This is a genomic window from Exiguobacterium sp. s89 (genome assembly GCF_018617735.1).
GTDB classification, from domain to species: Bacteria; Bacillota; Bacilli; order Exiguobacteriales; family Exiguobacteriaceae; genus Exiguobacterium; species Exiguobacterium marinum.
Window position 1 is genome coordinate 1,034,293 of the sequence record NZ_JACSKS010000001.1, and the last position, 57,671, is coordinate 1,091,963.

Sequence of the window (57,671 nt, forward strand, 5' to 3'; positions counted from 1 at the left end):
TTCTCGGTCGTCTTCAAGTCGGTCGGTGTCGTCATCGGTTTCACGGTGCTCGCGAATTTCGCGTCTAGTATCATCGGTGGTCTTCTCGTCGCTTGGAAACCTGAGCTTGCGAAATGGGTCGTCTTCTTGCATACGGACCTCTCCATTTATGACGTGAATCCTGAATTCATGAAAGCAATGGATGCTACGATCGGCTTCTCAATCTTCTACGTCGCCCTTCATATCGTCGCATTTTACCTCATCACGGCGTTTATGTTCCGTAGCAAAACGTTCGCGGAATAAACAAATAATCTCTATTGATTCGACACGTTCGAATCGATAGAGATTTTTGTTGTCTGAATCTGCATGTGTGACGATTCTCTTTCCCTTTTGTCACATAAACTCAATATTCTGGAAGACGTCTCTAGCAAGCATACGATATGATGAAGGTAATAGGTTGAAAAAAGGATGTGACAATATGGCTCTCACGATCGGTTTAGCATTGCTCGTCTGTTTGATTGCGCTCATTTTCACCATCATGGTCGGGCTCGGGAAAGACCGTTCCACGTACAGCCAAAAGAAAAGCTTATCGATGGTTTCTTGGCTCTACATCATCTTGCTCCCCGTCTCGTTCATCGGACTCGGTCTGCTTTACTATTTCATTACGAAATAATCGAAAAAATCACGATGCCTACACGCTAGGCATCGTGATTTTTTTATGCGATCAAGTCGCTCCAAATTTTGATGGTGCTCGCTAAAATAAGTAGCGCCAAAATCCATTGAAGTGCTTTCGTATTCATGTTTTTGCCGACGTTTGCTCCGATTGGTGCAGCAATCAAACTCGCGATGATCATGATGATAGCCGGTTCCCAGACGATTTGGTCGGTAATGATTTTTCCGAATGTCGAACCGATTGACGAGATGAACGTGATGGCAAGTGAACTGGCAATCGCCATCTTTGTCGGGATGCGTAAGACGACGAGCATAATCGGCATGAGAATGAATGCACCCGCCGCCCCGACGATACCAGCCGCGATTCCTACGACGAACGCTGAACTTGCCGCAATCACTTTGTTGAACTGCACTTGGTCGAGTGGCATATCATCCACTTGCGGTTTCGGCAAGAACATCATAATCGTTGCAATCGTGGCGAGTACAGCGTAAACAACATTGATCATCGTCTCCGAAAGAATCGTCGATCCATACCCTCCAATAAAGCTACCAATCAATACTGCTACACCCATGTAGAGAATCAATTGCTTGTTTAAGTATCCACCTTTACGATAAGCGTAAATCCCACCGATAGTTGCAAAGAATACTTGAATCGCACTGATTCCTGAAACTTCGTGTGCGCTGAATGCAGCAAATCCTAAAAGTGGTGGAATGTACAACAACATCGGATATTTGATGATGGATCCTCCAATTCCGACCATTCCAGAAATAAATGATCCGATAAATCCTATTAAAAAAATTGTAATGATAAAACCGAACTCCATATAGACTCCTCCATTTAGTTTATTATTCTCTGATTATTCATTCGCTTCCCAAGAAATCATACCGCCTGAAACGTCATAAATTTCTGTATAGCCGGCGTCTTGTAACTGTGTGGCAGCTTGGGCACTTCGGTTACCACTCCGACAAATAACGTAAATCGGTTCGTCTTTCGGGTACGATAATTGGGCAGCATCTAATGAAGAAAGTGGTGCATTCACCGCTTCTGCAATATGCCCCCCCTCGTATTCAGACACTTCACGTACGTCAAGGAGTGTTATTTCCTCGTTTTCCAATTTGTTTTGTAGAGTTTTTGTATCAATCTTCACAATACCATCCTTTTCAGATGTGATTACAAAGATAAAAATACCCATTAAAGCCACAATTCCGACAAATAAGGAAATTTTCTTCATCTTTTCTCCTCCAATTCTTTTCACTTGCGCTCATTATACCTTAGGGGGTATATTAAAGCCAACGAAACATTCTCGTTGCCAAATCACTAGGAAATGAAAAGGAGATCAATGACTTATGAAGACGATTACGACTACTGAATTAGAAGCGTTACTTCAAGCAGACGATTCACTCAACTTAATCGATGTGCGCGAGACAGATGAATATGCTGGAGGTCACATCAAACAAGCGAAAAACGTACCACTTTCTGAATTCGGGGCAAAAGTCGATGAGCTCGATCGCTCTAAACCGATTCACGTTATTTGCGCAGCTGGCGGACGCAGCATGAATGCATCTGCTTATCTCGACTCACTCGGGTTCGATGTCACGAACGTCGATGGCGGGATGATGAGCTGGCAAGGCGAAGTCGAATAAACCATTACTTTAGGTCATAGGGGGAAATTCACATGTTATTACGTTATTTTTATGATGAAAAATTAGCACAAGCTTCATATATGGTCGGTTGTCAAATGACGGGAGAAGCGATTGTCATCGACCCGGCCCGCAACATCGAACCATACCTTCAGGAAGCTAAAAAAGAAGGCATGAACATTGTTGCAACGGCAGAGACTCACATCCATGCAGACTTTGTGTCCGGTTCACTCGAACTCGCGAAACGCACAGGATCAAAAGCATATCTATCTGATGAAGGAGATGCTTCATGGAAGTATGCGTTCGCGAAAGACATCGATTCACAACTCGTCAAAGACGGTGAGACGTTCAAAATCGGAAACGTGACACTCGAAGTCATGCACACACCTGGCCATACACCAGAGCATATCTCGTTCTTATTGTATGACCGCAATCAAACACAACCGATGGGAATCTTCACAGGGGACTTCGTCTTTGTCGGCGATATCGGTCGCCCTGACCTTCTCGAAGAAGCAGCAGGTGTAAAAGGAACGACGGCAATCGGCGCAGAACAAATGTTTGATTCGCTCAAAAAATTCGTAGCTCTACCAGACTTCGTTCAAGTATGGCCTGGACACGGCGCAGGTAGCGCTTGCGGGAAAGCGCTCGGTGCGGTTCCTACGTCAACGGTCGGTTACGAGAAAGCGACGAACTGGGCGCTACAGATGACGGACAAAGATGCCTTCATCAAAGAGTTGACAACCGATCAACCCGAACCACCGAACTACTTCGCGATGATGAAAAAAGTGAACAAGGAAGGCATCCAAATCACGACTGAAATTACTCGGCCTGAAGTCGTCGAATCGAATCGTCTCGATACACTCGTCGAAGAGACGCAAGTCGTCGACACGCGTAAAGGTGAGGACTTCGCGAACGGACACGTACCAGGGACGATTAACATCCCGTACAACAACAAGTTCGTCTCGTGGGCGGGGTGGCTCGTCAACTTCGACAAAGATATCACACTCATCGCAAGTGCTGAGGACATCGATCAAGTGCAAACGGACCTTCAATCGATTGGCCTTGACCGTCTTCGTTTCATCGTTCCAGTCGAAGAACTCGAAGCATCGCTCTTGACGGAAACGTATACGGACGTGACGGCAGAACAAGCGATTGAAGCTGCTGAAAAAGGAGACGTCTTCGTTCTCGACGTTCGAAACGCGACAGAATGGAACGCAAGCCATTACGAAAAGGCAGAGCGCATCTTGCTCGGAAAACTCGCACGTGACCATGAAGGTCTTCCGACAGACCAAACGATTGCGGTTCATTGTGCTTCAGGCGTCCGCTCACGCATGGCGGCAAGTGTCCTTCAATCGCTCGGCTACAAAAACATCCACAACATCCTTGGTGGCTACGGTGCGATGAAGACTGTCTTGAACGCTCAACAAATCAAGTAATGCTATACTGACTATGAATATGGCGCCCGCTTCGAGAGGGGTGCCTTTTGTTTAGGAGGGAAAGACGTGGTCGCTATCGGTCCACTCAACATTCGTTTAGATTTACTCATCTTCTTACTGAGTCTTGTTGTCCTTTATGGCATCTTCCGCTTCCTTGGGTTGACAAGTAAACAACGTGAAGCCGTCATCGGTACATGGTTCTATGGTTTTCTCGCTTGGAAAGGAAGTGCGATTGTCATCGGTCTCTTGACGACACGTGATATCTCAATCGCTCTCTATGCGACTGGAGGTATTTGGGCTCAACTGATTGCAAGCGGAATCGTACTTTGGCTCGTCTATCGACTCGATCGAGACCTTTTAGGATATTGGGTGCTAAGTGGGGTCCTCATCTGGCTCGGGATGACGCTCGCGGTTCCGATATACGGGACGATTTTGAACCTTTCCGACCAGCCGATTCATCTATGGAGCGCCGTCCTCATCCTTCTGCTACTCGTAACGACGTGGCGATGGATGCATGAGCCGACACGCGGGAACATCCTTTGGACCGTCCTTGGTGCATCTAGTATCTGGCTGTTTGAATCATACGCAGTCGGACAGATTCAATGGTGGATGATCGTCATCACCCTCGTCCTGTTTGGACTGACCGTCTTTCTCGCTCGCCCTTCAAGGAAAGCCGTACAATTCAGTATCGGTGTTCTTGTCGTGCTAGCGGTGGTAAATGCTACTCTACCGGAACGCGCGTCGCAAACCGTCACCACCGAGACGGCATCGACCGGTTTGAATATCGGGCAAATCCCACCTTCGTTCGAATTAAAACGAACCGACGGGAGCGCATTCGACTTAGAATCGTTACGCGGTAAGCTCGTCGTCGTCAACTTTTGGGCGTCTTGGTGCCCTCCGTGTCGCGCAGAGATGCCAGATATGGCCGCGTTCGCCAAAGAGCGTGAAGATGTGATCATCGTTGCTGTTAACACGACGACGAGCGAACGCGATCCAAGCAATGCCGTCTCGTTTGTCGAACCGTACGAAGACGCTTTTACCGTCGTCTATGACCGTGACGGCCAAGTCGGTGATGCGTACCGAATTCAAGCGATGCCGACGACGTATGTGCTTGATGAATCTGGAGTAATCATTGCGAAGCAATTCGGCGCCATCGATCATGACTGGCTCGATGCTCAATTATAGTGAACATGACAAAACCGCCGACAGAGACTTGTCGGCGGTTTATCTTATTGCTTCAAATAGCCTTGTGCTTTCAAGAAGTCTTTGACGTCAAGACGTGTCGATTTCGACAACATGCGCCCCATCTGTCCGGTCCACGTATCTTTACGCGGGTTAGAGCCCCGGACCATATAATAATCGTGGATCAACGCATCGTAATCAGAAAGTGACTGTTTGATCCGTTCTGGATTCGCCTCGTATTTGTTCTCATGGTAGACATGGTGGAACGGTAGACGTGGTTTTTGATCCTCGACTGTAGCCGGTACACCGACTGCCATCCCGAAGAGCGGAATGACCCGTTCTGGCAATTCGAGCACTTCTTTCACAGCAAACAGGTCGTTCCGAATTCCGCCGATATAACAGATCCCGAGTCCCATCGACTCCGCTGCCACCGCCGCATTTTGTGAGGCAAGCGCCGCGTCGATCACAGCGACAAGCAACTTCTCATCAGTCTCAAGCGTCGCAGAAACCTCAGCCTCTTGTAGCTCACCAATCATTTCATGACGATGCAAATCTGCACAAAAGACGAAGAAATGACCATTCTCGACCACATAGGACTGATCACCCGCTATCTCGGCAAGTCGTTTCTTTTTCGCTTCATCGGTCACCCCGATGATGGAGTAGGCCTGGATAAAGCTAGACGTTGATGCGCGTTGTGCGCTCTCGACGACTGTCTGAATTTGTTCATCTGTCAATTTCTCGTCCGTAAAATCGCGGACGGAACGGTGGTTCAATAATGTCTCAATCACTTCGTTCATACGTTCTTCCCCCTTTTTTTTCAATCTTGGCACAAGGTTTGTGAATCCACAAATAAGAGGAATCCGTTGGGCACATTTTGAATGGATGATGTCCGAATTTTGCTTTCTTATGCTATCATTAAAAGCTATATAGTAAATACAATCATGTAACTTCGAATAAGGAGCGATATATATGAAAAGAATGCCATTTTACATTCCATACCTTCTTGGTGCTCTATTCCTCTCTGGATGTACGGATGCCGATGTGAGCGTCTCGACGTCGACCGAAGAGAGTACGACACAAGAGGAACAGACAACCGAGACGCTTTCACCTGAACAGGAAGAAGATTTGTTCGAAGGCTATACGTTGATCGAGGTTGATGGCGGCGATCAATCCGGTAGTCGTGAAGCGAATGTCGTCGTCGATATCGGTTTTGGCGACCGTGAGTATTGGGCGTTCACGAACGAACATGGTCAATTGGTTCGCGTGATTGCCGATGAGATCACTCTTCAGGACGATGAGACCGAAGACGTCAATTCTTCAGGACGTTACTATTCAGACGAGGCAAAAGTTCCGGGTGTTGAAGACCCGAACCTCGATGAAGGCCATATCATCGCCGATTCGCTCGGCGGTGTTTCAAACGCCTATAACATCACACCACAAAACAGCGCACTCAACCGCTACGGTGATCAGGCGTTCATGGAAGATGTCATCCGAAAAGCTGGTGGGGCGAAAGACTTCGAGGCCATCATCACCTATCCGAACACGACAACACAGATTCCTTCCCGCTACCAATACACGTATACCGTACGAGGCAACACGGTCACCGATACGTATGGTAACGCGGACCCTGAAGAAGTAAACGAATCGCTGGATTTGACGGACGACTCACCGCCTGACGTGACGACGGAGCCGGTCGAGGAGCGAGAATTATCTGATATCGACCTTGACGGGAACGGGCAAGTGACAATCAAAGAAGCAAAGAATGCCGGATTTGAGATGCCGATCACGCGTGACCATTGGTTGTATCAATATATGGACGACCGAGACGGTGATGGGATGGTCGGTGAATAACAGCGTTTCACGAGACGTTTCTCTAATGGAGAGACGTCTTTTTGCATACAAAAAAACCGCGGTACATGACCGCGGCTAACTTGTTAGTTCGACATCTGATTCAAGAATGGTGCGAGATCAACGTTCAACTCGTTCGAGAGACGCTCTCCGAGCTCACGGTCCGCACGATAGAAGTTACAGATTAGGAGAAGAGTCGTCTTCTCATGACGAACTTCTTTGATGTGGGCGACGAGGTTACGGATGAGTGCGTCCTTCTCTTCTTGAGAATAACGGCGATACACTTCTCCGGCCTGGCCGAAGTCGTTCGTCTTCTCAATCTTCTGACGTCCCGTCACACCTGTGATTGGCTGTGGCGTCTCGATGTAATCCGCATTCGGCTTCGGTGCGTCTTCATAGCGGTTCGGCTCGTAGTTGACCGGGCTCGTCTGTTGCTTGAATGGCATCGCTCCGTCACGCTGGTTGTTTGCGACTTGAGCGAATGGGCAGTTGATTGGAAGCTGAAGATAGTTCGGTCCGATACGGTGACGTTGCGTGTCTGAGTACGAGAAGAGTCGTCCTTGAAGCATCTTGTCTTCTGATGGCTGAATCCCTGGGACGAGGACCCCCGGGTTGAAACCAACAGACTCGGTCTCGGCGAAGTAGTTGTCGACGTTTTTGTTGAGTGTCATCGTTCCGACCAATTGATACGGGATGACGTCCTCGAACCAATCTTTCGTCGCATCTAGCGGATCGAAGTCGAAGTTATCCATGTCCGCCGGGTCTAAAATTTGTACATATAAATCCCATTCCGGATAGTCCCCGTTTTCAATCGCGTTGAACAAGTCACGTGTCGCATGGTTGAAGTCTTCTGCTTGAATTTTCGCAGCTTCTTCCATCGATAAGTTTTGAATCCCTTGCTTCGGTACCCAGCGCAACTTTATGTACACCGTGTTTCCAAATTCATTCACCCATTTGAAAGAGTGGACGGATGACCCGCGCATATGACGATACGATGCCGGGATACCCTCATCACTGAACAAATGAAGAAGCATACTCGTCGATTCTGGTGTGAGTGACATGAAGTCGAAGAAGCGGTCCGGGTCTTGAAGGTTCGTTTGCGGGTCCGGTTTGAGTGAGTGAATCACGTCTGGGAATTTAATCGCATCACGGATAAAGAAGACCGGCAAGTTGTTTCCGACGAAGTCATAGTTTCCTTCTTCTGTGTAAAACTTGACAGAGAAACCACGCGGGTCACGAAGCGTTTCCGGTGAACCTAAGCCGTGGATGACGGTCGAGAAACGCGCAAAGATAGGCGTCTCTTGCCCCTCTTCTTGCAAGAATGCCGCTTTCGTATAGCGTTTCATACTATTTTTTACGGTGAAGACACCATGTGCTCCTGCCCCTCTCGCATGAACGACACGTTCTGGTACACGTTCACGGTCGAAATGCGCTAATTTCTCAATTAATTGATAGTCTTCGAGAAGCGTTGGGCCCCGACGACCCGCAGTGATGGAGTTGGCGTTATCCCCGATTGGTACGCCTTGATTAGTAGTTAGTTGACGATGTTGATCCATTTGATTGCCTCCCGTTATTTATAATCATTACAATATTGATATTAATAAAATATTATAATGATTACAAATAAAAAAGCTCGTGCATCACGAACTTTTTTTCATGCTTCGTTTTTTCTTGGCTTTTTCACGTTGATGAAGCGACACGACGAAGAAAGCAGCAAGCACTCCCCCGATTGATCCGGCAATGATGTCGACCATCGTATCATCGTTTCCGTTCCCCTGCATCGTCGTGTTCAAGAAGACATCGGATGTGAATTCATACATTTCCCAAAGCGCCGCCCCGGCCATTGAAAAGACGACGATATACACGAATAGAAACCGTTTCGGAATTTCCGTACGAAGATCGTCATCGAGCCGGGAGAAAAAGTCGAATCCTAAAAATGCGAGAAAGATGCCACTCAAGAGATGAAGGAATGTGTCCCACCAGCCGTTCCCATACAATCCGACGATGGACCCTAAATATTGTGACGCGAACAAGAATAAGATATACGCCACTTTCATCTTACCATCAAGTTCTGTTTTGAACGTCTTTTCAATGAAAAACGGGATGAGACCAGAGATGATCCCGGCTCCCGCCACACTCGCATCGAACCAGGATTTTTCAATGATCGCTGTCACGAGTATGACCGCCATGAACAAGACGAACCCAAACTCAAGGATACGCCCTTTCGTGAGCTTCATAATCTTTCGCCTTCTTTCGTCAATAATGTTCTCTATATGGTTTATTCCCAACTCACGATGGACTTCAACCTATACACACATTTGTTGATTCGCAAGCTGCTCATTTAACTGAATTTAGCGCGAATTCTCCCACCTCCAAGCGTCTCGGGGCACAGCCGAGCGTAGGTGGAAGATGGATCGGCGGGTCCAAAATTCTATTCTCCCTGTGATGGATATAACGAACAAAACTTCGTGATTCCGTCAGATTCCTATTTCCCTTCGGCGGGTATCGGATGAGGAAGACAATGGATGTGCGTGATACGAAAAAATCCCTGATTCTTGAAGAATCGGGGATTTACTTATTTCTGTGCAACGAAGAAAATACGTTCAGCATCAGTTCCTGGTGCATGTTCAGTGAAATCAGATGTAACTGATTTGACGTGGAACCCGGCACCAATCAACCATTGCATGTACTGCCCTGGTTCATATGTCCGTTGCTCATGCGTCTCCTCGACCCGTTCGTACGTCCCGTCTTCAAGCGCGACGAAGAACGTCAAATCATGAACGACCGAGAGCGGTGCTTCTCCCGGGTCGGCAAACCAAATATACGAGCAGTCTTCTCCGTTTGACGCGTACGTCTTTTGGTTGAAGAGCGTCTGCATCTTATTCGGGGCATGCACATCAAAGATGAACAGCCCATTTGGCTTGAGTTGGTTGTAGACGGATTCGAACGTATCGATTACATCCGCCTCATCCTGAAGATAGCAGAGCGAGTCGCAGAGAATCGTCACCGCATCGACCGGCTTCGGCAGTTCCAACTCGCGCATATCCTGTTCCCAAAGCGGCAACTCGATTTCTGCTTCAAGTGCCTTTTCTTGTGCGACTTCGAGCATCGACTCCGATAAGTCAATTCCCATGACATCGTAATGTTCAGCGAGGCGAATCGTGGCCGACCCGGTCCCGCATCCGACATCCGCGAGTGTCGCGCCATCTTGGACGTGACGACGCACGAAAGCGACCCACTCATCATACGGCGCGTCTTTCATCAACTCGTCGTATACATAGGCGAATCCTTCGTATGCCATTAGCCGACTTCCACTTCGACGTGCGGCGCGTCAGCCCACAATTTCTCTAGGTTGTAGTAATCACGGTCGTCACGATGGAAGATGTGAACGACGACGTTCTCGAGGTCAGCAAGGACCCAACGTGCCGTATCCATTCCTTCGAACTTGTGGAGCGGTAAGTCGTTTTCGCCAGCGATGTCTTTAATTTCACGCGCAATCGCTTCAACTTGTTTCTCCGAGTTTCCGTGACAGATGACGAAGTAGTCCGCAATCGGTGAAATGCCTTCCATGTCGAGTACGACGATTTCTTCGGCACGTTTATCGTCAGCCGCTTTTACAATCAATTCTAATTCTTCTCTTGCAGTCATAAAGACCCTCCTAAGGTGTATTCACAAAATCATTATACGTATCAATCGTCAGTGGAAAAATGCGCACTGACTTCTTTAATAAAAATTCAATCGTTTGACGCAGTGTCGCGACAACGGCCGCTTCGAGCGACTGCTCCGCTTCTGTCCGCAGGCGATCGACACCTGGATAGTTCCGATTCGGTTCGATGGCGTCGGCCACGAACAGGATTTGGTCGAGACGAGACATTCCGGGTTCTCCTGTTGTATGGTTCCGGATCGCAGAAAGTACATGCGGGTCCAAGTCATACTGTCGAGCCAGCAACACTGCTCCCACTGGCGCATGCAATAACTCGTCCCCGTATTGAAGGAGATTCGGATCAAGCCCCTCATCGATGACGACTTGGCGCATCTTTTCCGTGTCGAAGTATTTCGCATAATCATGAAGCATCGCAGCAAGACGCGCTTGTTCAATATTTTCGCCATATTGATTCGCTAAGCGCTCCGCTGTCTCGACCACGCCGAGCGTATGGATATAGCGTTTTTCTGGCAGCGTCTGTTTAATCAACTCGTGTGCTTCTTCAAACGTCATACAACTTATGCTCCTTCACATACGTCTCGACTAACGTCGGGACAAGATATTTGATGGACTTGCCTCGTTTCGCCCGTTCACGGATATCCGTCGACGAGATTTCAAGCTGTGGCATGTCAATCGTGCGTACGTCCGCCTTCTCTGGAATCAAATAGCGCGTGCCAGGGCGAGCGACCGCTCCGAACGCGACGAGACGGATGAGCGTTTCGTAGTCGTGCCACGATTCGAGCGAGACAAGCGAATCCGCTCCAATTAAAAAATAGAACGTATCGTCTGGATGTTGTTCAATCAACCGCTTCATCGTTTCCACCGTATAGGATGGCTCACTCCGTTCAAATTCAATCAGGTTCAACTTGAAGTCTGACTGATTTTGAATGGCACGACGGGTCATCTCGATTCGGTCGTCAGCCGAGCTGAACCCGACTTTGTGTGGTGGAATCGCAGCCGGCAAAAACCAGACTTCGTCGAGTACAAGCTGTTCGCGAGCTTGTTCGGCGATTAACAGATGACCGAGATGCGGCGGGTCGAACGTGCCCCCCATCAAACCAATCCGGCTCATGGGAGTTTGATTTGGCGATTTTCTTTCTCTGTCGCCTCTTTGTATAAGACGATGACTTTTCCAATGACTTGTACGACTTCAGCCTTTGTACCTTCTGACAATTCGCCAGCCACGTCTTTCGGCGTGTCCATGCAATTTTGAAGTACTTGGACTTTGATTAACTCACGTTTCTCAAGTGCGTCCGAGATATCTTTACACATCGCTTCACTTACACCATTTTTCCCGACTTGATAAATCGGTGAGAGATGGTGCGCTTCTGCACGTAAAAAACGTTTTTGTTTACCTGATAGCATAGTATATTATTCCTCCAATAATCTTTCGATTAACTTCTTTCCGATGGTTTCGTCCGGTTTCACGCCCGTCCATTTCTCGAACGAGAGCGCGCCTTGCCCAACGAACATACCCACACCTGTCACAACAACTGCCCCGCGATGTTCCGCTTCTCGAATCATCGGTGTGATGAGTGGACGATATATGATATCACAAACGACGGTGTTTTGTCGTAATCCTTCTAATGAAAGTGGTGTGGATTGATTGTCCATCCCGACCGATGTCGTTTGAATGACGACATCATATCGAGAAATGTCGACCTCATCGAACGTCGTGTACGCGACTCCGAACGTGTCGGCGAGCACTTTTGCCCGTTCGACTGTCCGATTGACAATCGTCACGTTGCGCGTCGGGAGAGCTTGTACGATCCCGCGGGCGGCGCCTCCTGCACCGACGATGAGAACACGTCCTGTAAAGTCTGTGAATGGCATCAGCGCTTGGACGAGACCGGCACCGTCCGTGTTCGTCCCGATGAGTTGCCCGTCTCGTTTATAAACCGTATTGACGGCACCTGCTAACTTTGCCGCATCATCGAGCTCGTCAAGATGACGAATGACCGCTTCCTTGTATGGAATCGTCACATTGAATCCGTCCCATCCCCCGTCTCGCATCGCTTCAATCAAGGTAGAAAGTTCGTCCGGTGCGGCGTCAATCGCCTCATAACGCCCGAAAAGCCCAGACGCCCTCAACCACTGCTCGTGCAGCTTTGGAGAGAGCGAATGAGCAATCGGGTGACCGATGACGGCCAGATTCATACGAGCGCCTCGCGGAGTGTGACAGCGACGCCTTTTGGAGCCCACGCTGCAATACGGCCGCCTTTACCGTGAATCGAGACCCATCCGAGACCGCTGAACACGATATCAGTCTTCACACCATCTCGTAAGCTGAATTCGTGACGGACGAGTGGTGGTAACATTTCAAGTGTCTTCTCGTTCGGTGGGTTGAGCATTTTCCCAATATGTTGGTCATAGAGCTCATCCGCGCGTTCGAGTTTCGTACGGTGTGCTTTCAACTCGTTCGACATATAGATGACGAACGACCGTTTATTGCCTTCCAAGTAATCCAAGCGTGCCAAACCGCCAAAGTAAAGCGTCTGTTGCGGGTTCAATTGGAACACGTGCGGCTTGATTTCTTTCTTCGGCGTGATCGTCTTCAAATCTTTTGCGTCGACATAGTGTGCCATTTGATGACGGTTGATGATCCCTGGTGTATCGTACAGGTTCGCATCATCATCGAGCGGGATGTCGATCAAGTCAAGCGTCGTACCCGGGAAATGACTGACGGTGATGATGGCTTCATCCTCTTCACCGAAACGTTTGATCACCTGGTTGATGAGTGTCGACTTTCCGACATTTGTACAACCGACGACGAAGACGTCTTTGCCTTTCCGGTAATATTCAATTTTCTCAGCAAGCTCATCGATACCGTGCCCTTTTTTCGCACTGATCAAATGAACGTCGATCGGGTTCAATCCGAGCTCTTTTGCCTCTGCCTTCATCCAGTTCGCCATCCGGTTCGGGTTGACCGACTTCGGTAACAAGTCGACCTTGTTCCCGACTAACAGTACGGGGTTCGAACCGACAGAACGTTGTAGACCCGGCAGCCAGCTGCCATTGAAGTCAAAAATATCGACAATTTTGATGACGAGCGCTTCTTTTGAACTGATGCCGTTCAAGATACGTAAGAAATCATCATCTGATAAATCCACGTCTTGAACTTGGTTGTAGTGCTTCAATTTGAAGCAACGTTGGCAAATGACAATCTCACGGTCAAGTGCCGATTTTGGTGCATAGCCGACTCCGTTCGGGTCTTCCGTTTGAATGGCTACGCCGCACCCAGCGCAATATCGTTTAGTTTCTTCCATAGTTGTACTTACTGCCGTTTAGGTTTCCCCTTCTTCATTCACCGTAGCACCTCGCTGCTACTCCTGAAGCGTTAATTCCGACGCCTTGGTCGCCGTACATCGGCAGCCTCCTTCTTTCTGTGCGTTCGAGGTCTTATTCATCTTTTTTATGTGAATCTTCGGAACGTGGATGCATCGCTTCACCGATTTTTTCAGCGACAGCAACTTTTGCACGCTGTGCATCAACGGCAAGCTCTTCCACTTTTTTCGTGATCAATACGTACTTCCCACGACGCTTCATGTGCGCGAAGACCACCTTCTCAAGCATCCGGTTGAATTTCGTGACGAGCCCGTCTGTTTTGACGACCGGTTGCACATGGATGACATGAATGCCCGCCATATTGGCACCGAGCACGTCTGTAAACAGCTGATCTCCTAAGAAAATAGCTTCTTTCGGCGAATAACCATATTTCGAGAGCGCTTCTTTAAACCCAGATGGCAAAGGCTTTCTAGCACGAGCGACATAATGAAGGCCGAGCGGCTCCGTAAACGTTCGCACACGATTCTCATTATTATTTGATACGACAATCACATCGAAACCGTATGATTTTACTTTTTCAAGCCACATCAATAAAAGCTCTGGCGCATGCGGGACATCCCACGCGACGAGTGTATTATCAAGGTCCGTCAAAATGACACGTACCCCACGGTCTTTCAATTCTTGTAAGTCGATGTCAAACACAGTCGCGACGAACTGTTTCGGATAAAGTCGATTAAACACGTAAAATTCCTCCAATTAGCTAAACGATTCAACTACTTATACAAGTATTGATATCCCTTCTATGGTAAACGAAAACCGACCAAACGACTAGTCTATCGTTCGGTCGGAAGAAAATTATTGTAAAATTAGTTGGTTTTGAATGTCCCGATGACTTCACCGAGTCGAACCGGACCCATTTTTTCACGTTCTAATTGAACGGCATCTTTCTCAAAACAGAGGACGACGGTCGAACCGAATGAGAAGTATCCGACTTCTTGCCCTTTTTCGGCTTGGTCCCCCTCGAGCGTCCATTCAATCGTGTTCACGTTAAGGGCACCCACCATAATATGTTCATACGCTCCGACCGGGCTGTCAAAGCGTGTCACACGACGGTAGTTGCGCGAGAGCGGTCGCACCGTCTCGGTCAATCCGATCTCATTAACCGGTGCCGAACGGTCACCGAGCTCGTAATGGCTGAGCACGCGGCCGGCAAGTGGTGTGTGGACACGGTGATAATCGCTCGGGCTGAGATAGAGGACGACGACCGTTCCGCCAGCGTAACGGCGCGCTTCTTGTTGTGAACCGAGAAGTTCCGCAAGCGTATACGATTGTCCTTTCACTTCAAAGCGGCTATCTTCCGAAATTAACTCAATGACCGATAACTTCCCGTCACAAGGTGATACGAGTGTGTCGGTCGATTCATCAATCGTCCGTGCGTCAGGCTTCAAATGACGCGTGAAGAACGCATGCAGTGAAGGATAAGCTTGTAGCGGTTGCTCTGCTTCCTCTACCGCAATGTGATACACTTTTGCGAACGACGGAATCAAATGACGACTCACTCCTGATTCTGCGAAGCGTTTAAGGCGTGAGGCAATCCAGGGAGAGGCGTTTAGTTCAAATAACGTTTGATAAAAACGACGTTTCATTCCTCTTTGGCCTCCTCATTTTTAAAGAATGTCTCGTATTGTTGTTCCGAGACCGCACCTTCAATGCGACCGATTTCTTTTCCATCCTCAAAACGGATGATTGTCGGTGTCCCATTGATGCCATATGTTTCCCAAACATTGTGGTCTGACAAGTTGATTGAAACCGCATCGTATTCTTCGATGAGAGGTTCGACATAAGGCTTCACTTGCTCACAATATTCACAGCCAGTTTGCCAAAAGTAAGCGACGACCTCTCCCTCTTTATCTAACTGTTGCTGCAATTCATCTGCCGTGACGGCATTGGCACCTTCTTCTTCATTAGCACCGTTCAAAAAGAACAATAAAGCGATTCCGATGACGATAATCGCTCCGATGATGGCGAACGTCATGAAATTCGCACGTTTTTCAGGATTTTTCATATGTTAGGCCCTCCTCTAATAATGATGAAAGAAAAAAGACTGACTCATACACGAGTCAGTTTGATTGTAGACGGCTTACTTCTCTTGTGCAACGTCGCTAATTCCCATGTCTTGGTTTAAGACATCGAGAATTGCAACGAAGAATGTGATGGCCACGCCAAATCCTGTCGCGAGCATCGCGTTGTACTCTACACCATCAACAGCAGAAATGATAAATACCGCTGTATTTGAGAGCACAATCGCCCAGATCAATGTCACTAAATAACGCATTGAACGTCCCCTCCATCTCACAGATGATTCGTAAAAATTCATACGACATTAGTATAGCATTGTTCGTATAGAATATGCGACTTCGATTGTATATTCTTTCCGTCCAATCAAAAAATGTGATACGGTCGTAGAAACATCATTGTGAAGAAAAGAGGATGACTAATGTCACGTTATTTAATCGCAGTTGATTTAGATGGTACGTTGTTAAGAGATGATAAAACAATTAGTGAACGAAATCTCCGTGCCTTACAGGCGGCGCGTGAAGCTGGACATGAAGTGATGATTGCGACAGGGCGACCGAAGCGTCACTCACTCATGTACTATGAACAACTCAGACTAACGACACCGCTCGTCAACTTCAATGGCGCGCTCGTGCACCACCCGAAAGATGCGAATTATGCGGTCACACACCGACCAATCCCGCTCAAGACCGCGCACGACATCATTGAGGAAGTAGCGGATACGAAAGCACATAACATCGTCGTCGAAGTGACCGACCACGTTTATTTCCAAAAGGATCCGCAAGAGTTTTATAGCCCGTACGCAGAACGTGCGCTCAGTGTCACATCCGGCAACCTGTTGACCCATCTACAAGATGAACCGACGTCACTCCTGATTCACGCGACTAAAGATCACGTCGCGCACGTCCGTTCACAACTCGATGATATTCATGCAGAAGCGGTACTGAATCGGCAATGGCGCATGCCAGAGCATATGATTGAAGTGATGAGTAAAAACACGTCGAAAGCACTCGGACTAAAGGAAGTCTCGAAGCATTTAAATATCGACCGAAAGCACATCATCGCATTCGGTGACGAGGAGAACGACCTTGAAATGCTCGACTATGTCGGCACAGGTGTTGCAATGGGAAATGCCATCGACCAACTGAAAAATGTGGCCAACGAAGTGACCGCTTCGAATATGGATGACGGAATCGCCCTCTTCCTAGAAGAAAAACTCGGCATCAAGGCATAATGAAAGCACCGACTGCAAAGTCGGTGCTTTTTATGATTCATATACTTTTTTAGCGACGGAACGTCCCTTCGACGTCCTCAGTCGGCAAGATATTGATCCAAACAGTTGGGTCGGCATCTTTACAAATACGTGTGATTTCACGAACCTCATGTCGCTGCGCGACCATCATGAGCGTTGCTTTCTCGACTTTCGAATACGTGCCGATTGCCGGCATGAGCGTGATACCACGGAACACGTGTTGATGTAGTTCCTTTGTCACCTCATCCGGATGATTCGTCACGATAAACAGCGTCTGACGCTGTGTGTTCGTATAAATCTCATCGATGACTTTTGATGTCACGTACAAGAACACGATTGTATAGAGTGCCGTCGGCCATCCGAACAATGCCCCTGCAGCGAGCGCGATCATCATGTTCATTAAGAAGAGATAAACCCCGACCGAGTTGTTTGTAAATTTCGCCAAAATCAAAGCGACGATATCAAAGCCCCCTGTTGAGGCACCATATCGAATCGTAATTCCCGATCCAATTGCCAAGAGCACACCGCCGAATACGGCGTTTAGTAACGGGTCGTCCGAGAGAAGCTGCGATTGCGGAAGCATACGGATGAACAACGTGACCGAGGCAACACTGACGAGCGTATGGATCATCATGTTCCGGCCGAGCATAAAATAACTGACGACGAGTAGTGGTGCATTCAGAATAAAGAACCAGAGCCCTTCCCCTAGTTCAAACGGTGTGCCCGCTAACAATGTCGTCAAGATTTGGGCTAGACCTGTAAATCCCGTCGAATAGACGCCAGCTGGAATTAAAAATAATGTCATGGATAAGGCAACGAACAATCCTCCGATAATCGAGACAACCCCGATTCGTGTATGTTCTTTAACGGCTTCCGTCAAGCTTCAACTCCCCTTTCTCAAAATAGCTAAGAATCAAGATAACATAGATTATTCATACTGCATACAGCAAATATGCATGAATTCTCATAAGTTTGATACACAAAAACAAGCCGACCTCAGTCGACTTGTTCATATAAAGCAATTGATCACGCTTTCACTGTTTCAATTGAAATTGAATCATCAGAAGGTACCGTTATCTCATTCCCGTACACATGAATCGTTACATCTGACCCTCCCGTTTGTTTGATCGTCACTTGTTCACGTGATGAAGTGACCGTCAAATGATGACCACGCCAGAGCATGTTGAACGAGTAGCCGTTCCAACCTTTTGGAATCATCGGACTGAACGAGAGATTATCTTCTTTGATGCGCATTCCTGCAAATCCATGAACGATTGACATCCATGAGCCGACCATCGATGTGATGTGTAAGCCATCTTCTGTGTCGTTGTTGTAGTTATCGAGGTCAAGACGTGCCGAACGTTGATACAATTCGACCGCTTTATCTTCATATCCGACTTCTGCCGCAATGATCGAATAGACACATGGCGACAAGCTCGACTCGTGAACCGTACGTGGCTCATAGAAATCAAAGTTCGCTCGTTTCTGCTCGACTGTGAAACGGTCACCGAACGTGTAGAGTCCTTGGAGAACGTCCGCCTGTTTGATGAAGTTCGAACGGAGGATTCTGTCCCACGACCAGTTTTGGTTGAGTGGAAGATGCTTCGGATCGAGGTCTTTCACTAAGATCTGTTCTTTATCCATGAAGCCGTCCTGTTGCATGAACACGTCTGGAACGAGGTCGTCTTTCGGGTAGTACATTTTTGCCTGAATGTCCGCCCACTTCGCGAGTTCCGCGTCCGTGATGCCGAGTGTCGATACGAGCTCATCGAGGCGTGCAGGCTCTGCTTCTTTCAAATAGTTGTACACTTCTTGCGTGTATTCGAGTGTCCACGCGGCAATCAGGTTCGTGTACCAGTTGTTGTTGACGTTGTTATCGTATTCGTTCGGACCTGTGACGCCTAGAATCATATATACGTCTTTGTGCGGCACAAAGTTGACACGGCTAGCCCAGTAACGCGAGATCTCGACCAATACTTCCAGTCCGTATTGTCCAAGGTACGATTTATCGCCTGTGAAGTTCGTATAGTTGAAGATGGCGTGGGCAATCGCACCGTTTCGGTGAATCTCTTCGTGTGTAATTTCCCACTCATTGTGGCACTCTTCCCCGTTCATCGTGACCATCGGATAAAGGGCACCTTCCATGCCGACATTCTTCACAGAATTCTCTTTCGCCTGTGGTAATTGGTTATGACGATATTTGAGCAAGTTCCACGAGACTTCCGGTTTTGTAGTCGCCAAATAGAAGTGGAGGCAGTATGCTTCTGTATCCCAATATGTCGCACCACCATATTTCTCACCCGTGAAACCTTTTGGACCGATGTTAAGGCGTGAATCTTCACCTGTATACGTTTGATACATGTTGAAGATATTGTACCGGATGCCCTGTTGCGCTTCGATGTCTCCATCGATGCGGACATCTGCATCTTCCCAACGCGCAAGCCATGCTTCTGTCTGATCAGCGAGAAGCGTCTCAAAACCTTTTTCAAACGCTGCTTCGACACGTGTCATCCCTGCAGATTGCAACTCGTCAATCGTATGGTCACGGTTCGTCACGACAGATACGTATTTATATGCAGTCGCCGTTTCGCCAGCTTCCGTATGCACGGTGAATTTGTTCGCCACGAACAAGTCTGTCGCTTCAAGCACTTCACAACGCGCACCTTCCACGTCTGCAATCATTGATGCCGTGACATGCCAATCGAGTTTTTTCGTCTTCGTCGTCACGAAGCCAAAGCGCTCTTCGACACCACTTTCGACCGGAAGCCAGAACTTCTCGTCGTAGTTTGAGTCTTCGTTGACGACATCACCGTCTAAATATGGGGTGAACTCGATTTTAGCTTTATAGTTGACTGGTGTAATGTTATAGCGGATTGCCAATATTTCTTTGTCGACGATTGAGAAGAAACGGACGACTTCGACTTTCGTCTCTTCTGTCCCGTTCATCAACGTGAACGTCCGTGTCAAAACACCACGCTGCATATCGAGCTCGCGTGTAAAGTCTTTTACTTCCCATTTTGCCAAGTCGACTGGTGTTTCATTAATCGCGACGCGTAGACCGATGACGTTTGTCGCGTTCAACACTTTGGCAAAGTACTCAGGATATCCGTTCTTCCACCAACCGACACGTGTTTTGTCCGGGTAATAGACACCCGCCACGTAGAATCCTTGGTGCGTATCATTCGAGTAATCCTCTTCAAAGTTTCCCCGCATCCCCATATGCCCGTTTCCGAGCGATGTGATCGATTCAGCAAGGCGGTTTTCTTTCGGATGAAGACCTTCTTCTGTTACTTTCCATTCATCGACTGCAAACAATCGTTTCATCTGTCTGCCACTCCTTTTTCTCTACAAGGCTACCTTCGACAGACAACTAGTTCGTGCAACCGTTTGTCTATGAAAGCGCTGTATTTAATCTCACCTTTCATTTTACACAACTGAACTCAGAATGCAATCGTTTGCATAAAACTTTTTCTTTCTTTTTTTTTCACATTTTTTCAGAAAAAAAAGACTGCCTTTTGCCGAGGCAGTCTAAATGAATCATCATTTATGGTCTTCTTGATTTTCACCGAACGCGGCATTCGCTTCATGTCCTTCAAAAACATCGCTCCGTCCATCATTGAATCCCGTATCGGGTTCGTCGATGATGAGAGCGTATCCACCTTGCTTGACTTGTGAATGCGCATGATCCACCTCATCATTTGAGATGCCTAAATCACTAAGAACTTGCTTCACGTCTTGACTCTTTCCTCCTTGGATGTTGTCTAGCCAAGACGTATCGCCTTCTTCCACTTTTACGTTTGTCTCACGCTTGACGACCCGAACCTCGTCTTCCTGTTCAGTCACAACGTATAATTCACCTTCATCATAGCCATTTTCTTTCAGCTCATTGATTTTGGAGAGAAGATTCCCTTTTGTTTCATATGTTCCGACAAATCGTCTTTTACTCATATTAATCCTTCCTTTCGATTTCAGTTCATTCTTGAAAGATGTTCCCTTCTTCTTTTAGCTTCAATCACCAGGATATGCAAAAAACGACCTCGCTCACGCGAAGTCGTTTAGATCATTCAAGAATTCGATTCAAGTGTCTCCACCGTCTTGCTATCCTTCTGTCCGCACGATTGACGTACGACCAGATAATGAGGCACGATGACGCGTTTCCCATAAGGTGGGGCACTATCACTAATCTGTTCAATCAAACAGTTCGTCGCTTCGAATCCAAGACCGAAAATATTGATTTCAACCGACGTGAGTGGCGGATTGGAGTGCTCTGCGATATAGACATTGTTGAAACTGACGACGGCGACGTCTTCAGGAATTTTAAGTCCCATCTCACTGAGTGTGCTGATGACACCGAGCGCCATCATATCATCACTGACAACGACGGCCGTTGGTGGTTCTTCGTTCTGAAGTAACTCACGGACAGCCATCGCTCCGCCTTTCGTCATAAATTCAGCACGTGCAATATAGTCTTCACACACCGGAATGCCCGCTTCCATGAGGGCGGTCGCATAACCGTTCCGACGGTCTTGTGTCACCGCAAGTTTGTCCGATCCACCGATGAAGGCGATTCGACGGTGACCCAGGTTATAGAGATGTTTCGTCACCTCACGACCGGCAAGATAGTTGTCCGTATCGACATATGTGATCGAAGAAGCGTCCCCGAACGGCTTCCCGACCACGACGAACGGAAACTTCGTTTGACGTAAATATTGGACGACTTGGTCGTCTTCCCGTGAATAGAGGACGATCACGCCGTCGACACGTCGTCCTTGTACCATTTCAATGACACCGGACAGTACTTCTTCCTCTGTCACTCCAGTTGTCATATAGAGAGAGTATCCATTTTGGTGCGCCTTCGTGCTGATACCTCGCAACACTTCAGGGAAAAATGGATTTTGGAGCGTCTTTGTCGCCGCACTCGGCATGACGAGACCAATCGACTGCGTTGAGCGGTTCGCGAGACTTCTCGCATGAATGTTTGGATGATACCCTAGCTCTTCCATCGAACTTCTAACCCGTTCTTTTGTCTTTTGGCTGATTCTTGGGCTGTTGGCGATGACACGAGATACTGTCGACGGCGCGACGTTCGCATGCTTCGCAACATCTTTGATTGTAATTTGCATGGTGTTCCCCCCTGCTTCCGTGAATTCATACCTTAAGGCGTTTCATTTCTTTATTTGCGGCGCTTCCACATGACCAAACCTGTCAAGAAAATCGGAATCGTGACGACAAGTAATCCCATCATCCATGGATTTACCGATGACTCCTCAACAATGTAAGCGTTCGCACTTTCACCAGATAGTTCAATTGTAAACGTTCCGCGCCGATCTGTGACCAGTTGTGAGAATAATAGACCGCGAAGTCTCGTATCTTCCCCGATTTCATTGACATCGATTTCAATCTCTCGATCCTCGCTGTTCATGTTGATCGCATATAACGCGATGTCATCTCCATCTTTCCGCTCAAAGACAGCCATCCCATCTTCGGATGCAATCATGCGCTGTTCACCAGTCGCAAATACTGGGTATTCTTCACGCATGCGATTCATCGTCGCCATGTATTCATGCAATTCTTCATTTCCCGGGAATTCTGTCATAACACGGTTCGCCGGGTCGGCTCCACCGGTCTGTGCATTTTCTGTTCCTTGGAAGACGATTGGCATGCCAGGTGACGCATAAAGCGCGAACAACCCGAGGCGTAACCGTCGTTCTGCTGACTTCACGTCGCCGAGTTCTGCCATATGCATGAAACGTTCGACATCATGGTTATCGAGGAACGTCGCCATTTGGTTCGGGTCGTTGAAGAACGTTTCTGCATAGCTTGCGGCAACATCGATTTCGTCGACATTCGCCTGTTTTTGCGTCATCGTTTTCGACACCCGATCATAAAACGTAAAGTTTGTGATGCTGTTGAATCCAAGATTATCATATTGTGCGACATATTTCGGATCCGGGTCGAACACTTCGGCGAGTAAGTAAAAGTCAGGGTCGATTGAACGAACACCTTCGACAAAGTCTTTCCAAAATGCTTTGTCGACGTGACGAACCGTATCGAGGCGATAGCCGTCGATGTCCGTCTCTTCGATCCAGTACTTCGCCGCGTCAATCAAATACGACTTGACTTCCGGATCCTCTGTTTTTAAGTCAGGTAAGTCGAACAACCAGTGCGTCTCGACTTGCTCCTGGTCTTTCCAAAATACGATTGGTAGTTGCTCGTGGAACCATTCCGGCTTTTCTTCCACCCATGGATGGTTCGGACCGACGTGGTTGACGACGAAGTCGAGGATGACTTTCATGTCTCGCTTGTGCGCCTCAGCGACGAGCTCTTGTAAATCCTCTTTCGTCCCAAATTGCGGGTCGATGTTGTAGAAATCTTTTATCCAGTACCCGTGATAGCCGTCCGGCATATTTTCAAAGACGGGTGTTAACCAAATCGACGTGAACCCGAGTGACTCGATATAATCGAGTTTTTCAATGACTCCACGGATGTCCCCGCCATGAAAAGCTTTCGGATCGTCTTTGTCTACCTGTTCATTGTTGTCGGGGTTCCCGTCAACAAAACGGTCGACCATAATAAAATACATGCGTTCTTGTTCCCAAGTAGCAGCTTCCTTTGCTCCGACGATAGTCGGAAACAAAAGAAGCGACAGGAGCACGAGCACGACGCCTCGTCTCATATCGCTTCCTCCTTTTACGAGTATTATCCTTTCGTACCACCCGCTGTTAGGCCAGAAACGAAGTAGCGTTGGAACATGAAGAACAAGGTGACGATCGGGAGGGCTGAAAGGACAGCACCTGCCGCGAACAACGTGAAGTTGTTATCAAATTGTTTCGAGATCATGTTGTAAAGACCAACTGCCAATGTTTGTTTCTCTGGTGAACGAAGGACGAGCGATGCCAAAATAAAGTCGTTGAATGGTCCCATGAAGTTAAAGAGAGCAATCGTTGCGACAATCGGCTTCGCAAGCGGCAAGATGATTTGCCAAAAGATTCGGAGGTGACCGGCACCATCCATTCGAGCAGCTTCGTCAAGTTCTTTCGGAATCGTATCGAAGTACCCTTTCGCCAAGTACGTGTTCATCGGAATCGCACCACCTGCATAGAGCAAGATGAGCGCTGTATGTGTGTCAAGAAGACCGAGCATGTTGAGCAATACATAAATCGCGATGATTGCAACGAACTGTGGCACCATTTGAAGGACGAGGAACAAGACGAGCGAGTTTTTCCGTCCAACGAAACGGTAGCGCGAGAAGACGTATCCAGTAATCGTTACCAAGATGACAGAGAGTGCCATCGTAATGAAAGCGATTTTTAACGTGTTCACATACCATAAACTATAATCTGAAATCGTTAAATCAAACAAGTTTTTGTAGTGAACAAATGTCGGGTTTGAAGGAATAATCGTTGACGTAATCGTACGCCCCGGGTTGAACGATGTACCGACAACCCAAAGCATCGGATAGAGAATGATGACCGACGCAAGCGTCAAGATAACATACGAGATCGCCAAATTGATTCGTTTTTGTTTTTTCATATCAGATCATATCCTCGTCTTTGAAAGATTTTGTCCGACGGAACTGGATGACCGCAAGCGTCATGATGAAGAATGACAGAATGAGCGTGATCGCAGCCGCAAGTCCGTATTGCGGGTTGGCACCGAGGGACAATTTGTAAATCCAAGAAATCAAGATGTCGGTACCGCCGGCCGTTTGTCCAGGTACAGCAGGGCCACCGCCATTAAAGAGATAAATGATATTGAAGTTGTTGAAGTTGAACGTGAACTGTGTGATCAAAATCGGTGCTGTCGCGAACAAGAGCATCGGCAATGTGATCAAACGGAACTTATCAAAAATCGTCGCTCCGTCAATCGTCGCAGCTTCATACAAATCACCAGGAATTGATTGAAGCACACCTGTCATGAGCGTCATGATGAACGGGAATCCGAGCCACCATTGAATGAGAACGAGTGCCGAACGGGTAGCCGTCGGATCGGTCATCCAGTTGATTGGATCAAGACCGAGTGCCGGCAGAATCGTCGTATTGAACACCCCAAACGATTCGTTGAACATCGAACGGAAAATCAAGATTGTGATAAATGCTGGGACTGCCCAAGAGAGAATCAAGATTGAGCGGAATAAGCGACGGAAGCGAAGACCTTCTTGGTTCAAGAGCACCGCAAGGAAAATACCGATTGCGATGACACCAGTTGTAGAAGCAACCGTCCAGACAAGTGTCCAACCGAGAACCCCGACGAACGTGTCTCGGAAAATATCGATTTCAAAAATGCGCGTAAAGTTCTCAAACCCTACCCACTCTACGAGTTTCGCTGGTGGTGCATTGTTGTAGCGATAGTTCGTAAAGGCGATCAAGAACGTAAAGATCAATGGAAGAATAACTGTAAACACTAACAAAATGAGTGATGGGATCAACATTAAGTATGGGAATCCATGGTCACGCAAGTTGCGAAGTTGCATTTGGAACGATGGAAGGTTTAGATGCTGATCACGAGCGCGACCGACACGATAGGCGTCACGAATGTTCCAAATATAGAACGCGATTCCGAAGAAAAGTAAAATTAACGCGACAATCCCCTCGACCATCAAAAAGATGGAGTGGTCGTTACGAGGTCCTGGCACTTCACCAAGCGTGATCAATCCCCAAAGTCCTCCACGGTCACCTGGTCCGGCGCCCGCCCCTTTGAAAAATAGATCATAGTTTACGGCAAAATAAGATACGACGACGATAAAGAACGCTACCGCTTTCGCGTATTGTTTGTTATAAAATTGTCCGAATCCCGGAATGATGGAAAGTAATCCCGCGTTCCGAGCATGGTTTGTAGGCTTATCCGGGCGTTGGTCCGGTGATTTAGGGTTCGCAATTTCAGCCATCCTCAGTTTCTCCTTTCGATTTGAGCAAATCAATCAAGCAAACGTTTGCTCAATGCTAGAAAATGATGGGGAACGCCTAGCGGCGTACCCCGTCATTTCAATTCCTTATTGGTTATTCGCTTGGATTTGTTGTTCGATGACTTTGACTGCATCGTCTGCAGATTTTTGTGCATCTTGTTTACCAGTCGCTACGAGCTGAAGTGCTTGTGCCATTGGCTCCCAAACTTGTCCCATTTCAGGAATGTTTGGCATTGGGATAGCGTTTGTCGCTTGATCGAATACCGCTTTCGCAACTTCGTTCGATGTGATTGTCTCGTTCGACTCGAGTGCTGCTACTGGTGGAATCTCGCTGTACGATTCAAACATTGCCAATGCGTTTTCTTCATTCGTCAACTCTTGAAGGAACATTTCAGCCCACTCTTGGTTTTCTGTGTAAGCTGAAAGGGCATATGTTTTCACACCCATGAACGTCTTGATCGGCTCACCGTTTGGAAGTGTCGGCATTGGAGCCGCTCCGAGGTTCACGCCTGCATCTGTGTAACCAGCTACAGCCCAAGGTCCGTTCATGACTGAATGAGCTTTCTTCTCAGTGAAGAGTTGGTCCATCGCTTGGCCACCAGACTCACCGATCAACCCTTTAGGGAAGAGACCTTCTTCGTACCATTTACCGATGTATTCGAATCCTTCAACTGCACCTTCGTTGTTCAAACCGATATCCGTTGGGTCGAGTGCGCCACCGTCTTCATTGAACACGTATCCGCCGAATCCTGCAACAACACCGTGAGCGAAGTAGAAGTTATCCCAAAGTGCGAGGAATCCATACTCGCCGTCAGCTTTTACATCGTTAGACAACTTGTAAAGGTCGTCCATTGATGTTGGTGCTTCAGCCATCAAGTCTTTGTTGTACATGAGAACTGGTGTCTCAACAGATTTCGGGTAACCGTAAGCTTGACCGTCGAACATGACAGCTGATTTCGAAGCGTCAGTGAACGCATCGAGTGAACCTTCGTCAGCAATCGGAGTCAAGTGACCTTGGTCTGCGATTGTACCGATTTGGTCGTGTGGGACGAGAATGATGTCCGGACCTTTACCAGCTGGACCATCAAGCGCGAGCTTGTCTTTTTGATCCGTCATCTGTACTTCGACGACTTCAACTTTTACGCCATGCTCTTCTTCGAATGCTTTCGCAACTTCTTTTGTTGTTTCAGACTTTTCGATGTCTTCCCAAATGACGATCTTCTCAGGCTTGTTCTCGCTTGAAGAACCACCTTCGTTAGAAGATTCGTTGTCTGTTCCGCCACCACATGCAGCTAGTGCACCGAATGCGAATACTGCTGTTGAAAGTCCTGCTACCATTTTTTTCATCTTCATGATGAAAAACCTCCCCAAGGAAATAGTATGGTCAGATTTGCGCAATCGCACGACCACGTCAATTTTAAAACTCCGCTACGAAATTGACATGGTAGTGAAAACGTTTGCATCCTCACCTCAATTTTTATTATACAGTTGTGAAAGCGTTTTACAAGTCTTTTTTTACACTTTTTTTACGACTGTTGACCCATTTATGTAATTTTTAAAAAAATGTTCTCATTTATACAATTTTTATAAGCTTCAGCAATTGACAAAATGTAAACGCTTTATTAACCTTTGCTTGAGCAAACGTTTTCACAACCCCTGTTCTCTTTGATGCACGGTGTTGTAAAATGATGTCATCCCTTATTAAAGAAAGGACTGTTTTCCTTATGATGAAAGAAGCGATTTATCATCGTGCCATGTCCCCATTCGTCTACAAATATGACCGTGAGACAATCCATGTTCGTTTCCATACGAAGCATGGTGATATTGAATCGGTTGATTTGATTTGGAATGACCCTTACGATTGGCACGCTGAAGACCCGGCGATGTGGAACTTTGATCCGAGTAAGCCGAGCTATTGGCGTACATACGAAACTCCAATGGAGAAGATTGGTTTCGATGATACTTATGATTATTGGTTCATCGCGATTAAACCACCATTCCGACGTCTTCGCTACGGCTTCCGTTTGAATGATGGGCAAGAAACGGCCGTCTACACTGAAAAAGGATGGTTCGAGGAAAAACCACTTGATGACACGGGCTATTACTTCTGTGTTCCATTCATTAATCCAATCGACATTTTCCATGCACCATCATGGGTGAAGGACACGGTTTGGTACCAAATCTTCCCGGATCGCTTCGCCAATGGAGATGCTTCACTCAATCCAGAAGAAACTCTCCCATGGAACTCGACAGAGCCGACAACGACGAACTTCTTCGGTGGCGATTTCCAAGGTGTCATCGACCATATTGATCATTTAGTCGAACTCGGCATCACAGGAATCTATTTCTGCCCAATATTTAAAGCGACGACAAACCATAAATACGACACACTCGACTATATGGAGATTGATCCACAGTTCGGAACGAAAGAGAAGTTTAAAGAAATGGTCGACCTGTTGCATGAGAACGGCATTAAGGTCATGCTCGACGCCGTCTTCAATCACGTCGGGTATCATCATCCGTGGTTTAAAGATGTTGTGGAGAACGGTTCGGATTCTGAGTACCGTGATTGGTTCTACCTTCGTGAGTTCCCGATTGCGACGGAACCGAAGCCAAACTATGATACGTTCGCATTCGAGAAGAACATGCCGAAGATCAACACCGAACATCCAGAATTAAAAGCTTACTTATTAGATGTCGCCCGTTACTGGGTCGAAGAGTTCGGCATCGATGGCTGGCGTCTCGACGTCGCCAACGAAGTTGACCATGCGTTCTGGCGTGACTTCCGCAAAGCAGTCAAACAAGCTAATCCGGAAGCCTATATTCTCGGAGAGATTTGGCACGACGCACAACCTTGGCTCCAAGGTGACCAGTTCGATGCCGTCATGAACTATCCGTTCACGAATGCGAGTCTCAATTATTTTGCGCTCGACCGGACGACCGCTTCCGAGTTCCAAAACGAATTGACGCGTGTCGAGATGATGAATACGATGAACGTCAACGAAGTCACGTTCAACTTGATTGACTCGCACGACACACCACGCGCCTTGACACGAGCTAATGGCCATAAAGGGAAATTCAGACTATTGATGACTTCGATGCTCACGTACACGGGGAGTCCATGTATCTACTACGGGGACGAAATCGGGCTTGAAGGTGAACAAGATCCGGGATGCCGCCGCTGCATGCCATGGGATGAAGCCGAAGAAGACCGTAATCTCTTCCGTTACATTCAAAAGCTCATCCAGCTACGGAAAGACCATCCAGTACTCGCCAACGCGGGCTCGTATCGCTTCAACCTAGTCGATGATTCCAACAACGCCGTCATCATCGAACGATGCACGAAAGATGAGACATATTTGGTCTACTTCAACAACTCCGACTCTACTTCAAAACTGAATCCACTCGGTTATAGTGGCGCCGCCTATGACCTCTTACAAGATCTTGATCTCGATTCACTCGAAATCGAACTCGCACCATTCAGCGCCGCTATTCTGAAATTGAAATAATTTCGAAAATCACCTGATTCATTCGGGTGATTTTTTTGTTGAAAATAATTCAGCAAACCCCTTTCTTTTTCATTTCATAAGGAGTAAGATGACCTTTGACATTTTTACAAAACAAATAGTTAACAGAAAGAATTATAGAGAAAAGGGAGAATACACTACATGCAGACGAAACAAACGGAACAGCTCACCTTGTTCAAACTGTCGTGGCCGATTTTCATCGAACTTGCCCTCCATATGGGGACCGGGATCATCGCCACATTGATGCTTGCTCACTACTCGGATGCCGCCGCTTCGGCCGTCGGGGTCGCTAACCAAATTTTAAACGTGTTCTTGATTGTCTTCAGTGTGACGTCTGTCGGGGCTACGATCTTGATCGGTCAAGCCATCGGGGCACAGCGCATGAAGAAAAGTCGCGACTTCGCCCGCTCCGCTGTCAGTTTGAACATGTGGCTCGGTGCGATTATGGTCGTCGTCATCTTCTTGTTCGGCGAAACGTTCTTACGCCTATTCGGGCTGTCAGACGAACTGTTCGCTCACGGCCTGCTGTTCCTTCAAATCGTCGGCTTGTCGTTATTTACCGAAGCGCTGATCATGGCGCTCAGTTCGATTCTACGGAGTCACGGCATGACGAAGCACGCCATGCTCGCGACGTTGTTGATTGACATTATTACTGCAGTCGGAGCCGTCTTCGCCGTCACTGGTTGGTTCGGGCTTCCTGTAACCGGTGTTGCCGGTGTTGCTTGGGCCATCGTAATCGCACGGTTCGCCGCAATGATTCTCTTGTTTTGGCTCGTTAAGCGTAAACTTATGATTCGCTTCCCGTTAAAAGAAGTCATTCGTCCGAAGAAAGACGATATCCAGTCGCTTCTGCAAATCGGGATTCCTTCTGCCGGAGAGAACTTGTCGTATCAAGCATCACAAATCGTCATCACCGGTTTCATCGCAACGATGGGTGAGGCTTCCCTTGCCGCTCGTGTATACGTGATGAACTTGTCGATGCTCGCCTTCTTGTTCACTGTCGCTGTCGCTCAAGGGACACAGCTTTTGATTGCACGAGACATTGGAGGGAAACGATTCAAAGAGGCGTATCATCGCGCCGTCAAGACGTTGAAGATTGCCATGTTCGCCTCGTTCATCGCCTCTCTCGGTTTGGCAGTATTCAGCGAATCGTTACTCGGTCTCTTCACATCAAACCCTGACATCATCGCAGTCGGGGTACCGATTTTATGGGCAACGCTCATCTTAGAGCCGGGTCGTGCGATGAATATCGTCTTGATGGGTTCACTGAAGTCTGTCGGGGACGTGCGTTTCCCAGTCATGATTGGAATTGCCTCGATGTGGGGTGTCGCTGTCGCATTCAGTTATTTGTTCGGTCTTCAAATGGGACTCGGCATCCTTGGGATTTGGCTCGCCTTCTCCCTCGATGAGTGGTTCCGTGGCTTCTTCGCATTCCGTCGTTGGAAATACGGGACGTGGCAACAAAAAGGCTTCCAGTTCGAAGCAAAATCAACCACGTAAAAAGCGGCCGAGGGCCGCTTTTTTCATTTCATCAAGAAAGCCTGCATCGCCTGGCGGTGAACGTCCGTGTCCCCACACTTCCGCTGCCATTCGATTTCTTCATTCAATCCGTCCTCAAACGAAGTGGCTCGCATGAGCGCCTTCATCCCTTGAACGGCAATTGGTGATTTTGCAGCGATCGTCTCTGCATAGGTCGTCAATCGCTCCGTATACATCGCATCTTCCACTAGCTCTGTGACGAGCCCGAATGTATGCGCGACCTCCGCGTCAATCGTACTGCCATTCCACAACCAATCTAGCGCCAGATCGTGGCGCATGAGTCGACGTAAGTGGTACGGTCCACCAGCATCTGCCACTAACCCGATTTTAATGAACGCTGAGCTGAATTTCGTCGATTTGGCGACGATTCGAACGTCTGCCGCAAGTGCCAAACTGAGTCCCGCTCCAGCTACTACGCCGTGAATCCCTGCGATGAGCGGTTTACGGCATGAGAAAAGCGCACGTACGAGTGGATGATACACATCCTCTAAATATTCCCCATAATCCGCATCACTCTCAATCGTTAAATCTTGTCCGGATGAGAACGCCCGTCCCTCGCCGACAATGACGATGACGCGAACCGCATCGTCTTGATCAAATGTGTCGATTGCCGTTTTCATTTCACGAAGCAACATCTCGTTCAAGGCGTTCAGCTTTTCAGGTCGGTTCAGTTTCAACCACCCTACCCCATTATGTGTCGTCAATTGAATCGTCTCCACTTTCATTCCCCCTTCAAAATGAATCACTGTTCATTTCTTCATCGTTCCATTAAACTCCTTCCTTTACTGAAAAGTTTTTTGAAGTTCAATTGCCGGGAAGTTGGTCTATTTGCTATTCTAAAAGAAGTCAGTCACGAAAGGATGAGTCAGATGCAACTGACAAACGCCGCTCGGCAATTGAAACAGAAGAAGATTCCGTTCACTTATCATACGTACGAAGTTGATGAAACCGATGTCTCGGCCAAACATGTGGCGATGACGTTGAATAAACCACTTGATGAACTGTATAAAACGATTTGTCTCGTGAACGAGAAAAAGCAATACGCTTTCTTTCTCATCTCTGGAGAACGTGACATTGATTTAAAAGCAGCCGCAAAAGCTTGGGGGGCGAAGAAAGCAGCGCCAGTCCCGATGAAAGAACTCGAAGCGCTGACGGGATATATTCGAGGTGGTGTCTCGCCGATTGGGGCAAAAAAAACGTTTCCGATGTATCTGCACGAAGCAGCTAAAGACAGAGAGACAATCACCATCTCTGCCGGGAAACGCGGCTACCAAATCGAGTTAACGCCTGAAGATTTACTGCAATTTACAAACGGTCACTGGTTCAGCCAATGACCTTATTGGGGGAAAAATTATGTGGAAAGAACGCATCCGTTCGTGGATTCCAAACTCCTTTACGTTCGGAAACTTATTCTGTGGTGTAGTCGCAATCGTCTATGCTGCTCGTGGTGACTTCTCAAACGCCACGCTATTGATCATCATTGCGATGATGCTCGACAGTTTAGACGGACGACTTGCCCGTATGCTCGGGGTGGCCGGGGACTTCGGGAAAGAATTGGACTCTCTCGCCGACATCGTCACGTTCGGAGTTGCACCGGCGATGCTCGCTTATTACACTTTCTTTATTGACTATGGTAATTATGGTTTATTCTTTGCTGCACTCTTCCCGCTCTTTGGCGCCTATCGACTCGCTCGCTTCAACTTATCCGCTACAAACGTTTCGGCCAGTTACTTCTCAGGTGTCCCGATCACGGCTGCTGGCGGACTACTTGCTGTCATCACGACGTTCGGGGACCGGGTCAGCGAACTGTTGACACCTATTTTCTTTACGGGGCTTGCACTTTTAATGGTGAGTCGTGTCCGCATCCCGAGTTTTAAAGATGTGCCACTACCACGTCACTCGTTCATTATCACGATCAGCCTTATCTATGTGACATACATGATGTTCGCAAGGTGGAAAGAATGGCCGACTTTCTGGTTTATCGCTGTTCCTTTTTATATCTTATTTATCGCCTTTTCGTTCGTAAAAAAACGGAAAAATGTAGCAAATTAAGAGTCTCATTCATTGAGGCTCTTTTTTTCGTACATGTATTTGTTAGACCTAGACTGAGATGACCTTTAGAATGAAAGAAGAGGTGATGAAATGAAAGTGTATCCGTTTATTTGGAAATGGTTTATCGTTTGGTATTTCATAGGTTTAGTTTTAGTCGGATTCGATCTCCTTCCTTCGTGGTTGGAGTGGGCGAACCCTGTCTTTTTATGGCTCGCCGGTGCAATTGGAGGCACGATTCTATACAAAGGGATCCGACAAGGCGTTTGGATTGTCCCATTTATTTTTTTCGGATCAATCGCAGTCGAGACGCTCGGTGTAAAAACCGGATTCCCCTTCAGTGAATACGTGTATGCCGAGGCGTTCGGTCCGACTCTTTTCGGCGTTCCGGTCACCATCGGTGCAGCATGGCTTGCCGTCATCGGTTCAAGTTTTGCCGTGGCACGTCTGTTCACATTCCGCAACAAGACATTATGGCTCGTCCCGATTCTTGCGGTTTGGCTTGATATGGCAATCGACCCGGTTGCTGCAAACGTGAAAGGTTATTGGGAATGGGCAAACGACGGGTTATATTACGATATTCCAACGCAAAACTTTATTGGATGGTTCGGATTGTCTCTCCTCTTTTCATGGTTGCTGCAGCGCCATGAACGAGCAATCGACTCGTTGTTTATCCAACACGGCGTGTACTTGTTCGTCATGCTCCATGCGCTCTTTGGTGTCACAGCCGTCAACGCCGGCCTTTACGGGATTGGGATCCTCAGCGTCTTCACGTCCGGGGTAATGCTACTTGAAAGGAGAAGTCGCAATGATCGAGTCACACAAAAAGAAATGGTTCAATAATCTGTTCTCGACGTTTGTGCGAGAGCGTCAGATTCGCCCGACGTTCCATAATATCTTCATCCAAACAGACGATGTTCCGACTCCAGGGTTATTTTTAAGTACACATAGCGCCTGGTGGGACGGTCTCATCATGTATATGATTAACGAACATTTTTTAAGGCACGACATTCACGTATTGATGGACGAGGATGGACTGAACCGCTTCCCGTTCTTTCGACATCTCGGTGCCTTCTCTGTAAAAAAAGGCAGTTTATCTGATGTGCGAGCATCCCTTGCTTATGCAAACGAATTGCTCACATCCGGAAAATCCGTGTGGATGTTTCCTCAAGGTCGAGAGATGCCACAGGAGCAGCGTCCCGTTGAAATCGAATCCGGAGCGACACTGCTACTGAACGACCGCCCCATTCAGTTATGTGCTATGTATTATTCGTTTGAAAAACATGCTGAACCGATTGTGTACGTCCGCTTTCGGAAGTACGCCGTGACCTCGACGTCGCGGCGATCACAAAAACAAGAAATCGCGCAAGCACTTGAAGGGCTTTATGACGATGTGAGACAAGACGTCATCAACCGTTCTGGCGCATACACGCCACTCTTTCAACCACGTCGTAACCTTGCCGAATGGACAGAAGCGATGCTCCGACTTGGGAGGGGACGCTCATGATCTTATGGATCGCCGCCCTCTCGATGCTTCTCTTCACAATTGTCAATCTACTGTTTTTAAGACCGCTCGCAAACCCAGGACGGACACCAGCGACAGCTGTCTGCATTCCGATGCGAAACGAGTCTCGACATGTCGACCGACTCATTTCCAATCTAAAGCAGTCGATACCGGAAGGGACACATGTCTACATATATGAAGATCGCTCCGAAGACGATACATTCGAAAAGTTGACTCTTGCCATTGCGGACGATTCTCGTTTCACGATTATTCATGGTGTTCCCTTACCTAGTGACTGGTCCGGGAAGGTACATGCCTGCCATCAACTAGGAACGCGCACGACCGAACCGTACCTTCTGTTTTTAGATGCGGATGTCACGATCGATCCAAGCTTTATCGCACGTATGCACGCTACGCTCGCCCGCGAACAGGCCGTCTTTTTATCAGGATTCCCTCAATTTCCAACGTCGACATTTCTCGGGAAATTGTTGATTCCGATGCAACATGTTCTCATCGCCCAACATCTGCCTTTGTTTTGGCGTAAAGTGAAACATCCGGCATTTGCGGCAGCAAATGGGATGAACGTACTCGTCGAACGCATCAGTTATGAAGCAGTTGGCGGACATGCTTCGATTCGAACATCGTTGATTGATGATATCGATTTGTGCCGAACGTTCAAACGGCATAAAAAAGTCACATCACTCGTCCAAGTCTCCCCTATCATCTCCTGCGACATGTATGAGACGAACGAAGAAGTCTGGACCGGGTTTTCAAAAAACGTATTCAAGGGAATGAATGAATCAGTAGGACTCGCCTTGTACTTTATGACGTATTATGGCATCCAGTTGACCGCCATGCTCGCATGGATATTTTCACCAAGTTGGCAAACGGTCAGTGCGGCACTCTTCGTGCTCCTTGCGCGCCTCGCTGTCGATGTGAAGTCAAATGGATCTGGTTCATGGTTACATCCACTCAGTTTAATCGCTTATTTAATCTTACTCGGAAACGCCGTCATCCGAAAATGGAGACGGTTGCCTATCACTTGGAAAGGTCGTCACTATTCTTAAACACACGTCTTAAGGGGGACATATGTATGAAACAGATTATTGTGGTTGGTGCCGGACTAGGCGGACTCAGCGCTGCCGTCACGCTTGCTGCCCGTGGCTATGATGTCACAGTTATTGAAAAAAATGAACATGTCGGTGGAAAACTCATGCCTGTCATCACTGACGGTCACCGGTTTGACTTCGGCCCGAATACGATTACGATGCCGGATGTATTTCGCTCGGTCATCCGAAACAGCGGAGCCAATCCGGATGACTATTTTGAGTTGATCAAACTCGAGCAACATACCGTCAATCATTTTTCAGATGGCTCATCGTTCACTTTTAGTACGGACCGGGCACAACTTGAAGCAGAAGTCCGTCGATTGACCGGTGATCAAATGAAGCAAAATCAAATACACGCTTACTTAGATGAGGCAGAGAAGCTGTTCCGGATCGCGAATGAACGTTTCTTTACGCGGATGGAGACAAAATTAGACCCTGGTCTCTGGGCGGACATGGTCAAAGTACACCCGCTCCAAAGCTTGCATGCCCTCCATAAGAAATACTTTAAAGACCCACGAATCATCCAGTCCCTTGATCGCTATGCAACATATATCGGAAGTAGTCCATACGTGACACCCGGCACCTTCGCTCTCATCTCACATTTAGAGTTGAATGAAGGCGTCTACTTCGCAAAAGGTGGCAACTGGAATATCGCAAAAGGTTTCGCTAAGCGGGCGAGTGAACTCGGGGTAACATTCCGTCTCGGACATGAAGTGACGAAGATTGAGGTGTTGAATGGAAAAGCACATGAGGTCGTCGTCGATGATGAGGAAGTCATCTCTTGTGACGCCGTTCTTCTTAACGGGGAGTTGCTCACTCAATATCCACGACTCGTCGCCGCGAAAGACCGCCCTTCCTTCCCGGTCCCGACACGAGACACGGTGGAACCATCAATTTCTGCGTTCGTCTTGATGATCGGGTTATCGAAGCGATTGAATCTTGCCCATCATAACGTCTATTTCGCTGACGACTACGAACGAGAATTTCGGGCACTCTTTCAAGAAGCACGATATGCAGATGAGCCGACCATCTATATATCAAATTCGTCCGCGACCGATCCATCCATGGGCGAGGCGGGCGACAATCTGTTCATCCTCGTCAACGCCCCCGCCCACCTGACCGAAATCGATGCCGTTACGTATGAACATCTGATTCGTCGTCGTTTGCGTGAATTCGGTGTGGATTGGAACGATGAGGAGGTCCTCTATCATAAAAGAGTGACGCCCCAAGACTTGACCCGTGATTTTTATGCGTACTATGGCGCACTTTATGGTACATCGGCCAACTCGAAAAAAGGAGCCTTTTTCCGACCAGCTGCTCGGTCGACAGACGTGTCGAACATCTGGTTCGCAGGTGGTTCGACCCATCCAGGAGGCGGTAGCCCGATGGTCACGCTTTCAGGACAATTCGCTGCGCGCTCGATGTTAGAGGACATACCTCTGACAATATGAACATTTTGTGAACGTGAGTTTCGACACTTGTCGACAAGTGAGAGACGTGATAATATCATATTCGAGTTCAAACAGTTTTGTAACGTTTGTTACACCTGTAGCGATCGAATGGCTTCCCCGAGCCAAATCGCGTTTTGAACTTGTCACACCCGAGAAAGTGATGAGCGAGTTTCCCCACTCGTATCCCGTAGTTGAAACAGCTTGCGTATGATGTTCCCCCTTAGTCCATCAAGCATCCTGTTTCAGCGAAGATGTCCCAATGATTCATTCCCCATGAATCCCGGCACATCTTTAGGGCTTCATCACAAATCGATTCATTCATTTCCCCGATGAATGAATCACATAACGCTTACGCCACTTTTGGTCCCCCGCCAAAAGTGGTTTTTTTTGCGCAAAAAAACTGTAGACGCATGAAGCGCCTACAGCTATCTTGACATCTTATAGTTTTGCTAATAATTTCCCTTTTTGTAAAGTTGATACGTACGCCCGTTTTGTGAAGACATCGTATTGATTTGCCCGCGCTGCATCTAAAATCCCCTCATAGAGAAGAGCTGCCGCCTGCACCGGTTTTCGGCTCGCAAGTGGATACAGATGATGGGTTGCTCGGGCTCGCTCATACAAGGACTCTGCTCGAGTCGCCACCGCCTCCCATAATTCGATAAAGGAAGGTGCCACTTCATGTTGGCGCAATTTCTCTTCACTCACACCGTATTGTCGCATCATCGTACGTGGTAAATAGATTCGATCCCGATTCAAGTCTTCTCCGACATCTCGTAAAATATTCGTTAATTGCATCGCGATACCAAGGTCGATAGCGCCTTGTCTTAACTGAAGTTTTGTCTCAGCGTCTTGATTCGGGACAAGAATCGGGAGAAGCATCAGACCGACTGTACTGGCCGCATAATAACTATATTGTTCGGTCTCTTCGAGTGTCTCATACCGCGACTTATGTAAATCCCATTTCATGCCTTCTGCCAACTCGAAGAAAGGGTCGACGTCCATCTCATAGCGCTTCCATACATCTCGAAGGGCGACCCATAACGCTTCATCTTGATCGTAATCGGCTAAAAAACGGTCGAAATCATGCAAAAATGCTGCCAAACTCTCTTCTGGACGGTCTGATTCATCGACCGCATCGTCGAGTGTCCGACAGAATGTGTAAACAGCCATGACCGCCTGCCGATCTGGTTTTGAGAGCAAAGAGAAGGCCCGATAAAAAGTCAACGAGCCCTTCTTCATGATTTCCTCACATTGACGATACGCTTCTTGTGTCGTCACGATGTATTGCCCCCATTTCTTCTTCCATTTTTTTCACGAGTAATTGTGACCCAATCATGACAATCGGTACACCGCCACACGGATGGACGGATGCCCCCACCGCATAGAGACGCTCGATTTTCGAAAATGGTCTCGCCTGTGGTTTGAAGGCGGCTGACTGAGATAACTTTGGTGCAATCCCAAAGCTTCCTCCTTCAAACAAACCGAATCGCTCGGCATCCATTGGCGTACGAACTTTCATCTCGATGACTCGTTCACGAAAATCAGGCAACAGTACTTCGATTCGTCCTACTAGATGATCGATTGTTCCTTGGGCTTCGATATCTTCACGTTCTAATTTACGTGGAACCGGGACGAGGACATACAACACACTCGTTCCATCCGGAGCCAGTGTTTCATCCATGCGAGATGGATTGAACGTATACATTGCCGGATACTCACTTAGTTTACCATCCTCAAAGATGGTTCGCATCGATCCCTCGAAATCATTCGGTAAATCAAATTGATGAATTGGCAAATCAAGTTCACCTTTGACAGTGAAGTAGAGGAGTAACGTACCACTTGATGGTTCATACGCTTTCGGTGTCACCCCGTCAACGAGCCGCTCCATGAGCGGGAAGTCACCGTTCACGATGACTGCATCATAAGGGACATATTCGTCATTGACCGTGACGCCGTTCGCCACCCCGTCCGTGACGTGCACACGATTGACAGTAGCGTTCATGACGAAGCGGACACCTCGCCGTTTTAATTCATTCTCCATTGTCGTTGCGAGCGAGAAATATCCTTCTTTTACGTACCAGACCCCTTCTTCCTGTTCACGATAAGGGATGAGTCCATATAAAGAAGGAGTCGCATAAGGGTTCCCACCGATATAAAGGGTTTGTAAGCTATAGGCGACACGTAAGCGTTCATCTTCAAAGAAACGTTTCATGTTCGCATGGGCCGACTCATATGCTTTTAACCGCATGAGGAGGAGTAACAGTTTAGGTTCGAACAACTCTGTTTTTGATGCGTAGCTACGATCTAAAAACGTATTGAACCCAATTTGATACTCTTCTTTCTTTTGAGACATATAACGACGGAACGCATCTCCCTCACCGAAAGTTCGTTCGATTTCATCAGCCTGACGCTCGATATCTCGATACTTGTAAAATGACGTACCATCTTGATAGCGCAAACGGTAGAGTGGGTCGACTTCAAGCAATTCCACTTCATCCTCAGATAAACCCGCTTCGATTAATTGTTGCTTTAATTTACTCGGTAACAAGACGATCGTCGGACCTTCGTCGACTTTCGCCCCATTTTCAAATTCAACGTAATTCAGTCGTCCACCGACACGCGCTTCTTTTTCGTAAATCGTGATATGAAGCGATGGATTTCGTTTCGTCAACAACAGAGCGGCGTAGAGTGACCCAACCCCGGCCCCCACAAAACTGATGTTCATCGGCCGACACCTGCCCGCTCACGTAATAGATTCGTCGTGATTCGTGCCGATTCAAAGATTGTCGGAAGTCCGCTTCCAGGGTGAGTTCCACCCCCGACAAGCCACACGTTGTCGAGCTCTTCGAATTGGTTATGCGGGCGAAAATACATCATTTGCGATAAATTATGTCCTAGATTGAACGTTGCTCCTTCGTACACTCCAAACGTTTCCCAATCCTCTGGGGTCAGCGTTTCCATCACCTCGATGTGCTGACGAATATGACGATAAGGCGAACGCGTTTCAAGAGCGTAAAGTACACGTTCTGTCATCGTCGTTTGCAATTCTTTCCATGGTAGACCGGATAAGTTGTTCGGTACCGGTACGAGGACGTAGAGCGAGGATTTACCTGTAGGTGCAAGTGTCGGGTCGATACGTGAGGCATTCTGTACATAAAACGAAAAATCCTCACTCAACTTCAACTCTTTTGTCATCTCTTTGACGTTCATTTCATAATCGTCCGCAAAATGAATCGAATGGTGTGCTACGTCCTCATATACGTGATCGAGTCCAAGATAAAGCATAAATGTCGAGCACGAGTAACGTTTCTTCTTCAATTGAGTCGGACTCCACTTCGACAACTTGCCTTCCGGAACTAAAGAAGTCATCGCATGTGCAAAATCAGCACCGATCACGACTTCGTCGAACGCATAATGGACGCTTCCTGACACGAGACCTGTCACTTTCTTGTCGTCGATGAGAAGACGTTCCACCGGTTCGCCTAAACGAATGACTCCACCCTCTTCTTCAATCACGTTTGCCATCGCGTGACAAAGCTGATTCACTCCTCCGATCGGATGATGAACTCCATACGCATGCTCCATGTAAGATAAGATTGAAAAGCCACCTGGGCATTCCCAAGCAGACATACCTAAATATTTCGCTTGAAACGTGAACGCATATTTCAATTCTTCGCTCGTAAAGTATTCAGACAGGACATCATAAAGTGATTTACCAATGGAGAGAAAAGGAAGCGCCTTGAGCACTCGTAACGATACGTAGTCGGTCAATTTGTCGTGAGCGGTTTGCAAGACAGGCATCAACTTAGATAATTTAATCGCCTGTTCGCTCATGAAACGTTCGTATCCTTCCCCATTTCCAGGAAACTGCTCTTCAATCGCTTGATGCATTTGATCGCGGTCTGTTGTCATTGAGAGATGACGCGTCCCGCGGTCGAAGTACAAATCATACATCGGCTCAAGTCGTTTCATCTCGACATAGTCGTGTAAATCACGTCCAGTTTCTTCGAATATCTCTTCTAAAATATACGGCATATTTAAAAAAGTAGGTCCACGGTCAAACGTAAACTCGCCTACTTGAAGGCGCGATGTTCTTCCACCTACAAACGGTTGCTTCTCAAATACAGTGACATCAACCCCACGATGCGCTAGTAGCATCGCAGCGGCCAAACCACCAGGTCCTGCTCCAATAACGGCAACTCTTTGTTTCGACACACTCAACAACTCCCTATGTGAATAGTCTCTTATGCTTCTCTATCATTATAGAAATGACTGGAGACAAGTTCAATTTTGAATCGGTTGATTGAGTAAATTTGCGCTTCCTCGCTCGGCGATAACGATATACCAAGATCCTTCTGGGATGAATGGGATAAACCGAATCTGTTCAAATCCTACTTCTTGCATCTGTTGACGCAATTTTGGGATTGTCGGAAGAGGATACAAATTGTCATGAAGCGTCATGAACGCATTGAACGCGGATGCGAAACGACCACCAAGAGCCGTCTCAGCAAGTGGTGTCACGAGGACAGCGACACCATTTTGATCCAATCGCTCCCTTAGTCGATCTAACAACTGAATCCGCTCTTGCGGTGAAAAGTAATAGAGCATATTGTTCATCATGACCGCATCGAACTGCTCTTCAGTTTTCCAATTCATGAAGTCAGCAACTTCGAAGTGAATATCATCACTCTCATCGCGCGATTTTGCCTCTTCAATAACATCCTCCTCTAAATCAATCCCCGTCAGTTCCCAACTCGGTTCGAGAGATTGTAATTTACGTAAATAGCCCCCGTGACCACAACCGATATCGAGCATTGATTGGACATTCGCTTGTCGTAATAACTGCTGCACAATCGGGAAAGCGACTGTTTCGACGAGCGTCGACGTCTTCGCGACAACTTGACCATGCTCGGCTCCATCGAACGTTTTCTGTTTACCTGACTCTAAAAAATCAGGATAGGCAATCAAGGCTGGGATATGGAGTTCCATCATCTCCTGTAACATAAACCCGATGCTACGTTCATCGGTACCGGATAATTGATATTTTAATCCCCGGGTCGGATAATAACGCCATCCCTTTTTCTTCAAATGGCGTACGGCGACCCCTACCTCTAACCAACGTTCTAACGCAAGTTGGGTCAATGGGCGTTTGAGTCGCAGGTTCATTTCAGCCATACTCGCCCCACCTTGCAGGGCATCGAATAATTCGAACTTATAGCCGATGTAACCGTGCCAGAGTGGTAAAAATGATTCCGTTTGCTTCATCCATTTTCGAGCATGTAAAACACGTGTCCATTCCATTAATTGTTGATCCATCGTTTCACCTCATCGTCATGATTACTGATTTTTTTATTTTCCCCTAATAATTTGTCTACAAACAAAAAATTCCCACTTCGGTATGCGAAGTGGGAAAGTCTTATTGAATGAAACTGTTAAAGAATGATTGTCCGTATGGCAACGCGTAACCGATAAAAATCGTTGCGAGTGCAAACACGACAAATCCGCCGAACAAAGCGTTCGATGGTTTTTTCTTTTTGACTTTGACGAGCGTCATTTCACCGAAAATCAACGTCAGTAATCCAACCGTGATTTTCACATGATAGAACGTACCGCCTCCGTTCAATTGAAGGTAAAGATAAAGTCCTGTTCCGAACGCGATGAGTAACATGAGTCGAAACGCCATATGTGCGATTTTTCCACTCTTGTTGCCGTTCTTATAGCCGATGTAGGCCACGGCAAACAAAATAAGTAACAAAATCCAGCTCGTGACGTGCGTGTGCAAGAATGCAATTAGTGGCATTCAAGTGCCCCCCTTTATGATGTTTGTTCAGTCTTCATTGTACACGAATCATCTCATGAATGGTCAAGCGAACGCTTTAATCAAAAAAATGAGTCACCCCTCCGAAAGGATGACTCATTTCATTATACTGGTGTCGTCTCCGCCTCTTGGACGGCAAACTCATAACTTGGAATTTCGACGATGAACGTCGAGCCTTTATGTTGAATCGATTCCACATGGATTTGACCGTTATGGCCTCGAACGATTTCCTGGCAAATTGGTAACCCAAGTCCAGTACCGCCGATTTCCCGACTGTCGGAATTATCGACACGATAAAACTTATCAAATAATCGGTCGAGCGCGTCGCTCGGAATTCCGATTCCTTCATCCATCACTTTGATAGACACGATTTGTTCATGATGCTCAAGCTCCACTGTGATCTTTCCTCCACGCGGAGAATACTTCACGGCGTTCGACAACAGGTTACTCATCAATTGTTTAAATTTTTGACAATCGACAAACAATTCATATGGCTGCAAATCATCAGCAATCAACTCAAATTTATGTTTCAGAGAAGATGCTTCATAAAATGTCAGCATGTCTCGAACGACCGGCTCAATATCAAGTTGCTCCCGGTCATACATTTGACTACCGGATTCCATACGTTGCACATCGAGGAAGTCGTTGACAAGATGCGTCAGGCGTTCCGTCTCAGCATGGATGGTTTCCAAGTATTTTGCTTGCTTTTCATTTGGCAGTTGCTTCTTCACCATCAATTCCGTGAATCCATAGATGGATGAGAGCGGTGTCCGTAATTCATGAGAAATGGTTGAGATAAACTCACTCTTCAATCGCTCGGCCTCTGTCTCGCTCGTAATATCCCGGAATACGAGAAGCGTCCCTTTCGAAAGCCCTCCGACGATGATTCGTTCCGCATACATTTGCAAGTTCATTTCGCCTTTGCGAATCGAGAAGCTTACACTGTCATGCGGGAAGTCTTCAGTAAACAATCGGTTTGTATATTTCATGAAGTCTTCTGCCTGGTCGACGGTCTCGACAAGACGATGGCGCCATTCTTCCCATGATTCTTCCTCAAGGTCGAGCGAGCTGACCTCACTTAATTCAGGGAACATCTCATAAAGTGGTCGGTTGACGAATACATCATCGGTCGCATGTTCGATATAGACGACCGCTTCCCGAATCGAGTCAAGGATACGTTCCGTCTTCCCTTTTTCGCGCTTCATTTCTTCAAATAGACGCATCCGTAAAAGCGAAAGCGAGAGTTGACGGGCGAATGACATGATGTCGCCCATCTGTGTTTGGGTGAACCGATCTTTATAGCGGACAAGATAAATGAACGCGATAATCGAATCGTCAGTCGGGTCATTGACGGGTACCGCAGTCTCAAACATGTAATACGGATACGGCAGTGGGTGATCACTTGCAACTTGTTTCGACGAATGAACCGTCGTCTTCAAGTTCATCGCACGTGTCAGCACCGAGTTCTCGCTGTCGAGCAACTGGCGAGTCAACGTCTCATTCAAACCATGGCTCGTCACTTTAAAGTTTTCAGCTTCATCAACGAAGACGAGCGCACCAACCTCTGAATCGGTGATTGTCACAAGTTTTTCGATAATCTCAGGATAAGCAGTGAGCGAGTCACGTGACGCAAGCGTCTCCGTCAACTCATTTCGATATGCAAGATGTTGTTCATTTTGTTGTGTCTGTTCTAAAATTTCTTCTAATTCCTGTTGTTGTGCCTGCAGTTCTTCTTGTTGCGCAATCAACTCTTCCTGTTGCGCTTGTAACTCGTGGTTCTTTTCAATCAAATGACGTTCATTGTCACGAAGTGTCTCGGCCATCTTATGGAACGAACGAGACATCGTACCAATCTCATCTTCCCGTTTCATTTGATCGCTTAAGTCAACAATTTCACCCTTCAACAAGCGGTTTGAGGCGTTTGAGAGTCGTGAAATTAAACGTGTTTGACGACGGAGGAACGGTTGGACAAACAATAAAATCAATGCGGCAAATGAGGCGATGCTCATCATCCACAAGAATTGAAGAATGTTATTGTTTTGATGCCATTCTGCGTAGACGGTCTCTTTTTCAGATGCCATCAGGTCTCGATAGTTCTCAAGAGACGATTCGACTTCATCGATTGGTCCTAAGATGTCGATGCCTCGGTCAGGATTAAATTGAACGAGTCCTTGCTCAATCAAACGCTGTGCCGTCGGGAGTTCGGCAATGGTTTTTGCATCAATAAACGTTTCAGTGATTTCACCATCTTGTTGTGCTTGTGCGTATTCGTAAGTCACTGGGATGACGACGTCATAATAAAAGTTATGGAACTGTTGAAGGTCCTCTGCGAACAGTTGACCCTGACGACTCTGCACTTGTGTCTTGAACCAATTGATTTCTTGTTGGAACTTCGCCTCGTTCGCGCTCGCGCGTTCGAGCGTTTCAGTATCACCAAATAAGAGATAGCCACGCGTATCATACTGATCGGCTTGCCACCCGTCCCAAAGTACCGTCAGACGGTCGACGCGCTCGTCGACCTGACGCAGTTTGGCCTCATTCGCCTCTAGTCGGTTCTCGATATAGACATATGTCAACACCGAACCTACCAACGCGATAACGAGGAACGAATAGAGGACGACCATGATGTCACGTCCGAGTTTTTGTTTAAACCACCTTTTCAATTCACGATGCCTCCTATGATTTTGACAAGTTCAAGTGGGCTGAACGGTTTTGAAATGAAGTAGTCGACGCCAATCTCATTCGCGCAATCACGGTCAGATTGTTGGCTTTTCGCTGTCAACATCATCACTTTCGTATGCTGTCGCCCCGGTAACTTTCTTACTTTTTCAATAACTTCAAGCCCAGTCATACCGGGCATCATATGGTCCACAATGACCAAATCATATTCATTTTTTTCAATCAATCGATAGGCTTCTAGTCCATCCTGCGCCTCGTCGATTTCATACCCTTCATCTTCTAATGTATCCATTACGAGCATTCGTAGTACTTCTTCGTCTTCTGCAAGCAAGATTTTAACCATAATCGTTCCTCCATTTTTTATCCCATTTATCTATTTTAACGGATTTGTAATTGTTACACAAAATAAAAAGACGTACGAAACATATCTTCGTACGTCTTTTACCGAATCACCTGACCGTAAAACCTATATTCTGTTTATACGACCTCTTTTTCAGCAAACTGACTGTTGTAAAGATTTTCATAAAATCCGCCTGCTTCTAGTAATGACTCATGCGTTCCTTGTTCAATGACACGACCTTGGTCCATGACCAAAATTAAATCAGCGTCTTTAATCGTCGACAACCGATGTGCGATGACAAAACTCGTTCGGCCGTCCATCAACCGTTTCATCGCCTGTTGAATCAAAATCTCGGTGCGCGTGTCTACACTTGATGTTGCTTCGTCCAAAATCATAATAGGTGGGTTCGAAAGTACCGCTCGCGCGATGGTCAGTAATTGTTTTTGTCCTTGTGAGATGTTATTCGCTTCCTCATTTAAGACTGTGTCATATCCATCCGGCAACGTCCGAATGAATGAATCGGCATGTGCCGTCTTCGCTGCATTCACAACTTCCATCTCTGTCGCACCCGTTTTACCGTAAGCGATATTGTCACGGATTGTCCCGTTGAAGAGCCACGTGTCTTGCAATACCATGCCAAACGTATGTCGCAAATCGTGCCGCGACATTTGTCGTGAGTCTTTCCCATCGATTAATATTTCGCCTCCATTCAATTCATAGAAGCGCATGAGTAGATTGATGAGCGTCGTTTTTCCGGCGCCCGTCGGCCCGACGATGGCCACTGTTTGTCCCGTCAACACATCGAGGTTCATATCTTGAATGAGCAGGTCCTCCCCATATCCGAAGTCGACATGACGGAACGTAACATTTCCTTCCGCGCGTTCTAAGCGGTAAGTCGTCACATCCTTCACTTCTTCCTCTTCATCCAATAGTTCAAATACGCGTTCCGCAGCAGCGACCGTCGACTGGACGATATTTGCGATGTTCGCCGTTTGAGTGATCGGTTGAGTGAACTGTCTCGTATATGTGATAAACGCCTGGATATCCCCAATCGAGATAGTGCGTTGTGTCACGAGAATCCCGCCAACGACACTAATCAACACATAGCTGATGTTCCCGATGAACATCGTCATCGGCATGATGATTCCGGAGATGAATTGCGCTTTTCGTCCGGCATCATAGAGTTCCTCATTCACTTCTTCGAATTCACGAACAGCCGTCTCTTCTCGACCGAACGCCTTGACGACGGCGTGTCCAGTGTACATTTCCTCTACATGACCGTTCAATCGTCCAAGATTTCGCTGTTGATCCGAAAAATATTGTTGCGATCGTTTTAAAATAGGTCGAATCGCAAAGATAGTGAGCGGTAAGGACACAAGGGAGATGACCGTCAAAAGCGGACTGATTGACAACATCATAATTAAAATCCCAATGATGGTGACAATCGATGTAATAAATGACGTCACACTTTGTTGAAGCGTGCTCCCAATCAAGTCAATATCGTTCGTGACACGACTAAGTGTCTCCCCATTCGAGCGTCCATCATAATATTTGAGTGGCAGTCTTTCTAGTTTTTTATTGACGTCCTCCCTAAGATCATACACTGTTTTTTGGGCCACACCAGACATCAAATATTGTTGAACGTAGTTGAACAGACTGCTGATGACATAGAGACCAGCGAGTAAGGACAAAATTTGTCCGATTCGTGTAAAGTCAATCTCTGCATCAGGTACTCCCGTGAATTTTGCATAGGCACCCTCAAACAGTTCCGTGATGGCGATCCCCATAATTTTCGGACCGGCGATCATGAAAATCGTACTCAATATCGCAGCGATGAATACAGCTATCAGTGTATTTCGACGTGGTTTCAAATAAGCAAGAAGGCGATGGAACGTGACTTTGAACGCCTTCGGCTTTTCACCCATCATCATCATGTTCCCACCGCCGGGACCTCCAGGACCGCCGTGTCCGCCATGAGTTTGTCGTGTATTTCCTTGTTTCTCACTCATGCGATCTCCTCCTCAGACAATTGCGACTTCACGATTTCTTGATATACCGCATTATTCGCAAACAATTCTTCATGTGTCCCAATCCCGGCTACTTTACCTTCTTCTAGCACAATAATCCGATCAGCATCTATGATTGTGCTAACGCGTTGCGCGACAATCAATACTGTCGCGGTTCTTGTTTCATTTTTCAATGCTTTTCGCAATGCGGCGTCCGTTTTGTAGTCAAGTGCCGAAAAGCTGTCATCGAATACGTATAAATCCGGTTTTCGAACGAGCGCACGCGCAATCGAGAGGCGTTGTTTTTGTCCACCCGACACGTTCGACCCACCTTGCTCAATCATCGACTCATAACGGTCTGGCATCTTCTCGATAAAGTCACTCGCCTGTGAAATCGAGGCCGCATGTATGACTTCTTCAGCTGTCGCATCGGCTTTTCCGTATCGAATGTTCTCTGCAATCGTTCCAGTGAACAGAAGCGCTTTTTGTGGGACGAACCCGATTTTCGAGCGAAGGTCTTCTTGGGAAACGGATTGAACATCCACACCGTTCACAAGGATATGACCTGACGTCACGTCATAAAACCGTGGAATCAAGTTGACGAGCGTCGACTTCCCAGACCCTGTCCCACCAATCACCGCTGTGACTTCTCCCGGATTTGCTGAAAAACTCACATCGGATAGCGCTGGTTCTTCAGCGCCCGGATAAAAGAACGTGACATGGTCAAAGACGAGCGTGCCTTGTTCAACGTCCGCAGTCATCGTTCCGTCATCAACTAGTGACGGTTTCATTTCGAGCACTTCGTTGATCCGGTTCGCAGACACCGATGCACGCGGAATCATAATAAACATGACAGACGCCATGACGAGTGCAAACATGATTTGCATCACGTATTGAATGAACGCCATTAAATCCCCGATTTGCATGGCCCCATTGTCAATCCGGATGCCACCGAACCATATGACACCGACGACCGTCAAGTTCATCACAAGCATCATAATAGGCATAAGGAACGCCATGATCTGGTTTACTTTGATTGACACATCTGTCAATTGTTCATTCGCTTCTGTCATGCGGACTTGCTCTTCTTTTTCACGATTGAATGCCCGAATGACACGAATACCCGTTAGATTTTCTCGGAGGACGAGATTTAAGCGATCCAATCGCTTCTGCACTTTCTTAAATAGCGGCATGGCCTTCCAAAAAATCAAGAAAATTGAGATGACGAGCACTGGCATAGCTGCCACAATCACAAGGGACAATTTCGCATCTTTTGAAGTAGCCATAATTAATCCACCGACAAACATGATTGGCGCACTTACAACCATCCGAAGCATCATGATGATCACTTGTTGTACTTGTGTGATATCGTTCGTCGTCCGAGTGATCAATGAGGCCGTTCCGACGCGATCGAACTCTTCAAGAGAGAATCGCTCAACATGATTAAAGACGCGTCTCCGTAAGTCACGACCAAATCCCATCGCTGCTTTCGATGAATAAAAACTGGCCACGACGGCTGCGATGGCTCCAAGTCCCGTCACACCTAGCATGATACCTCCCATTTGCCAAATATATCCTGTATCGCCCGTCACGACCCCATTATCAATGATGTCTGCCATTAACGTTGGTAAAAATAAATCTGCCAACGATTGCGCGAACACAAACAACAAGACTATCAGAACGGCCCACTTATAACTAATGAGACGTTTCAACAACTTAATCATGACGGCATCCTCCTTCACAGTCTGTGAACCCTTCATTTAACCCATCTGCAATCTGTTGATGGGCTTCAATCATATGATGATACGTACCTTCATTTAGACGAGATAAGATTTGATTCAATTGTTGCTCGGTCCCTTCTTCTTGTTGCTCAATATCCTCAATCAAACGTTTGCCCGATGTATCAATCGTCAACACGACCTCCCGACGATTGTCGGGATTGATGTCCCGACGAATCAGTCCTTTCTCCACGAGACCATCGAGCGATTGACTCAACGTGCTCTTTGGCATCTTTGTCCGTTGAACTAGTTCCTTTTGCGAAATCGCTCCCTGTTCATTTAACATCATCAGTCCATGAAGTTGAGGTAGGGTGAGGTCATTTTGTTGTGCCGTTTGATGCATCAAACGAATTAAAACACGCTGTACACGCCAAAAGGATTGCATCATTTCCCGTGCCCGCGTTGTATTCGTCTCGGTCATACTCGTTCACTCCTTTATCGTTCCGTTTCGAATTGTTCTATTAGGAACAATTACTTATATAAAATAAATTACTCCTCTCGTGCTGGATTGTCAACGAAATTGAATGTGAATTTGCACATAAGAAAAGAGCGATGCCATCTAGCTGACATCGCTCGCCATGTATTCTCATTTATTTGGTCGACACGGTCACGATTTCCTGTAAATCAAGCGAATAAATCAAGGTCCGCTCGACACGAATATCCCAAATCGTTTCAATAGCCTCTCGATACAGTTGCAATTGAATTGCATAGCGATCCCGCACTCGATTATGTGCCTCTTCACGAGACTCAGATAAATGGACAACGGCATCTGATTTATAGTCTAAAAGGACGTAAGAGGTCCCATCAAAATACAGACAGTCGATAATCCCTTGAATCAATACATATTCATCCGTGAACTGTCCATTCGGATTGATTCGCTCGGCCGGTACCGTGTAGGTGAATGGCAACTCTCGCCATGCGGTTCCCCTCTCGATTGCACCGGCGAGCGATTGCCCGACTTCCGTTTGGAAAAATGCCTCAACATCAGGGAGTGCGAGGCGTGCCGTCTCAGCCTCGACTGGACTAAGCATCCCTTGCATCTCCCACCGATTGATTTGATCGACAATCGGTTGGCTTGGGTCCGCTAATTGGAAAATCAAGTGTAACGTCGTCCCTCGTTCGGCACCGGTCTGTTTGACTTGACGCCATTTTGGTTCTCGGTAAGGCGTATCGACCGGTCGGACCGGGTCTTCAAAGGCGGCTTGTTCAAGTTGCATCGCCCGTTTCAATTCGGTCACTGTTTGTTTCGCTGCCGTGCGCACCGCATCTTGAGAAGGGTATGCGTAGTTCAAAGCCTGATGGACGGTACGTATCGTCACTTCTTCGTTTTGAATCGGGAAATCGATTGCTTCAAATCTTTGGACATGATGCAGTTGAGCCATCATTTCTTGCAGTGTCGCAATCTCCGCAAGATCCGGTACACCGATCATGCGGTACATCCACGAGGTCGACTCATGAAATGAAGCGGGAACTGTGAAGCCGAAGGACTCGATGAAGGTCGAAGCGCTTGGCAATCGCAAGAGCGCTGGAGCAATCCAGTCCAAGTACGTTTTCGCCTCTCGTCTCGCCTCACTAGCCAACAGCTCCCCGGATTGTTCGACCTGGAGCCACTGTTGGAGATGTTTGACCGGTTCCCCTACCGTTCCGACTAGGATCAGTTTTTCTTTCGCCCGCGTCAAAGCGACGTAAAGAACACGCATCTCTTCTGCTTTCATCGTCGCGTCTAAATCTCGTCGAATCATCTCTTTCACAAATGTTTCCGACTTTGTACGCGTCACCACATCGATTGCATCCAGTGAAATCCCGAAATGCTTGTGGAAAATGACACGTTGCATTTGATCACGTTTATTGAATTGTTTTCCGAGCTGAGCGACGATCGTCACCGGGAACTCGAGACCTTTCGATTTATGGACGGTCATGATGCGAACGACGTTCTCCTCGTCACCAAGTGACCGTGCCTCTGACAAGTCCTCACCGGTATCCTGCAGACGGTCCATCACGCGTAAGAAGCGATAAAGGCCACGATAGCCACTACGTTCATAGGAGAGGGCGCGGTCATAGAGCGCCTTCAAGTTTTCTTGCCGTCCTTTTCCTCCAGGCAATCCACCTGAAAAGTCATAAAACCCGGTATCATTGAATAACTGTTGAATCAATTCAGACAGACTATGGTTTCGCGCATAGGTGCGCCAACGGGATAGTCGGTCGAGCATCTCTCCACATTTCACCCCAAGCTCATCATCGTCATCTGCCTTTGCTTTGAGTGCCTCATAGAATGAATCGTCGGATTCGAGTCGGATTCGTGCCAACTCACCGTCATCGAAACGGAACATCGGTGAACGAAGCGCACCTGCGAGAGGGATGTCTTGTAGCGGGTTGTCAATCACTTTCAAGAGGGCAAGGATCATACGGATCTCAGTCGCTTGAAAATATCCACCATCCGAATCGGTGTAAGCCGGGATGTTGTACTGTGTCAAAATATCCATCAACTGCTCGACTCGTTCTTTTTTCGAACGCACGAGAATCACGATGTCTCGATACTCACAGTTTCGAAGTTGTCCGGTCTCTTCATCCGTCACCTTGAACGGTTCTTCTCCCGATACGAGTTCTAAGATTCGGGTTGCGATCGCCCGACCTTCTACCTCTTGCTTCGATAACTCACGACTCTCCCCGTCGACCAAAATGAATTCTGGGTCCGCTGGAATCGGTTCATACTCACGTCCCGGTACAAGTTGTGCTGCCTCGTCATATGCGATTTCGCCGACCTCTTCATCCATGAGCTGAACGAACAAGTCATTAATCCCGTGGAGGACTTCTCTGCGACTACGGAAGTTTTGAGAAAGGTCGATTCGTTTCCCTGTACCCGCTTGTCTAAAGCGCGTCGCCTTATCGATGAAAAGACCCGGTTCTGCATGGCGGAATCGATAAATCGATTGTTTGATGTCGCCCACCATGAATAAGTTCCCGACTTCCTCTCGTTCATTTGCGACCAGATTGATGATCGTTTCTTGAATCTCGTTCGTATCTTGGTATTCATCAACGAGTACCTCAGCGAATCGTTCTTTATAAAGCGCAGCAACATCGGACGGTCCCCCGTCTTGTCGTAAAATGGCGAGCGCATAATGTTCCAAGTCACTGAAGTCAACGAAAGCCCGTTCACGCTTTGCTTGCTCGTATACTTGACCGAATGTACGGACGGTTCGAACGAGTGTTTCAACGAGAGGTTGTTGCATCGAGACGCTCTCTAATAAGTCCGCCCCACTGACACGCGCCTGCTCGACCACTGCCGTCAATTTTTTCTTCGCCTGGTCGTACGCTGGTTTGAGGACCTCGTGGTAAATCTGGTGCTCCTCTTTTTTTGGAACAGCCTTCATCGTCCCAAACTTCATCGCACGAGCCGCCGTCTCGAGTTCACTCCAGACAATTGTCTCCCCTTCAAGTTGTTCAAACGGAAAAATCGCCTGACGAACATTGTCTGATTGTGGTTCATAACCGGCGACCCGAAGCTCCGCTTCAAGCTTCCGAAGTTCCCGTACCGCCTTTTCGATATCTTGCCACAACATCTGACCAAATTCGATTAAAATCGCCTCTTCGTCAGGGTCATCTCCGAACGTATACATAGATACGAGATTATCTAAATAGGCGTCTGGATTTGGGAGCGTACGCGCATAGTGGTACATTCCGAGAATCAAGTCCTCGATTTCGCTATCACCGCGATCTGACGTATACGCATCGACAAGAGAAAAGAAATCGGTATCTTGTTTCCCGTACTCCTCTTCAAGCACCTCTTCTAATACGTCGTCCTGCAACAGGACGAGGTCACGTTCTTCCGCAATCTTGAACGCCGGGTCTAAGTCTAATAGATAATAATTCTCGCGAATCACTTCTAAACAAAATGAGTGGATGGTCGTGATGAGCGCCCGGTTCAACATCTGCCGTTGCTTCCGGACGTATTCATTCGTCGGGTCTTCGCGTAACGCCTCTTCAAGCGCCTTTGCGATGCGTCGTTTCATCTCTGCAGCCGCTGCATTCGTAAACGTAACGACGAGCATCCGGTCTGCCGTGAGCTCATCCGTCTCGTCAAGCAATCGGCTAGATAACCGCTCGACAAGGACCGCGGTCTTACCAGAACCTGCCGCAGCCGAAACGAGCACATGGCTTCCCCTCGCTTCGATCGCGGCGAACTGATCATTCGTCCATTTCACGGTCATCGCCTCCTAACTCCTGGAATACTTCTTCTTTCTCGAGCTTCTTCAATTTACGAGGCTCATTCGAGAGTGCCTCGTCAAAGTGACAAACACTTTGGTACGGACATGTCTGACAGGGCCGCCGCTCTTTATACTCATACGGTTCTACATCAATTTTGCCGTCATACATCTCCTCTGCACTCGCTTTGACGACGTCAAATGCATGATCCATCAACTGTTCGAGTTGAGGCGTCGTGACAATCTTCTTCAGCGTATTGGCATCAGGTGTGCCATCTTTTTTATATTTGACTGGGATAACGATTGATTTTTTCGACGATCCCTTCGCTGAGTGGTCCATTACCTCTAAGATTTGTGGATCGTCTACGAGCAATCCTTGCATCTGATATGACTCTAATACCTTTTGACGTGTCTCTTCTTCGGAACTCGCGGGCGGTACGAGTGGTCGATGAACATGGAAATAGAGGGCGGCAGCAGGTGCTACATTCTCTTTCGTCCATGCCTCTGCCTGTTCAATCAATACCTTCAAATAGATGAGCATCTGCATCGCCAGACCGTAGTATATTTCAGCGAAATCAACTTCACGTTTACTCGACTTATAGTCGACGATTCGAACGTAAAGCTGGTCATGGATCATCGCTGTATCGACACGATCGATGCGACCGACTAGTTCACATGTCGCCCCATTTGACAATGTAAATGATACGGGTGGGAACTGACCGCTCCCGAATGCAAGTTCAAACGCTTGTGGGTCAAAGCCATCTCGTTTCGACTGTTCAATCAACACTTCTGCCGTCTTACTGACGACGTCTGTCAATTTTTTCTTCAAATACGCGTATCGGTTCGAACTCATTAAAATGGCGTGCTGAATCTCAGGTGTCACAAGTTCCACCGCCTGCTCGGCTAGGTTCATACACTCAACTGGTGAGACATCCCGCCACTGTTTTCCATCCATTTTCACCGTCTGCGACATATGCTCGATCGTCCGGTGATAGAGGTTTCCGATATCCGGTGCTTCGAGTCGATACAATCGCCGCTCTTTCAAACGTAACCCATAACTCGCGAAATGTTTGAACGGACAAGCTTGGAATGTCTCCAGTCGCGAGACACTCGCTCGAATCGATGGCGTGTACAATGATTGTGCGACGTGGTCGTCTAGCGATTTTGGTATATTTTGATAGAACAAGGCGCTCGTCAAAAGCTGCAAGCGTTCACGTCCATCCGGGTGCTTCAACAGCTCGTTATAGACGCCAAACCACATATCTTGAATCGGATAATGACGACTTAAACGCTGAAGCTCCAGTGCCGTGACGGCTGCCGTCTGATTCACGTTCGTCAAGAAAGCGAATTGGTCCTGTGGCCGATGTTCTCCAGCTTCAGCGAAATGTGTCTTAATGACGTTTTGCTGCAGACGTGTTTTCAAATCTGCTATGAAGCGAGCCGGTTGAACGGCCTTACCCGTTCTGTCAACTAGAGCATAGCTAATATAGAGACGTTCACTTGGTACCGTCACCGCTTTATATAAGTAATACGTTTCATCATCGAATAAGTGCTCCGTCGCCTTCCCGGCACGTAGTCCATTCTCATGCATGAAATCTAAGTCATGGTCGGTCAACAGCTTGGACTGTGTCGTGACGAGAGGGATTTGATCTTCATTCGCTCCGAGTAGGAACACAACTTTTTTATCAATCAATCGCCCACGAACATAGTCCGTCACAGTCAATTGGTCAAGCGAAGGTGGGATGAGAGCATAGCGGAGACTATCCAGACCTGTATCCATCATTTGAAGAAACAGGTCTGTAGACAACGTTTCTTCTGGAGCTGCTGCTTCTAACTGCTCAAGTAAATGTAACACCGCGTCCCAAACTTGAGTATGTTCACGTGCCTCGATTAACTGTGCTTCTTCAATCGCCTCATCGCGCCAATGGGTCAGACAGTCCGATACGCCGACACGTTCTAAAAAGGCAAACATGGCGTGCGTATAAGCTTGCATTGTCTTCGCTTGCTTTAATTCTGAAAGCAATGGATCAAATGTATCGATGACTCGTGCTCGGTAACGGTTCAAGTCTGCCTCGACGTCCAGCTCTTCGCTCGTGAGTCTTGCCTCTTCGCCCATACGACGGCGCAATTGCCATTCGTCATGCCAGTGATAGTGCTTGATTCCTCGCTCAATCACGAACGCTTCGAGACGATCGACGGACGTACGGCGATGTGTCGGGTCAAGGACGACGAGTTCCGTCTTCAGTGCCCGAAAGACGGGTTCCTCCCGATAGCCGCGTAAAGCAATGTCGATTGCCGCCTTTAACAGCTCGACGAGAGGATGGTCAAGCATCGGTTGCCGTTCATCAAGGAAGTACGGCAGGCCCATCTTTTGTAACGCTTGTGCTGCCAAATCTCCATATTCCTCGAGAGAACGTGAGACAAGAGCGATGTCTCGGTAACGATATCCTTCTTCACGAGTGAGTCGAATAACTTCCCGAACGGCCGCCTCCACCTCGACGGTCCGGTCGACTGCGGCATGTAGATCAATCCGATTCTCTGAACCAGTGTAAGGTTCTGCAGTCAATTGGTCGAATGTGGCCTCCAGATAACGGAGACTCGGATGCGTGTAACGATAGACGGTATCATACAGCTCGTCTCGAGAAGGGATCTGTCGTTCTGTCAACAGTTCTTTGAAACGCATGAGCGTCCGTTGTGTCGGGCCAAACAATGGATCGAGACGATACATCGAAACAGGATCGAGTGTAAGCAACACATCGACATTCACTTTTTCCGCAAGTGCGACAAGGACTGCCAATTCCTGCTCCGAAAATTCATTGAACCCGTCCACATAGACACGTACACCCGTCAAATCCGTTTCCGGCAGGATCTGCAACATGACGTTGAAATAATCTTCCGCATGGAGTGCCTTGCCTTCCGTCATCTTTAAAAATCCTTCGTAAATGATGGAAAGGTCCTGTAACTTCAAAGCACGGTGCTGCGCCTGTTCACTTAACCGCAACAAGTGCTCCGGTTCCACAAGCCCACGCTTCAACATGGAAATCAATTGATTCAATTCTTCGTAAAAGCCGAACTGATTCATCGTACGCCGGAACAAGGTCAATCTTTCCTCGCTCATCTCGACGACCCTCCGCAACAACAAATGAGTTCCGGTTTGATCTAAAAATTGATCTGTCGCGACGCCGGCATCTCGCATCATCAAGAAAGCGAGACGACGCATCGAAAGAACTTGAATACGAGTCGAACCACGAAGATCGTCTACCATTGCCATCTTCTTTTCCATTTCAAACGACATTTGATCCGGCACGATCATATAAATCGTCGGTCCGCTCGGGTTTTGCTTCAGTTCCTGAATGACCTCATCGATCATCTGCTCACTTTTTCCCGTTCCCGATCGACCAACGTGAAAGGTTACTGTCATTTTAGCGAACACTCCTTCCCTTTTTTCTTCATTATGAACCATCTCTCCTCATTTGTAGAGGGAAACCTCCCTTGAACCTTAGTCAAAAAAGTCATAACCTTCATCATTCCCATTTTTGCCCGAAATCGATTAGACTGAACGTATGAGGGGGAATATATGTGAGTGCCTATGAACAATTTGGAGGCGAACGCGGTGTTCAACAACTTGTCGACGCGTTTTATGACCTCGTCTATGCCGACCCGATTTTACTGCCGCTCTTTCCTGAAGAC

53 protein-coding genes (2 of these 53 only partly in view) are annotated in these 57,671 nt (G+C 47.5%); 16 read left to right on the top strand and 37 right to left on the bottom strand.

The genetic code is table 11. The features are described 5' to 3' along the window. On the top strand, window positions 1-282 hold the 3' portion of the coding sequence (locus KNO96_RS05290) for an ABC transporter permease (protein WP_214702574.1). 456 nt of this gene lie to the left of the window's left edge; the window shows 282 of its 738 coding nt (coding positions 457-738); the start codon falls outside the window, past its left edge; the stop codon is at window positions 280-282. A gap of 175 nt (window positions 283-457) precedes the next feature. After that, window positions 458-652, top strand: coding sequence for a hypothetical protein (locus KNO96_RS05295; protein ID WP_026826600.1), 195 nt, complete (start codon window positions 458-460; stop codon window positions 650-652). A gap of 43 nt (window positions 653-695) precedes the next feature. Here KNO96_RS05295 and KNO96_RS05300 read toward each other — a convergent pair whose 3' ends face one another. Both KNO96_RS05300 and KNO96_RS05305 read right to left on the bottom strand, forming a co-directional pair. Continuing rightward, window positions 696-1,475: a sulfite exporter TauE/SafE family protein gene (locus tag KNO96_RS05300; RefSeq protein ID WP_026826601.1), complete on the bottom strand. Its 780-nt coding sequence runs from the start codon at window positions 1,473-1,475 to the stop codon at window positions 696-698. Window positions 1,476-1,508: 33 nt separating this feature from the next. Further along, the gene (locus KNO96_RS05305) at window positions 1,509-1,883 is read right to left on the bottom strand and encodes a rhodanese-like domain-containing protein (RefSeq protein WP_026826602.1); all 375 of its coding nucleotides are present in this window, start codon (window positions 1,881-1,883) and stop codon (window positions 1,509-1,511) included. A 115-nt stretch (window positions 1,884-1,998) separates the two neighbouring features. Here KNO96_RS05305 and KNO96_RS05310 point away from each other — a divergent pair, with 115 nt between their 5' ends. The 3 genes from KNO96_RS05310 to KNO96_RS05320 all read left to right on the top strand — a co-directional run bounded on the left by KNO96_RS05310 (window position 1,999) and on the right by KNO96_RS05320 (window position 4,913). Next, a complete protein-coding gene (locus KNO96_RS05310) occupies window positions 1,999-2,295 on the top strand; it encodes a rhodanese-like domain-containing protein (protein ID WP_214700558.1) in 297 nt (98 codons plus the stop codon). Between the two features lie 32 nt (window positions 2,296-2,327). Beyond that, entirely contained in the window at window positions 2,328-3,728 is a 1,401-nt protein-coding gene (locus tag KNO96_RS05315; protein WP_214702576.1) for an MBL fold metallo-hydrolase, read from the top strand. A gap of 66 nt (window positions 3,729-3,794) precedes the next feature. Next, window positions 3,795-4,913, top strand: coding sequence for a TlpA family protein disulfide reductase (locus tag KNO96_RS05320; protein ID WP_214702584.1), 1,119 nt, complete (start codon window positions 3,795-3,797; stop codon window positions 4,911-4,913). A 44-nt stretch (window positions 4,914-4,957) separates the two neighbouring features. Here the strand turns inward: KNO96_RS05320 and nfsA are convergent, their stop codons facing one another. Then, window positions 4,958-5,707 carry an oxygen-insensitive NADPH nitroreductase gene (gene nfsA, locus KNO96_RS05325; RefSeq protein ID WP_214702592.1) on the bottom strand — a complete coding sequence of 250 codons (750 nt, stop codon included), beginning with the start codon at window positions 5,705-5,707 and terminating at the stop codon, window positions 4,958-4,960. 172 nt (window positions 5,708-5,879) lie between these two features. On the opposite strand from nfsA, the gene KNO96_RS05330 reads away from it, so the two are divergent. Further along, window positions 5,880-6,761: a DNA/RNA non-specific endonuclease gene (locus KNO96_RS05330; RefSeq protein WP_214702599.1), complete on the top strand. Its 882-nt coding sequence runs from the start codon at window positions 5,880-5,882 to the stop codon at window positions 6,759-6,761. 83 nt (window positions 6,762-6,844) lie between these two features. Here the strand turns inward: KNO96_RS05330 and KNO96_RS05335 are convergent, their stop codons facing one another. The 13 genes from KNO96_RS05335 to KNO96_RS05395 form a co-directional block, all read right to left on the bottom strand. Continuing rightward, a complete protein-coding gene (locus tag KNO96_RS05335; protein ID WP_214702607.1) occupies window positions 6,845-8,314 on the bottom strand; it encodes a catalase in 1,470 nt (489 codons plus the stop codon). 84 nt (window positions 8,315-8,398) lie between these two features. After that, window positions 8,399-8,995, bottom strand: coding sequence for a DUF2238 domain-containing protein (locus KNO96_RS05340; RefSeq protein ID WP_214702609.1), 597 nt, complete (start codon window positions 8,993-8,995; stop codon window positions 8,399-8,401). A 338-nt stretch (window positions 8,996-9,333) separates the two neighbouring features. Then, entirely contained in the window at window positions 9,334-10,059 is a 726-nt protein-coding gene (locus KNO96_RS05345; RefSeq protein WP_026826610.1) for a class I SAM-dependent DNA methyltransferase, read from the bottom strand. Further along, window positions 10,059-10,406: a ribosome silencing factor gene (gene rsfS, locus KNO96_RS05350; RefSeq protein ID WP_026826611.1), complete on the bottom strand. Its 348-nt coding sequence runs from the start codon at window positions 10,404-10,406 to the stop codon at window positions 10,059-10,061. The genes KNO96_RS05345 and rsfS overlap by 1 nt, the downstream gene beginning before the upstream one ends. A 10-nt stretch (window positions 10,407-10,416) precedes the next feature. After that, the gene (yqeK, locus tag KNO96_RS05355; RefSeq protein WP_026826612.1) at window positions 10,417-10,974 is read right to left on the bottom strand and encodes a bis(5'-nucleosyl)-tetraphosphatase (symmetrical) YqeK; all 558 of its coding nucleotides are present in this window, start codon (window positions 10,972-10,974) and stop codon (window positions 10,417-10,419) included. Then, window positions 10,964-11,533, bottom strand: a complete 570-nt coding sequence (locus KNO96_RS05360) for a nicotinate-nucleotide adenylyltransferase (protein ID WP_026826613.1) — start codon at window positions 11,531-11,533, stop codon at window positions 10,964-10,966. Before KNO96_RS05360 ends, yqeK begins: the two co-directional genes overlap by 11 nt. Continuing rightward, window positions 11,530-11,826, bottom strand: a complete 297-nt coding sequence (yhbY, locus tag KNO96_RS05365; RefSeq protein WP_026826614.1) for a ribosome assembly RNA-binding protein YhbY — start codon at window positions 11,824-11,826, stop codon at window positions 11,530-11,532. Before yhbY ends, KNO96_RS05360 begins: the two co-directional genes overlap by 4 nt. Window positions 11,827-11,832: 6 nt before the next feature. After that, window positions 11,833-12,618: a shikimate dehydrogenase gene (aroE, locus tag KNO96_RS05370; protein ID WP_214700546.1), complete on the bottom strand. Its 786-nt coding sequence runs from the start codon at window positions 12,616-12,618 to the stop codon at window positions 11,833-11,835. Beyond that, window positions 12,615-13,727 (bottom strand): ribosome biogenesis GTPase YqeH, encoded by a 1,113-nt coding sequence (gene yqeH / locus KNO96_RS05375; RefSeq protein ID WP_026826616.1) that lies wholly within the window; start codon window positions 13,725-13,727, stop codon window positions 12,615-12,617. Before yqeH ends, aroE begins: the two co-directional genes overlap by 4 nt. Before the next feature lie 133 nt (window positions 13,728-13,860). Next, a complete protein-coding gene (locus KNO96_RS05380) occupies window positions 13,861-14,487 on the bottom strand; it encodes a YqeG family HAD IIIA-type phosphatase (RefSeq protein WP_026826617.1) in 627 nt (208 codons plus the stop codon). Window positions 14,488-14,612: 125 nt separating this feature from the next. Next, window positions 14,613-15,392, bottom strand: coding sequence for a phosphatidylserine decarboxylase (locus KNO96_RS05385; RefSeq protein ID WP_214702610.1), 780 nt, complete (start codon window positions 15,390-15,392; stop codon window positions 14,613-14,615). Beyond that, entirely contained in the window at window positions 15,389-15,811 is a 423-nt protein-coding gene (locus KNO96_RS05390) for a thioredoxin family protein (protein ID WP_214702612.1), read from the bottom strand. Before KNO96_RS05390 ends, KNO96_RS05385 begins: the two co-directional genes overlap by 4 nt. A 75-nt stretch (window positions 15,812-15,886) precedes the next feature. Next, window positions 15,887-16,081 (bottom strand): YjzD family protein, encoded by a 195-nt coding sequence (locus KNO96_RS05395; RefSeq protein WP_026826620.1) that lies wholly within the window; start codon window positions 16,079-16,081, stop codon window positions 15,887-15,889. A 162-nt stretch (window positions 16,082-16,243) separates the two neighbouring features. Here KNO96_RS05395 and KNO96_RS05400 point away from each other — a divergent pair, with 162 nt between their 5' ends. Next, entirely contained in the window at window positions 16,244-17,056 is an 813-nt protein-coding gene (locus tag KNO96_RS05400; protein ID WP_214702614.1) for a Cof-type HAD-IIB family hydrolase, read from the top strand. Window positions 17,057-17,105: 49 nt separating this feature from the next. Here the strand turns inward: KNO96_RS05400 and KNO96_RS05405 are convergent, their stop codons facing one another. The 8 genes from KNO96_RS05405 to KNO96_RS05440 all read right to left on the bottom strand — a co-directional run bounded on the left by KNO96_RS05405 (window position 17,106) and on the right by KNO96_RS05440 (window position 27,332). Next, entirely contained in the window at window positions 17,106-17,954 is an 849-nt protein-coding gene (locus tag KNO96_RS05405; protein ID WP_026826622.1) for a YitT family protein, read from the bottom strand. A gap of 146 nt (window positions 17,955-18,100) precedes the next feature. After that, window positions 18,101-20,398: a glycoside hydrolase family 65 protein gene (locus tag KNO96_RS05410; RefSeq protein ID WP_214702616.1), complete on the bottom strand. Its 2,298-nt coding sequence runs from the start codon at window positions 20,396-20,398 to the stop codon at window positions 18,101-18,103. Between the two features lie 216 nt (window positions 20,399-20,614). Beyond that, window positions 20,615-21,022, bottom strand: a complete 408-nt coding sequence (locus tag KNO96_RS05415) for a YflT domain-containing protein (protein WP_026826624.1) — start codon at window positions 21,020-21,022, stop codon at window positions 20,615-20,617. Window positions 21,023-21,138: 116 nt separating this feature from the next. Further along, window positions 21,139-22,197, bottom strand: a complete 1,059-nt coding sequence (locus KNO96_RS05420) for a LacI family DNA-binding transcriptional regulator (protein ID WP_026826625.1) — start codon at window positions 22,195-22,197, stop codon at window positions 21,139-21,141. A gap of 50 nt (window positions 22,198-22,247) precedes the next feature. Next, window positions 22,248-23,750 carry an alpha-amylase family glycosyl hydrolase gene (locus KNO96_RS05425; protein WP_214702617.1) on the bottom strand — a complete coding sequence of 501 codons (1,503 nt, stop codon included), beginning with the start codon at window positions 23,748-23,750 and terminating at the stop codon, window positions 22,248-22,250. A 23-nt stretch (window positions 23,751-23,773) separates the two neighbouring features. Further along, entirely contained in the window at window positions 23,774-24,607 is an 834-nt protein-coding gene (locus tag KNO96_RS05430) for a sugar ABC transporter permease (protein WP_214702619.1), read from the bottom strand. A 1-nt stretch (window position 24,608) separates the two neighbouring features. Further along, complete coding sequence (locus tag KNO96_RS05435) at window positions 24,609-25,961, bottom strand: carbohydrate ABC transporter permease (RefSeq protein WP_214702626.1); 1,353 nt, start codon at window positions 25,959-25,961, stop codon at window positions 24,609-24,611. 105 nt (window positions 25,962-26,066) lie between these two features. Next, window positions 26,067-27,332, bottom strand: a complete 1,266-nt coding sequence (locus tag KNO96_RS05440; RefSeq protein WP_214702632.1) for an extracellular solute-binding protein — start codon at window positions 27,330-27,332, stop codon at window positions 26,067-26,069. Between the two features lie 371 nt (window positions 27,333-27,703). On the opposite strand from KNO96_RS05440, the gene KNO96_RS05445 reads away from it, so the two are divergent. Together KNO96_RS05445 and KNO96_RS05450 are read left to right on the top strand one after the other, a co-directional pair. Beyond that, window positions 27,704-29,488, top strand: coding sequence for a glycoside hydrolase family 13 protein (locus KNO96_RS05445; protein WP_214702635.1), 1,785 nt, complete (start codon window positions 27,704-27,706; stop codon window positions 29,486-29,488). 159 nt (window positions 29,489-29,647) lie between these two features. Then, window positions 29,648-31,006 carry an MATE family efflux transporter gene (locus tag KNO96_RS05450; RefSeq protein WP_214700535.1) on the top strand — a complete coding sequence of 453 codons (1,359 nt, stop codon included), beginning with the start codon at window positions 29,648-29,650 and terminating at the stop codon, window positions 31,004-31,006. A 23-nt stretch (window positions 31,007-31,029) separates the two neighbouring features. Here the strand turns inward: KNO96_RS05450 and KNO96_RS05455 are convergent, their stop codons facing one another. Continuing rightward, complete coding sequence (locus KNO96_RS05455; protein WP_251125039.1) at window positions 31,030-31,770, bottom strand: enoyl-CoA hydratase/isomerase family protein; 741 nt, start codon at window positions 31,768-31,770, stop codon at window positions 31,030-31,032. A gap of 144 nt (window positions 31,771-31,914) precedes the next feature. Here KNO96_RS05455 and ybaK point away from each other — a divergent pair, with 144 nt between their 5' ends. The 6 genes from ybaK (at window position 31,915) to KNO96_RS05485 (ending at window position 37,158) form a co-directional block, all read left to right on the top strand. Next, the gene (gene ybaK, locus KNO96_RS05460; protein WP_026826633.1) at window positions 31,915-32,379 is read left to right on the top strand and encodes a Cys-tRNA(Pro) deacylase; all 465 of its coding nucleotides are present in this window, start codon (window positions 31,915-31,917) and stop codon (window positions 32,377-32,379) included. 19 nt (window positions 32,380-32,398) lie between these two features. Then, on the top strand, window positions 32,399-33,097 hold the full coding sequence (gene pssA, locus KNO96_RS05465; RefSeq protein WP_026826634.1) for a CDP-diacylglycerol--serine O-phosphatidyltransferase: 699 nt from the start codon (window positions 32,399-32,401) through the stop codon (window positions 33,095-33,097). Window positions 33,098-33,187: 90 nt separating this feature from the next. Next, on the top strand, window positions 33,188-33,937 hold the full coding sequence (locus tag KNO96_RS05470) for a carotenoid biosynthesis protein (RefSeq protein WP_214702637.1): 750 nt from the start codon (window positions 33,188-33,190) through the stop codon (window positions 33,935-33,937). Further along, window positions 33,903-34,601, top strand: a complete 699-nt coding sequence (locus tag KNO96_RS05475) for a lysophospholipid acyltransferase family protein (protein ID WP_214702639.1) — start codon at window positions 33,903-33,905, stop codon at window positions 34,599-34,601. The genes KNO96_RS05470 and KNO96_RS05475 overlap by 35 nt, the downstream gene beginning before the upstream one ends. Then, window positions 34,598-35,665, top strand: coding sequence for a glycosyltransferase family 2 protein (locus KNO96_RS05480; RefSeq protein WP_214702641.1), 1,068 nt, complete (start codon window positions 34,598-34,600; stop codon window positions 35,663-35,665). Before KNO96_RS05475 ends, KNO96_RS05480 begins: the two co-directional genes overlap by 4 nt. Before the next feature lie 26 nt (window positions 35,666-35,691). Next, a complete protein-coding gene (locus KNO96_RS05485; protein WP_026826638.1) occupies window positions 35,692-37,158 on the top strand; it encodes a phytoene desaturase family protein in 1,467 nt (488 codons plus the stop codon). Window positions 37,159-37,596: 438 nt separating this feature from the next. Here KNO96_RS05485 and KNO96_RS05490 read toward each other — a convergent pair whose 3' ends face one another. The 12 genes from KNO96_RS05490 to addB all read right to left on the bottom strand — a co-directional run bounded on the left by KNO96_RS05490 (window position 37,597) and on the right by addB (window position 57,402). After that, window positions 37,597-38,436, bottom strand: a complete 840-nt coding sequence (locus tag KNO96_RS05490; RefSeq protein ID WP_214702643.1) for a phytoene/squalene synthase family protein — start codon at window positions 38,434-38,436, stop codon at window positions 37,597-37,599. Further along, entirely contained in the window at window positions 38,405-39,883 is a 1,479-nt protein-coding gene (locus tag KNO96_RS05495; RefSeq protein ID WP_214702655.1) for a phytoene desaturase family protein, read from the bottom strand. Before KNO96_RS05495 ends, KNO96_RS05490 begins: the two co-directional genes overlap by 32 nt. Continuing rightward, window positions 39,880-41,373, bottom strand: coding sequence for a phytoene desaturase family protein (locus KNO96_RS05500; protein ID WP_214702657.1), 1,494 nt, complete (start codon window positions 41,371-41,373; stop codon window positions 39,880-39,882). The genes KNO96_RS05495 and KNO96_RS05500 overlap by 4 nt, the downstream gene beginning before the upstream one ends. 69 nt (window positions 41,374-41,442) lie before the next feature. Then, on the bottom strand, window positions 41,443-42,474 hold the full coding sequence (locus KNO96_RS05505) for a class I SAM-dependent methyltransferase (RefSeq protein ID WP_214702659.1): 1,032 nt from the start codon (window positions 42,472-42,474) through the stop codon (window positions 41,443-41,445). Window positions 42,475-42,574: 100 nt separating this feature from the next. Next, on the bottom strand, window positions 42,575-42,958 hold the full coding sequence (locus tag KNO96_RS05510; RefSeq protein WP_214702661.1) for a YisL family protein: 384 nt from the start codon (window positions 42,956-42,958) through the stop codon (window positions 42,575-42,577). A gap of 122 nt (window positions 42,959-43,080) precedes the next feature. Beyond that, window positions 43,081-45,639, bottom strand: coding sequence for a sensor histidine kinase (locus KNO96_RS05515; RefSeq protein ID WP_214702663.1), 2,559 nt, complete (start codon window positions 45,637-45,639; stop codon window positions 43,081-43,083). Further along, entirely contained in the window at window positions 45,636-45,998 is a 363-nt protein-coding gene (locus tag KNO96_RS05520) for a response regulator (RefSeq protein ID WP_026826645.1), read from the bottom strand. The genes KNO96_RS05515 and KNO96_RS05520 overlap by 4 nt, the downstream gene beginning before the upstream one ends. A 134-nt stretch (window positions 45,999-46,132) precedes the next feature. Further along, on the bottom strand, window positions 46,133-48,004 hold the full coding sequence (locus tag KNO96_RS05525) for an ABC transporter ATP-binding protein (protein WP_026826646.1): 1,872 nt from the start codon (window positions 48,002-48,004) through the stop codon (window positions 46,133-46,135). Further along, window positions 48,001-49,725, bottom strand: coding sequence for an ABC transporter ATP-binding protein (locus KNO96_RS05530; RefSeq protein ID WP_214702664.1), 1,725 nt, complete (start codon window positions 49,723-49,725; stop codon window positions 48,001-48,003). Before KNO96_RS05530 ends, KNO96_RS05525 begins: the two co-directional genes overlap by 4 nt. Continuing rightward, window positions 49,718-50,200: a MarR family winged helix-turn-helix transcriptional regulator gene (locus KNO96_RS05535; RefSeq protein ID WP_026826648.1), complete on the bottom strand. Its 483-nt coding sequence runs from the start codon at window positions 50,198-50,200 to the stop codon at window positions 49,718-49,720. Before KNO96_RS05535 ends, KNO96_RS05530 begins: the two co-directional genes overlap by 8 nt. Window positions 50,201-50,369: 169 nt before the next feature. Beyond that, complete coding sequence (gene addA, locus KNO96_RS05540; protein WP_214702666.1) at window positions 50,370-53,987, bottom strand: helicase-exonuclease AddAB subunit AddA; 3,618 nt, start codon at window positions 53,985-53,987, stop codon at window positions 50,370-50,372. Then, a complete protein-coding gene (gene addB, locus KNO96_RS05545) occupies window positions 53,965-57,402 on the bottom strand; it encodes a helicase-exonuclease AddAB subunit AddB (protein ID WP_214702668.1) in 3,438 nt (1,145 codons plus the stop codon). Before addB ends, addA begins: the two co-directional genes overlap by 23 nt. Window positions 57,403-57,560: 158 nt before the next feature. Here addB and KNO96_RS05550 point away from each other — a divergent pair, with 158 nt between their 5' ends. Beyond that, on the top strand, window positions 57,561-57,671 hold the 5' end (the start) of the coding sequence (locus KNO96_RS05550) for a truncated hemoglobin (protein ID WP_051545992.1). The gene runs 270 nt beyond the window's last position; the window shows 111 of its 381 coding nt (coding positions 1-111); it begins with the start codon at window positions 57,561-57,563; its stop codon lies beyond the right edge, outside the window.

Excerpts from the sequence above, each read along its gene's own strand:
- KNO96_RS05330 (WP_214702599.1), top strand. The coding sequence starts at position 5,880 with ATGAAAAGAATGCCATTTTACATTCCATACCTTCTTGGTGCTCTATTC.
- KNO96_RS05410 (WP_214702616.1), bottom strand. The coding sequence starts at position 20,398 with ATGAAACGATTGTTTGCAGTCGATGAATGGAAAGTAACAGAAGAAGGT.
- pssA (WP_026826634.1), top strand. The coding sequence starts at position 32,399 with ATGTGGAAAGAACGCATCCGTTCGTGGATTCCAAACTCCTTTACGTTC.
- KNO96_RS05390 (WP_214702612.1), bottom strand. The coding sequence starts at position 15,811 with ATGAAAAATCCTGAAAAACGTGCGAATTTCATGACGTTCGCCATCATC.
- KNO96_RS05295 (WP_026826600.1), top strand. The coding sequence starts at position 458 with ATGGCTCTCACGATCGGTTTAGCATTGCTCGTCTGTTTGATTGCGCTC.
- KNO96_RS05300 (WP_026826601.1), bottom strand. The coding sequence starts at position 1,475 with ATGGAGTTCGGTTTTATCATTACAATTTTTTTAATAGGATTTATCGGA.
- addA (WP_214702666.1), bottom strand. The coding sequence starts at position 53,987 with ATGACCGTGAAATGGACGAATGATCAGTTCGCCGCGATCGAAGCGAGG.
- KNO96_RS05345 (WP_026826610.1), bottom strand. The coding sequence starts at position 10,059 with ATGGCATACGAAGGATTCGCCTATGTATACGACGAGTTGATGAAAGAC.
- KNO96_RS05530 (WP_214702664.1), bottom strand. The coding sequence starts at position 49,725 with ATGATTAAGTTGTTGAAACGTCTCATTAGTTATAAGTGGGCCGTTCTG.
- KNO96_RS05480 (WP_214702641.1), top strand. The coding sequence starts at position 34,598 with ATGATCTTATGGATCGCCGCCCTCTCGATGCTTCTCTTCACAATTGTC.
- yhbY (WP_026826614.1), bottom strand. The coding sequence starts at position 11,826 with ATGCTATCAGGTAAACAAAAACGTTTTTTACGTGCAGAAGCGCACCAT.
- KNO96_RS05510 (WP_214702661.1), bottom strand. The coding sequence starts at position 42,958 with ATGCCACTAATTGCATTCTTGCACACGCACGTCACGAGCTGGATTTTG.
- KNO96_RS05445 (WP_214702635.1), top strand. The coding sequence starts at position 27,704 with ATGATGAAAGAAGCGATTTATCATCGTGCCATGTCCCCATTCGTCTAC.
- yqeH (WP_026826616.1), bottom strand. The coding sequence starts at position 13,727 with ATGGAAGAAACTAAACGATATTGCGCTGGGTGCGGCGTAGCCATTCAA.
- KNO96_RS05475 (WP_214702639.1), top strand. The coding sequence starts at position 33,903 with ATGATCGAGTCACACAAAAAGAAATGGTTCAATAATCTGTTCTCGACG.
- KNO96_RS05435 (WP_214702626.1), bottom strand. The coding sequence starts at position 25,961 with ATGGCTGAAATTGCGAACCCTAAATCACCGGACCAACGCCCGGATAAG.
- addB (WP_214702668.1), bottom strand. The coding sequence starts at position 57,402 with ATGACAGTAACCTTTCACGTTGGTCGATCGGGAACGGGAAAAAGTGAG.
- KNO96_RS05455 (WP_251125039.1), bottom strand. The coding sequence starts at position 31,770 with ATGAAAGTGGAGACGATTCAATTGACGACACATAATGGGGTAGGGTGG.
- KNO96_RS05310 (WP_214700558.1), top strand. The coding sequence starts at position 1,999 with ATGAAGACGATTACGACTACTGAATTAGAAGCGTTACTTCAAGCAGAC.
- KNO96_RS05395 (WP_026826620.1), bottom strand. The coding sequence starts at position 16,081 with ATGCGTTATTTAGTGACATTGATCTGGGCGATTGTGCTCTCAAATACA.
- KNO96_RS05305 (WP_026826602.1), bottom strand. The coding sequence starts at position 1,883 with ATGAAGAAAATTTCCTTATTTGTCGGAATTGTGGCTTTAATGGGTATT.
- KNO96_RS05340 (WP_214702609.1), bottom strand. The coding sequence starts at position 8,995 with ATGAAGCTCACGAAAGGGCGTATCCTTGAGTTTGGGTTCGTCTTGTTC.
- KNO96_RS05415 (WP_026826624.1), bottom strand. The coding sequence starts at position 21,022 with ATGAGTAAAAGACGATTTGTCGGAACATATGAAACAAAAGGGAATCTT.
- KNO96_RS05385 (WP_214702610.1), bottom strand. The coding sequence starts at position 15,392 with ATGAAACGTCGTTTTTATCAAACGTTATTTGAACTAAACGCCTCTCCC.
- rsfS (WP_026826611.1), bottom strand. The coding sequence starts at position 10,406 with ATGACTGCAAGAGAAGAATTAGAATTGATTGTAAAAGCGGCTGACGAT.
- KNO96_RS05535 (WP_026826648.1), bottom strand. The coding sequence starts at position 50,200 with ATGACCGAGACGAATACAACGCGGGCACGGGAAATGATGCAATCCTTT.
- KNO96_RS05400 (WP_214702614.1), top strand. The coding sequence starts at position 16,244 with ATGTCACGTTATTTAATCGCAGTTGATTTAGATGGTACGTTGTTAAGA.
- KNO96_RS05520 (WP_026826645.1), bottom strand. The coding sequence starts at position 45,998 with ATGGTTAAAATCTTGCTTGCAGAAGACGAAGAAGTACTACGAATGCTC.
- KNO96_RS05440 (WP_214702632.1), bottom strand. The coding sequence starts at position 27,332 with ATGAAGATGAAAAAAATGGTAGCAGGACTTTCAACAGCAGTATTCGCA.
- KNO96_RS05505 (WP_214702659.1), bottom strand. The coding sequence starts at position 42,474 with ATGGATCAACAATTAATGGAATGGACACGTGTTTTACATGCTCGAAAA.
- nfsA (WP_214702592.1), bottom strand. The coding sequence starts at position 5,707 with ATGAACGAAGTGATTGAGACATTATTGAACCACCGTTCCGTCCGCGAT.
- KNO96_RS05495 (WP_214702655.1), bottom strand. The coding sequence starts at position 39,883 with ATGAACATCAGTTTTGTGGGGGCCGGGGTTGGGTCACTCTACGCCGCT.
- KNO96_RS05315 (WP_214702576.1), top strand. The coding sequence starts at position 2,328 with ATGTTATTACGTTATTTTTATGATGAAAAATTAGCACAAGCTTCATAT.
- KNO96_RS05485 (WP_026826638.1), top strand. The coding sequence starts at position 35,692 with ATGAAACAGATTATTGTGGTTGGTGCCGGACTAGGCGGACTCAGCGCT.
- KNO96_RS05430 (WP_214702619.1), bottom strand. The coding sequence starts at position 24,607 with ATGAAAAAACAAAAACGAATCAATTTGGCGATCTCGTATGTTATCTTG.
- yqeK (WP_026826612.1), bottom strand. The coding sequence starts at position 10,974 with ATGACGTTTGAAGAAGCACACGAGTTGATTAAACAGACGCTGCCAGAA.
- KNO96_RS05425 (WP_214702617.1), bottom strand. The coding sequence starts at position 23,750 with ATGAGACGAGGCGTCGTGCTCGTGCTCCTGTCGCTTCTTTTGTTTCCG.
- KNO96_RS05525 (WP_026826646.1), bottom strand. The coding sequence starts at position 48,004 with ATGAGTGAGAAACAAGGAAATACACGACAAACTCATGGCGGACACGGC.
- KNO96_RS05420 (WP_026826625.1), bottom strand. The coding sequence starts at position 22,197 with ATGCAAATTACAATCAAAGATGTTGCGAAGCATGCGAACGTCGCGCCG.
- KNO96_RS05450 (WP_214700535.1), top strand. The coding sequence starts at position 29,648 with ATGCAGACGAAACAAACGGAACAGCTCACCTTGTTCAAACTGTCGTGG.
- KNO96_RS05470 (WP_214702637.1), top strand. The coding sequence starts at position 33,188 with ATGAAAGTGTATCCGTTTATTTGGAAATGGTTTATCGTTTGGTATTTC.
- KNO96_RS05335 (WP_214702607.1), bottom strand. The coding sequence starts at position 8,314 with ATGGATCAACATCGTCAACTAACTACTAATCAAGGCGTACCAATCGGG.
- KNO96_RS05360 (WP_026826613.1), bottom strand. The coding sequence starts at position 11,533 with ATGAGCCGGATTGGTTTGATGGGGGGCACGTTCGACCCGCCGCATCTC.
- ybaK (WP_026826633.1), top strand. The coding sequence starts at position 31,915 with ATGCAACTGACAAACGCCGCTCGGCAATTGAAACAGAAGAAGATTCCG.
- aroE (WP_214700546.1), bottom strand. The coding sequence starts at position 12,618 with ATGAATCTGGCCGTCATCGGTCACCCGATTGCTCATTCGCTCTCTCCA.